Origin of the sequence: Aeromonas sp. QDB62, from assembly GCF_027705695.1 — a bacterium.
Taxonomy (GTDB): Bacteria; Pseudomonadota; Gammaproteobacteria; order Enterobacterales; family Aeromonadaceae; genus Aeromonas; species Aeromonas allosaccharophila.
The window spans coordinates 1-56,428 of sequence record NZ_JAPDCD010000028.1; the positions used below are offsets into that span (position 1 = coordinate 1).

General features: G+C 60.4%; 51 protein-coding genes, 1 tRNA gene, 1 pseudogene and 1 riboswitch (1 of these 54 cut by a window edge). Of the genes and pseudogenes, 32 read left to right on the top strand and 21 right to left on the bottom strand.

The features are described from left to right. The 12 genes from OKC27_RS14495 to hemB all read left to right on the top strand — a co-directional run bounded on the left by OKC27_RS14495 (nt 1) and on the right by hemB (nt 9,888). Nucleotides 1-76, top strand: a tRNA-Thr gene (locus tag OKC27_RS14495). Between the two features lie 240 nt (nt 77-316). Next, nucleotides 317-1,561, top strand: coding sequence for a cytosine permease (gene codB, locus OKC27_RS14500; protein WP_182938555.1), 1,245 nt, complete (start codon nt 317-319; stop codon nt 1,559-1,561). Next, nucleotides 1,555-2,820, top strand: coding sequence for a cytosine deaminase (locus OKC27_RS14505; RefSeq protein ID WP_182938554.1), 1,266 nt, complete (start codon nt 1,555-1,557; stop codon nt 2,818-2,820). The genes codB and OKC27_RS14505 overlap by 7 nt, the downstream gene beginning before the upstream one ends. Before the next feature lie 95 nt (nt 2,821-2,915). Further along, entirely contained in the window at nt 2,916-3,293 is a 378-nt protein-coding gene (gene crcB / locus OKC27_RS14510) for a fluoride efflux transporter CrcB (RefSeq protein WP_005339378.1), read from the top strand. Nucleotides 3,294-3,358: 65 nt separating this feature from the next. Further along, the gene (gene ubiE, locus OKC27_RS14515) at nt 3,359-4,111 is read left to right on the top strand and encodes a bifunctional demethylmenaquinone methyltransferase/2-methoxy-6-polyprenyl-1,4-benzoquinol methylase UbiE (RefSeq protein ID WP_042656756.1); all 753 of its coding nucleotides are present in this window, start codon (nt 3,359-3,361) and stop codon (nt 4,109-4,111) included. 20 nt (nt 4,112-4,131) lie between these two features. Continuing rightward, nucleotides 4,132-4,740: a ubiquinone biosynthesis accessory factor UbiJ gene (locus OKC27_RS14520; protein WP_042021150.1), complete on the top strand. Its 609-nt coding sequence runs from the start codon at nt 4,132-4,134 to the stop codon at nt 4,738-4,740. Then, nucleotides 4,740-6,380, top strand: coding sequence for a ubiquinone biosynthesis regulatory protein kinase UbiB (gene ubiB, locus OKC27_RS14525; protein ID WP_005339383.1), 1,641 nt, complete (start codon nt 4,740-4,742; stop codon nt 6,378-6,380). The genes OKC27_RS14520 and ubiB overlap by 1 nt, the downstream gene beginning before the upstream one ends. A gap of 42 nt (nt 6,381-6,422) precedes the next feature. Next, nucleotides 6,423-6,674 (top strand): Sec-independent protein translocase subunit TatA, encoded by a 252-nt coding sequence (tatA, locus tag OKC27_RS14530; RefSeq protein WP_005339385.1) that lies wholly within the window; start codon nt 6,423-6,425, stop codon nt 6,672-6,674. 3 nt (nt 6,675-6,677) lie between these two features. Continuing rightward, nucleotides 6,678-7,142, top strand: coding sequence for a Sec-independent protein translocase protein TatB (tatB, locus tag OKC27_RS14535; RefSeq protein WP_124930484.1), 465 nt, complete (start codon nt 6,678-6,680; stop codon nt 7,140-7,142). Continuing rightward, nucleotides 7,139-7,894, top strand: coding sequence for a twin-arginine translocase subunit TatC (gene tatC / locus OKC27_RS14540; protein ID WP_163129685.1), 756 nt, complete (start codon nt 7,139-7,141; stop codon nt 7,892-7,894). Before tatB ends, tatC begins: the two co-directional genes overlap by 4 nt. A gap of 188 nt (nt 7,895-8,082) precedes the next feature. After that, on the top strand, nt 8,083-8,868 hold the full coding sequence (locus tag OKC27_RS14545) for a TatD family hydrolase (RefSeq protein WP_182938553.1): 786 nt from the start codon (nt 8,083-8,085) through the stop codon (nt 8,866-8,868). A 3-nt stretch (nt 8,869-8,871) separates the two neighbouring features. Then, on the top strand, nt 8,872-9,888 hold the full coding sequence (gene hemB, locus OKC27_RS14550) for a porphobilinogen synthase (RefSeq protein ID WP_182938552.1): 1,017 nt from the start codon (nt 8,872-8,874) through the stop codon (nt 9,886-9,888). A 258-nt stretch (nt 9,889-10,146) separates the two neighbouring features. On the opposite strand, the gene OKC27_RS14555 is transcribed toward hemB, so the two are convergent. Further along, on the bottom strand, nt 10,147-12,342 hold the full coding sequence (locus OKC27_RS14555; protein WP_182938551.1) for an immunoglobulin-like domain-containing protein: 2,196 nt from the start codon (nt 12,340-12,342) through the stop codon (nt 10,147-10,149). Between the two features lie 47 nt (nt 12,343-12,389). After that, nucleotides 12,390-12,474, bottom strand: a riboswitch (cyclic di-GMP riboswitch). A 450-nt stretch (nt 12,475-12,924) separates the two neighbouring features. Here OKC27_RS14555 and prlC point away from each other — a divergent pair. The 3 genes from prlC to OKC27_RS14570 all read left to right on the top strand — a co-directional run bounded on the left by prlC (nt 12,925) and on the right by OKC27_RS14570 (nt 18,531). After that, nucleotides 12,925-14,967 (top strand): oligopeptidase A, encoded by a 2,043-nt coding sequence (gene prlC, locus OKC27_RS14560; protein ID WP_182938550.1) that lies wholly within the window; start codon nt 12,925-12,927, stop codon nt 14,965-14,967. A gap of 198 nt (nt 14,968-15,165) precedes the next feature. Continuing rightward, nucleotides 15,166-17,715 carry a putative bifunctional diguanylate cyclase/phosphodiesterase gene (locus OKC27_RS14565; protein ID WP_182938548.1) on the top strand — a complete coding sequence of 850 codons (2,550 nt, stop codon included), beginning with the start codon at nt 15,166-15,168 and terminating at the stop codon, nt 17,713-17,715. A gap of 54 nt (nt 17,716-17,769) precedes the next feature. Beyond that, nucleotides 17,770-18,531, top strand: a complete 762-nt coding sequence (locus tag OKC27_RS14570; RefSeq protein WP_267967859.1) for a class I SAM-dependent methyltransferase — start codon at nt 17,770-17,772, stop codon at nt 18,529-18,531. Nucleotides 18,532-18,602: 71 nt separating this feature from the next. Here OKC27_RS14570 and OKC27_RS14575 read toward each other — a convergent pair whose 3' ends face one another. From OKC27_RS14575 to rhlB, 3 genes are read right to left on the bottom strand one after another with little or no spacing between them, the layout of a single operon-like run. Beyond that, nucleotides 18,603-18,857: a Rho-binding antiterminator gene (locus tag OKC27_RS14575; protein WP_182938547.1), complete on the bottom strand. Its 255-nt coding sequence runs from the start codon at nt 18,855-18,857 to the stop codon at nt 18,603-18,605. 30 nt (nt 18,858-18,887) lie between these two features. Next, the gene (gene gppA, locus OKC27_RS14580; protein ID WP_042656762.1) at nt 18,888-20,378 is read right to left on the bottom strand and encodes a guanosine-5'-triphosphate,3'-diphosphate diphosphatase; all 1,491 of its coding nucleotides are present in this window, start codon (nt 20,376-20,378) and stop codon (nt 18,888-18,890) included. A gap of 12 nt (nt 20,379-20,390) precedes the next feature. After that, nucleotides 20,391-21,680 carry an ATP-dependent RNA helicase RhlB gene (gene rhlB, locus OKC27_RS14585; protein ID WP_042656763.1) on the bottom strand — a complete coding sequence of 430 codons (1,290 nt, stop codon included), beginning with the start codon at nt 21,678-21,680 and terminating at the stop codon, nt 20,391-20,393. Nucleotides 21,681-21,793: 113 nt separating this feature from the next. On the opposite strand from rhlB, the gene trxA reads away from it, so the two are divergent. The 6 genes from trxA (at nt 21,794) to OKC27_RS14615 (ending at nt 28,291) form a co-directional block, all read left to right on the top strand. After that, a complete protein-coding gene (trxA, locus tag OKC27_RS14590; RefSeq protein WP_005339416.1) occupies nt 21,794-22,120 on the top strand; it encodes a thioredoxin TrxA in 327 nt (108 codons plus the stop codon). A 203-nt stretch (nt 22,121-22,323) separates the two neighbouring features. Continuing rightward, entirely contained in the window at nt 22,324-23,589 is a 1,266-nt protein-coding gene (gene rho, locus OKC27_RS14595; protein WP_042656764.1) for a transcription termination factor Rho, read from the top strand. Between the two features lie 108 nt (nt 23,590-23,697). Next, the gene (locus tag OKC27_RS14600; RefSeq protein WP_182938546.1) at nt 23,698-24,690 is read left to right on the top strand and encodes a hypothetical protein; all 993 of its coding nucleotides are present in this window, start codon (nt 23,698-23,700) and stop codon (nt 24,688-24,690) included. A 33-nt stretch (nt 24,691-24,723) separates the two neighbouring features. Continuing rightward, entirely contained in the window at nt 24,724-26,193 is a 1,470-nt protein-coding gene (gene ubiD / locus OKC27_RS14605) for a 4-hydroxy-3-polyprenylbenzoate decarboxylase (protein ID WP_042060819.1), read from the top strand. 155 nt (nt 26,194-26,348) lie between these two features. Next, nucleotides 26,349-27,047 (top strand): NAD(P)H-flavin reductase, encoded by a 699-nt coding sequence (gene fre / locus OKC27_RS14610; RefSeq protein WP_139409691.1) that lies wholly within the window; start codon nt 26,349-26,351, stop codon nt 27,045-27,047. Nucleotides 27,048-27,256: 209 nt separating this feature from the next. Further along, nucleotides 27,257-28,291, top strand: a complete 1,035-nt coding sequence (locus OKC27_RS14615; protein ID WP_270806424.1) for a GGDEF domain-containing protein — start codon at nt 27,257-27,259, stop codon at nt 28,289-28,291. Between the two features lie 54 nt (nt 28,292-28,345). Here OKC27_RS14615 and ubiK read toward each other — a convergent pair whose 3' ends face one another. Then, complete coding sequence (gene ubiK / locus OKC27_RS14620) at nt 28,346-28,603, bottom strand: ubiquinone biosynthesis accessory factor UbiK (protein WP_005339429.1); 258 nt, start codon at nt 28,601-28,603, stop codon at nt 28,346-28,348. A 297-nt stretch (nt 28,604-28,900) separates the two neighbouring features. Here ubiK and OKC27_RS14625 point away from each other — a divergent pair, with 297 nt between their 5' ends. After that, the gene (locus OKC27_RS14625) at nt 28,901-31,336 is read left to right on the top strand and encodes a VolA/Pla-1 family phospholipase (RefSeq protein WP_182938545.1); all 2,436 of its coding nucleotides are present in this window, start codon (nt 28,901-28,903) and stop codon (nt 31,334-31,336) included. Between the two features lie 66 nt (nt 31,337-31,402). Here OKC27_RS14625 and glpG read toward each other — a convergent pair whose 3' ends face one another. The 7 genes from glpG to OKC27_RS14660 all read right to left on the bottom strand — a co-directional run bounded on the left by glpG (nt 31,403) and on the right by OKC27_RS14660 (nt 37,544). Then, nucleotides 31,403-32,236, bottom strand: a complete 834-nt coding sequence (gene glpG, locus OKC27_RS14630) for a rhomboid family intramembrane serine protease GlpG (RefSeq protein ID WP_075111884.1) — start codon at nt 32,234-32,236, stop codon at nt 31,403-31,405. Next, nucleotides 32,233-32,556 (bottom strand): thiosulfate sulfurtransferase GlpE, encoded by a 324-nt coding sequence (glpE, locus tag OKC27_RS14635; protein ID WP_108613491.1) that lies wholly within the window; start codon nt 32,554-32,556, stop codon nt 32,233-32,235. The genes glpG and glpE overlap by 4 nt, the downstream gene beginning before the upstream one ends. 122 nt (nt 32,557-32,678) lie before the next feature. After that, entirely contained in the window at nt 32,679-33,380 is a 702-nt protein-coding gene (locus OKC27_RS14640; protein WP_005339433.1) for an ABC transporter ATP-binding protein, read from the bottom strand. Between the two features lie 10 nt (nt 33,381-33,390). Further along, on the bottom strand, nt 33,391-34,164 hold the full coding sequence (gene livG, locus OKC27_RS14645; RefSeq protein ID WP_182938544.1) for a high-affinity branched-chain amino acid ABC transporter ATP-binding protein LivG: 774 nt from the start codon (nt 34,162-34,164) through the stop codon (nt 33,391-33,393). After that, nucleotides 34,161-35,429 carry a high-affinity branched-chain amino acid ABC transporter permease LivM gene (locus OKC27_RS14650; protein ID WP_162626975.1) on the bottom strand — a complete coding sequence of 423 codons (1,269 nt, stop codon included), beginning with the start codon at nt 35,427-35,429 and terminating at the stop codon, nt 34,161-34,163. Before OKC27_RS14650 ends, livG begins: the two co-directional genes overlap by 4 nt. Continuing rightward, nucleotides 35,429-36,355 carry a high-affinity branched-chain amino acid ABC transporter permease LivH gene (gene livH, locus OKC27_RS14655; protein ID WP_139409695.1) on the bottom strand — a complete coding sequence of 309 codons (927 nt, stop codon included), beginning with the start codon at nt 36,353-36,355 and terminating at the stop codon, nt 35,429-35,431. Before livH ends, OKC27_RS14650 begins: the two co-directional genes overlap by 1 nt. Nucleotides 36,356-36,422: 67 nt before the next feature. Continuing rightward, nucleotides 36,423-37,544: a branched-chain amino acid ABC transporter substrate-binding protein gene (locus tag OKC27_RS14660; protein WP_182938543.1), complete on the bottom strand. Its 1,122-nt coding sequence runs from the start codon at nt 37,542-37,544 to the stop codon at nt 36,423-36,425. A gap of 434 nt (nt 37,545-37,978) precedes the next feature. On the opposite strand from OKC27_RS14660, the gene OKC27_RS14665 reads away from it, so the two are divergent. The 3 genes from OKC27_RS14665 (at nt 37,979) to OKC27_RS14675 (ending at nt 42,371) form a co-directional block, all read left to right on the top strand. Next, nucleotides 37,979-38,983, top strand: a complete 1,005-nt coding sequence (locus OKC27_RS14665) for a substrate-binding domain-containing protein (RefSeq protein ID WP_139409696.1) — start codon at nt 37,979-37,981, stop codon at nt 38,981-38,983. A 251-nt stretch (nt 38,984-39,234) separates the two neighbouring features. Beyond that, nucleotides 39,235-41,499: a methyl-accepting chemotaxis protein gene (locus OKC27_RS14670; protein WP_182938542.1), complete on the top strand. Its 2,265-nt coding sequence runs from the start codon at nt 39,235-39,237 to the stop codon at nt 41,497-41,499. Nucleotides 41,500-41,666: 167 nt separating this feature from the next. Continuing rightward, nucleotides 41,667-42,371: a hypothetical protein gene (locus OKC27_RS14675; protein WP_270806425.1), complete on the top strand. Its 705-nt coding sequence runs from the start codon at nt 41,667-41,669 to the stop codon at nt 42,369-42,371. Between the two features lie 7 nt (nt 42,372-42,378). On the opposite strand, the gene OKC27_RS14680 is transcribed toward OKC27_RS14675, so the two are convergent. Next, entirely contained in the window at nt 42,379-42,735 is a 357-nt protein-coding gene (locus tag OKC27_RS14680; RefSeq protein WP_042060845.1) for a CesT family type III secretion system chaperone, read from the bottom strand. A 198-nt stretch (nt 42,736-42,933) separates the two neighbouring features. Between OKC27_RS14680 and OKC27_RS14685 the strand changes: the two genes are divergently transcribed. Then, nucleotides 42,934-44,463 carry an ADP-ribosyltransferase gene (locus tag OKC27_RS14685; RefSeq protein ID WP_182938540.1) on the top strand — a complete coding sequence of 510 codons (1,530 nt, stop codon included), beginning with the start codon at nt 42,934-42,936 and terminating at the stop codon, nt 44,461-44,463. A 115-nt stretch (nt 44,464-44,578) separates the two neighbouring features. Here OKC27_RS14685 and OKC27_RS14690 read toward each other — a convergent pair whose 3' ends face one another. Continuing rightward, nucleotides 44,579-45,343, bottom strand: coding sequence for an EAL domain-containing protein (locus OKC27_RS14690; protein ID WP_058053200.1), 765 nt, complete (start codon nt 45,341-45,343; stop codon nt 44,579-44,581). Nucleotides 45,344-45,780: 437 nt separating this feature from the next. Here OKC27_RS14690 and OKC27_RS14695 point away from each other — a divergent pair, with 437 nt between their 5' ends. Both OKC27_RS14695 and OKC27_RS14700 read left to right on the top strand, forming a co-directional pair. Then, on the top strand, nt 45,781-46,062 hold the full coding sequence (locus OKC27_RS14695; protein ID WP_157830747.1) for a hypothetical protein: 282 nt from the start codon (nt 45,781-45,783) through the stop codon (nt 46,060-46,062). Further along, nucleotides 46,043-46,534: a hypothetical protein gene (locus OKC27_RS14700; protein ID WP_182938539.1), complete on the top strand. Its 492-nt coding sequence runs from the start codon at nt 46,043-46,045 to the stop codon at nt 46,532-46,534. Before OKC27_RS14695 ends, OKC27_RS14700 begins: the two co-directional genes overlap by 20 nt. Before the next feature lie 66 nt (nt 46,535-46,600). Here OKC27_RS14700 and glyS read toward each other — a convergent pair whose 3' ends face one another. Continuing rightward, nucleotides 46,601-48,670: a glycine--tRNA ligase subunit beta gene (glyS, locus tag OKC27_RS14705; protein ID WP_182938538.1), complete on the bottom strand. Its 2,070-nt coding sequence runs from the start codon at nt 48,668-48,670 to the stop codon at nt 46,601-46,603. Nucleotides 48,671-48,679: 9 nt separating this feature from the next. Further along, the gene (gene glyQ, locus OKC27_RS14710) at nt 48,680-49,603 is read right to left on the bottom strand and encodes a glycine--tRNA ligase subunit alpha (RefSeq protein WP_016348984.1); all 924 of its coding nucleotides are present in this window, start codon (nt 49,601-49,603) and stop codon (nt 48,680-48,682) included. Between the two features lie 222 nt (nt 49,604-49,825). Between glyQ and OKC27_RS14715 the strand changes: the two genes are divergently transcribed. Next, nucleotides 49,826-50,413: a DNA-3-methyladenine glycosylase I gene (locus OKC27_RS14715; protein ID WP_182938537.1), complete on the top strand. Its 588-nt coding sequence runs from the start codon at nt 49,826-49,828 to the stop codon at nt 50,411-50,413. Between the two features lie 78 nt (nt 50,414-50,491). Continuing rightward, nucleotides 50,492-50,830 carry a hypothetical protein gene (locus OKC27_RS14720; RefSeq protein ID WP_042060731.1) on the top strand — a complete coding sequence of 113 codons (339 nt, stop codon included), beginning with the start codon at nt 50,492-50,494 and terminating at the stop codon, nt 50,828-50,830. A gap of 114 nt (nt 50,831-50,944) precedes the next feature. On the opposite strand, the gene OKC27_RS14725 is transcribed toward OKC27_RS14720, so the two are convergent. Continuing rightward, on the bottom strand, nt 50,945-52,981 hold the full coding sequence (locus OKC27_RS14725; RefSeq protein ID WP_182938536.1) for a bacteriohemerythrin: 2,037 nt from the start codon (nt 52,979-52,981) through the stop codon (nt 50,945-50,947). A 257-nt stretch (nt 52,982-53,238) separates the two neighbouring features. Between OKC27_RS14725 and OKC27_RS14730 the strand changes: the two genes are divergently transcribed. Further along, nucleotides 53,239-53,895, top strand: coding sequence for an OmpA family lipoprotein (locus OKC27_RS14730; protein ID WP_111809622.1), 657 nt, complete (start codon nt 53,239-53,241; stop codon nt 53,893-53,895). 144 nt (nt 53,896-54,039) lie between these two features. Here the strand turns inward: OKC27_RS14730 and OKC27_RS14735 are convergent. From OKC27_RS14735 to tusA, 3 genes and pseudogenes are all read right to left on the bottom strand, one after another. Further along, a pseudogene (locus tag OKC27_RS14735) lies at nt 54,040-54,129 on the bottom strand (endoribonuclease L-PSP); the annotation flags it as partial. A gap of 28 nt (nt 54,130-54,157) precedes the next feature. Continuing rightward, on the bottom strand, nt 54,158-54,505 hold the full coding sequence (locus tag OKC27_RS14740; protein ID WP_075111870.1) for a RidA family protein: 348 nt from the start codon (nt 54,503-54,505) through the stop codon (nt 54,158-54,160). Nucleotides 54,506-54,526: 21 nt separating this feature from the next. Beyond that, complete coding sequence (gene tusA, locus OKC27_RS14745; RefSeq protein ID WP_005342448.1) at nt 54,527-54,772, bottom strand: sulfurtransferase TusA; 246 nt, start codon at nt 54,770-54,772, stop codon at nt 54,527-54,529. A 169-nt stretch (nt 54,773-54,941) separates the two neighbouring features. Between tusA and OKC27_RS14750 the strand changes: the two genes are divergently transcribed. Next, entirely contained in the window at nt 54,942-55,133 is a 192-nt protein-coding gene (locus OKC27_RS14750) for a hypothetical protein (RefSeq protein ID WP_182938534.1), read from the top strand. Between the two features lie 75 nt (nt 55,134-55,208). Here OKC27_RS14750 and OKC27_RS14755 read toward each other — a convergent pair whose 3' ends face one another. Next, on the bottom strand, nt 55,209-56,428 hold the 3' portion of the coding sequence (locus OKC27_RS14755) for an ABC transporter substrate-binding protein (protein ID WP_182938533.1). Its footprint extends 19 nt past the window's final position; 1,220 of the gene's 1,239 nt are visible here — the last part of the coding sequence; its start codon lies beyond the right edge, outside the window; the stop codon is at nt 55,209-55,211.

Sequence of the window (56,428 nt, forward strand, 5' to 3'; positions counted from 1 at the left end):
GCTGATATGGCTCAGTTGGTAGAGCGCATCCTTGGTAAGGATGAGGTCCCCAGTTCGACTCTGGGTATCAGCACCATGAAAGCAAAAGCCTCCCTGAAAAGGGAGGCTTTTTTGCATTTATCTTTCGGAAAAATGCCACCATATCCTCTGCTGATCTCCATTTCTCGGGGTTTCATACTTCTCCATCACTCTTCATTTTTGTGGTTCGTTTGACCACAAAACCTATTAATTTCCCGATATTCATCGTTGTTTGATTGACGTAAAACGTTTTACATGTAAAATCCGGCGCGTTTTGCCAATTACGTGGAGAGAGAGCATGGCGCAGGATAACGAATACTGTTTGAGGGCGGTTCCCGCCAAGGGGCGCAAAGGTGTGCTGTCGCTGATGCTGGTGATGCTTGGCCTGACCTTCTTCTCTGCCAGTATGTGGACAGGCGGGGCGCTCGGTACCGGGCTGGTGTTCGATGATTTCATCAAGGCGGTACTGATCGGCAACTTGCTGCTGGGGATCTACACCGCCTGTCTCGGTTATATCGGTGCTTCAACCGGTCTCTCTACCCATCTGCTGGCTCGTTACTCCTTTGGGGTGAAAGGTTCCTGGCTGCCTTCGCTACTGCTGGGCGGCACTCAGGTCGGCTGGTTCGGCGTCGGCGTGGCAATGTTTGCGCTGCCGGTGCAGAAGGCGACCGGCATCGATGTGAACTGGCTGATCGCCATTTCTGGCATTCTGATGACGGCGACCGTCTACTTCGGCATTTCCGCCCTGATGGTGCTGAGCTTTGTGGCCGTGCCGGCCATTGCGCTGCTCGGCGGCTACTCGGTCTGGCTGGCGGTGACCTCGACCGGTGGCATGGCGGCGCTGCAGCAGGTACAACCAAGCAATCCCATCGAGTTCACTACGGCGCTGACCATGGTGGTCGGTTCCTTTATCAGTGCAGGAACTCTGACCGCCGACTTTGTCCGATTTGGTCGCAAACCCTGGGGCGCCGTCATGATTACCATGGTGGCGTTTTTTTTGGGCAACACGCTGATGTTCGTCTTCGGCGCAGCCGGTGCGGCGGTGACCGGTCAGGCTGATATTTCGGAAGTGATGCTGATGCAGGGGCTGCTGATCCCCGCCATTCTGGTGCTGGGCCTCAATATCTGGACCACCAACGACAACGCGCTCTATGCCTCCGGCCTCGGTTTTGCCAACATTACCGGCCTCAAGAGCAAGCCGCTCAGCGTGATCAATGGATTGATTGGTACGGCTTGCGCCCTCTGGCTTTACAACAACTTTGTCGGCTGGCTGGCCTTTTTGAGTACGGCAATCCCGCCGATCGGTGGCATTATCATCATGGATTTCCTGCTCAATCGTGAGCGTTACCGTCAGTTTGCCGATCAACAGTTCGAGACGGTACGCTGGCAGGCGCTGGTCGCCACGGCAGTCGGGGTGGCTGTCGGTAAATGGCTGCCGGGCATAGTGCCACTCAACGCGGTATTGGGCGCCGCCTTCACCTATTTCATTCTGGTTCGCCTCACCCAGCGGCCGGTTCTGGTACAGGAAGCTAGCAAATGCTGATTCAACATATTCGTTTGGCCGATCGGGAAGGATTGTGGCAGATCCGCTGTCAGGATGGGGTCATCACCGCCATCGAACCCCATGACGAACATGCCGTAGCTGGTCGGGTGCTGGACGGGGAGGGCGGTCTGGCGATCGCCCCCTTTATCGAACCCCATATTCACCTCGATACCACCCAGACAGCGGGCGAGCCGAGCTGGAATCTCTCCGGGACGTTGTTCGAGGGGATCGAGCGCTGGGCCGAGCGCAAGGCGCTGCTGACCCATGAGGATGTGAAACAGCGCGCCATCCAGACACTGAAGTGGCAGATCGCCAACGGCATCCAGTTTGTGCGTACTCACGTTGATGTCTCCGACCCCAATCTGATTGCCCTGAAGGCGATGCTGGAGGTGCGGGAAGAGATGAAGGAGTGGGTGGAGCTGCAAATTGTCGCCTTCCCGCAGGAGGGGATCCTCTCCTACCCGAATGGTAAGGCCTTGCTGGAGGAGGCGCTCAGGCTGGGGGCCGACGTGATCGGCGCGATCCCCCATTTCGAGTTTACTCGGGAATATGGGGTCGAAAGTTTGCACTACATCTTCGATCTTGCCGAGAAGTATCAGGTTCTGGTCGATGTGCACTGCGACGAGATCGATGACGAGCAGTCTCGTTTCATCGAGACGCTGGCAACCCTGGCCTACGAGCGGGGTATCGGTCATAGAGTCACCGCCAGTCACACCACCGCCATGCACTCCTACAACGGTGCTTATGCTTCCCGCCTGTTCCGTCTGCTGAAGATGGCGGACATCAACTTCGTGGCCAATCCGCTGGTGAACATTCACCTGCAGGGACGGTTCGATACCTATCCCAAACGTCGCGGCATTACCCGGGTGAAGGAGATGCTGGAGGCGAACATCAACGTCTGTTTCGGTCACGACGACGTGTTCGACCCCTGGTATCCCATGGGCACTGCCAACATGTTGCAGGTGCTACACATGGGGCTGCATGTCTGCCAGATCATGGGTTACGAGCAGATCAACGACGGTCTGAAGCTGATCAGCAGCCACAGCGCCCGCACCCTGAATGTGCAGGATCGCTATGGTATCGAAGTGGGCAAACCGGCCAACCTGTTGGTCCTGCCCGCCGACAACGGCTTCGATGCGGTGCGCCGTCAGGTGCCGGTGCGTTACTCGGTCCGCCACGGCAAGGTGATTGCCCAGACCCGCCCGGCCCAGACCGAAATCGTGCTGGGTCAGCCCGAGCCCATCGATTTTCGCCGCTGAGATTTCAATCAGGCTGGGTGGCGATTAGTTCCGCCTCTGGGCACAAGGGCCGCCATTGCGACATAATGGCGGCCTGACCCTGAGGGAGTGACACCATGCAAACCTGGTTCTATGTTGCTGCAGGGGGCGCCATCGGCGCCTGCCTTCGTTTTGGAATTGCCGAACTGATGGCCTTGCTGCTGGGGCGCCACTTTCCTTACGGGACTCTGGTGGTCAACGTGGTGGGCTCTTTCATCATGGGGGTAGCGTTCGCCCTCATCAGCCACGGTCATGTGGTAGAACACCCGATGAAGCCGCTGCTGATGGTGGGGATCCTCGGTGCCCTGACCACGTTTTCTTCCTTTGCCCTCGATACGGTAGTGCTGGCTCAACATGGAGCCTATCTGAAAGCGCTGCTCAATATCGGTCTCAATCTCTTCCTCTGTCTGGCCATGGTGGTGCTGGGCATGCAGTTGGTTGCGAGCCGGGTTTAAGGTGTCCGGACGCCAGTGGCTCTGGTAAACTGGCGGCCATTCTTTGCTCTATGGGTGTTTAAGGGATGTCAGAACAAGCAACGACAACGCATTTTGGCTTTAAAACCGTGGCCGCGACCGAGAAGGAAACTCTGGTAGCAGGTGTCTTCCATTCGGTGGCAGCCAAGTATGATCTGATGAACGATCTGATGTCGTTCGGCATCCACCGCCTGTGGAAGCGCTTCACCATCGACTGTTCCGGTGTGCGCAAGGGCCAGAAGGTGCTGGATCTGGCCGGTGGTACCGGTGACTTGACCGCCAAGTTCTCCCGCATCGTCGGCGAGACCGGTCAGGTAGTGCTGGCGGATATCAACGACTCCATGCTGAAAGTGGGCCGCGACAAGCTGCGCAATCTGGGGGTCGCCAACAACGTCTCCTACGTGCAAGCCAATGCCGAGGCGCTCCCCTTCCCGGATAACCACTTCGACGTGATTACCATCGGCTTCGGCCTGCGCAACGTCACCGACAAGGACAAGGCGCTCGCCTCCATGTTTCGGGTGCTCAAGCCGGGTGGCCGTCTGCTGGTGCTGGAGTTCTCCAAGCCGGTCAGCGAAGTGATCGCCAAGCTCTATGACCTCTACTCCTTCAAACTGCTGCCGAAAATGGGCGAAATCGTCGCGAACGACGGTGAAAGCTACAAGTATCTGGCAGAGTCCATTCGCATGCACCCGGATCAGCAGACCCTGGCGGGCATGATGGAAAATGTCGGTTTCGAGCAGGTGGAGTACTTCAATCTGACCCAGGGTGTGGTCGCCCTGCACCGCGGTTACAAGTTTTAAGGTTGCCTATGCCAATCCCGATACAACTGGATGCCATGGTCACCGCGGTGATCGAAACCAGCCTCAACCAGTTGCTGGCGCTGGACAAACAGAGCCCGGAGCGGCTGCGCAAACTGGTGGGCAAGGTGCTCAAGCTGGAGCTGCGTGAACTCAAGCCGCTCTGGTTTGTCTTCTCCGAGCGTCGGCTGGATGTGCTGGCCCAGCATGAAGGGGAGGCCGATGCGGTGCTTAGCCTCTCCCTGACCGCCCTCGGTCTGCTGAAAGACCCGTCCGCCCTGACCCGCTATATCCGCGAGGAGAAACTGGATCTGAGCGGTGATCCCCAGCTGGTACAGGCATTCAGCGTGCTGCTGGGTGAGCTGGATATCGACTGGGAGGAGGAGCTGTCGCGCTATACCGGCGACGTGCTGGCCCACACCCTGTTCAGCGGTGCCCGTCAGGCGCGTCGCTTGGTCGGTCGCGAACTGTGCCGCACCCGCAGCCAGCTGGCGGAATATCTGACCGAAGAGGCTCGCCTCGCCCCCGGCCCGCTGGAAGTGGCGAGTTTCAACGATGACGTCGAGGTGCTGGCCCAGCAGCTCAAGGCCGTCGAACTGCGGCTGGCCCGCTTCGAACAGCAGGTGACCTGATGACCCCGAAGGAGTTCAAACGCCTCTATCGCATCATCACCATCCTGCTGGAGCAGGGCATCGACGAACTGGTGCCCGCCCGTTATCAACCCTGGCCGGGTCGTCTGGCTCGTCGCTCCCTGTTCTGGCTCAAGAACAAGCAACCGGATCTCAGCCGCGGTGCCCGCATCCGCCTCGCCTTCGAGGCCCTTGGCCCCATCTTCATCAAGTTTGGCCAGATGCTCTCGACCCGCCGCGACCTGTTGCCGCCGGATATCGCCGAGGAGCTGGCCCTGCTGCAGGACAGGGTGCCCCCCTTCTGCGGTCAGGCGGCGCGCCAGCAGATCGAGCTGAGCCTGGGTTGCCCCATCGAAACCCTGTTTGACGACTTCGACGAGACGCCGCTGGCGTCGGCCTCCATCGCGCAGGTGCATACCGCCCGCCTGAAGGAGAGTGGCCGCGAGATCGTCATCAAGGTGATCCGCCCCGACATCGAGCCGGTCATCGAGGCTGACCTGCGGCTGATGCAGGCGCTGGCCCGTCTGGTGGCCCGTTTTGTGCCCCAGAGTGCGCGGCTGCGCCCCATCGAGGTGGTGGAGGAGTATCGCAAGACCATCCTCGACGAGCTGAACCTGATGCGCGAAGCGGCCAACGCTATCCAGCTGCGCCGCAACTTCACCGGCTCAGAGGCGCTCTATGTGCCTGAAATCATCACCGACCTCTGCCGCGAGCAGGTGCTGGTGATGGAGCGCATCTACGGTATTCCGGTCTCCGATATACCGGCGCTGGAAGCCAACGGCACCAATATGAAGCTGCTGGCCGAGCGCGGGGTCGAGGTCTTCTTCACCCAGGTGTTCCGCGACAGCTTCTTCCATGCCGACATGCACCCGGGCAATATCTTCGTCTCTTACGAACATCCGGAAAACCCGCTCTGGATCGGCATCGACTGCGGCATCGTCGGTACCCTCAATCGGGAAGATAAACGCTATCTGGCGGAGAACTTCCTCGCCTTCTTCAACCGTGACTATCGTCGGGTGGCGGAGCTGCACGTGGAGTCGGGCTGGGTACCGGCAGACACCAAGGTGGACGAGTTCGAGTTTGCCATCCGCACCGTGCTGGAGCCCATCTTCGAGAAGCCGCTCTCCGAGATCTCGTTCGGTCATGTGCTGCTCAACCTGTTCAACACCGCACGTCGCTTCCATATGACGGTGCAGCCGCAGCTGGTGCTGCTGCAAAAGACCCTGCTCTATGTGGAAGGGTTGGGGCGTCAGCTCTACCCGCAGCTCGATTTGTGGCAGACCGCCAAGCCGTTCCTCGAAAACTGGATGCACGAACAGGTAGGGCCCAAGTCGGTATTGAACGCCATCAAGGAGAAGGCGCCATTCTGGGCCGAGAAGCTGCCGGAGCTGCCGGAGCTGGTCTATGAGACTCTGCGCCAGACCCGTCATCAGCAGCGTCATTTCGACCAGATGTTTGCCGAGTTCCGCCGTCACAGCCGTCGGCAGGGGCAGGCCCGCTACCTCTTAGGGGTTGGAGCCAGCCTGCTATTGGCGGGTGTATTCTTGCTGACCCAAAAACAACACATTGAGTGGGGACAAGCCAGTCTCGCCGGTGCAGCCCTCTGCTGGCTGGTCGGCTGGTTGCGAACCCGTTCCCATTAATCAACAACCGCGCCGTCAGGCGCCTGTTCTGGAGAGAAAATCATGGGTGGTATCAGTATTTGGCAATTGTTGATCATTGCAGTCATCGTCGTGCTGCTGTTCGGTACCAAGAAACTGCGCGGCATTGGCGGTGATCTGGGCGCGGCGGTCAAAGGGTTCAAGAAAGCCCTCTCCGACGAGCCGGCTGATGCCAAGGCCGAGCAGAAAGATGCCGAGTTTCCCCCGAAACAGCTGAACGAAGCGGCCACTCAGAGCAGTGAGACCGCCAAACAGAAAGACAAAGACCAGGCCTAAGCCATGTTCGATATCGGTTTTTGGGAGCTGGTCGTTATCGGTGTGGTAGCACTGGTGGTACTGGGGCCCGAGCGGCTGCCGGTTGCCATCCGCACGGCTACCCACTGGATCCGCCTCATTCGTTCGACCGCGAACTCGGTCAAGTCCGAGCTGGAGCAGGAGCTCAAGTTGCAAGAGCTGCATAACGACCTCAAGAAGGCCGAACAGTTGCAGATGAGCAACCTGAGCCCCGAGCTGCAGGAGTCCATCGAACAGCTCAAGGCGGCGGCCCAGTCGGTCAATCGCCCCTATCAGGTGGAGAACGAGATCCGTCCGCCGCGCCCCGAGCCGGTCGCCCAGGCTGAGCCTGTCACGCCGGTGGAGCCTGCGGTGCAGCTGAGCCACGACGTGCCACCGGTCAATAGCCAGCGGGAGAGCGAGCCGGTGCCGGTCAGCGACTCCACAGTAAAAGGGGAGGTGAAGCCATGAGTCAGGCCGAACAACCTCTGATCAGCCATCTGGTTGAGCTGAGAACCCGCTTGCTGCGCTCCATTTCCGCCATTCTGGTGGTGTTTCTTGGGCTGATCTACTTCTCCAACAACATCTACGACTTCGTGGCCCAGCCGCTGCTCAGCCAGCTGCCGGAAGGGACCAGCATGATCGCGACGGATGTGGCGACCCCCTTCCTGACGCCGATCAAGCTGACTCTGGTGGTCTCCTTCTTCGTGGCGATCCCCTATCTGCTCTATCAGGCCTGGGCCTTTATCGCCCCCGGTCTGTATCAGCATGAGCGGCGGCTGATCATGCCGCTGGTCGCCTCCAGTGCCGTGCTGTTCTATGCCGGCATGGCGTTCGCCTACTACGTGGTGTTCCCGCTGGTGTTCGGTTTCTTCACCAGTACCGCCCCCGCCGGGGTGACGGTGGCGACCGACATCGCCAGCTATCTGGACTTCGTACTGACCCTGTTCTTCGCGTTCGGGGTCGCGTTCGAAATTCCGGTAGCCACCATACTGCTGTGCTGGACCGGTGTGACCACCCCCAAGAACCTGAAGGAGAAGCGTCCCTACGTCATCGTCGGGGTGTTTGTGGTCGGCATGCTGCTGACGCCGCCTGATGTCTTCTCCCAGACCCTGCTCGCCATCCCGATGTGGGCGCTGTGGGAGATAGGTCTGTTCTTCGCCCGCTTCTACGTGAAGAAAGAGGATGAAGAGCAACAGGAACAACCGGATGGGGAGAGCTGAGGCTCTGTTCGTCACCTGTTTGCCGGACGGCGAGAGGATGACGAAGTCCGCAGGAATAGCAGAACGAGGGGAGCTGAGGCTCCCTTCCTCTTTTCATGCTCCCCTTCGAGGCGTATGGTGTTGGCCCATCGAGTAGATGGTTTTCAAATACCTGATATGTCTTCCTTTTGTTCGGAATGTCTCATCCCATGATCGATATCGGTTTAAACCTGACCAGCAGCCAGTTCGCCGGTGAACAGCCTGAGCTGGTGGCCCGTGCCTGCGCCGCCGGGGTCGAGGCCCTGATCCTGACCGGTACCGATCTGGCTGGCAGCCGCGAGAGCGCCGAGTTGGCCGCCCGCTGGCCGGGCTACTGCTTCTCCACCGCCGGGGTGCACCCTCACGATGCCAAGAGTGTCGATGAGACAACTCTGCCCGCCTTGCGCGAGCTGGCGGCGCTGCCGCAGGTGGTGGCGATCGGCGAGTGCGGCCTCGACTACAACCGCGACTTCTCCCCCCGTCCGGTGCAGGATGCGGTGTTCGATGCCCAGCTGGCTCTGGCCGCCGAGCTCGGGATGCCGGTGTTCCTCCATTGCCGCGATGCGCACGCTCGTTTCATCGAGATCCTCCGTCCCTGGTTGCCGAAGCTGCCGGGGGCCGTGTTGCACTGCTTCACCGGCTCCGACGAGGAGCTGGACGAGTGTTTGGCGTTGGGGCTGCATATCGGGGTGACCGGCTGGCTCTGCGACGAACGCCGCGGCCAGCTGCTGCGCGAGCAGGTGGCCCGTATTCCAGCTGGCCGCCTGATGATCGAGACCGACGCTCCCTATCTGGTGCCGCGGGATCTGAAACCGCGCCCGAAACGCAACGAACCCGCTTTTTTGCCGCACATCGCCCAGGTGGTGGCGGCCTGTCGTGGTGAAGCGCCCGAGGCCTTGCTGGCCCACACCCGGGCCACCTCCGCCGCGTTCTTCCAACTTCCTCTCCAGGAGTGATTCATGGCTACAACTCTTCCGGGCGCCTTTCCGGGCCGCCGCCTGCGCCGTCTGCGCAAACATGATTTCAGCCGTCGTCTGGTGCGCGAGAACGTACTGACCGTCAACGATCTCATCTATCCGGTGTTCGTGCTGGAGGGGGAGAACCGTCGGGAAGCCGTTCCCTCCATGCCGGGGGTGGAGCGCCTCTCCATCGATCTGTTGCTGGAAGAGGCTGCCGAGCTGGTGGAGCTGGGCGTGCCCGCTATCGCCCTGTTCCCGGTCACTCCGCTGGAGAGCAAGAGCCTGATGGCGGAAGAGGCCTACAACCCGAACGGGCTGGCCCAGCGCACCGTGCGTGCCCTCAAGGCCCGCTTCCCGGAGCTGGGGGTCATCACCGACGTGGCACTCGATCCGTTCACCACCCACGGTCAGGACGGCATCATCGATGATGAAGGCTATGTGTTGAACGACATCACCACCGAGATCCTGATCAAGCAGGCGCTCTCTCACGCCGAGGCCGGGGTCGATATAGTCGCGCCGTCTGACATGATGGATGGCCGCATCGGTGCCATCCGCGCTGCGCTGGAAGAGAATGGCTTCATCAACACCCAGATCATGGCCTACTCCGCCAAGTACGCTTCCTGCTACTACGGCCCATTCCGCGATGCGGTTGGCTCTGCCGGCAACCTCGGCAAGAGCAACAAGGCTACCTATCAGATGGACCCGGCCAACAGTAACGAAGCCCTGCACGAAGTGGCGCTGGATATTCAGGAAGGGGCCGACAGCGTGATGGTCAAGCCGGGCATGCCCTATCTGGACGTGGTTCGTCAGGTGAAGGATCAGTTCGGCGTGCCGACCTTCGCCTATCAGGTGAGTGGCGAGTACGCCATGCACATGGCGGCGATCCAGAACGGCTGGCTGAAAGAGAAGGAGTGCATCATGGAGTCCCTGCTCTGCTTCAAGCGGGCCGGGGCCGATGGCATCCTCACCTACTTCGCCAAGCGCGTGGCGCAGTGGTTGAAGGAAGATGCCCGCTAAGCTGATGTGTCCGAGCGTGTAACGGATAAAAAAGAGGGGAGCCGATGGCTCCCCTCGTTCGTTATGAATGTAGCCCGGACATAACTCCGGGCTGTGCCAATCGCGGTTGATGCGAGTGGCTGAGGGAGCCAGCGGCCCCCTCTTGGTTATGACCTGCTGATTACAGCTTGGTCCAGGCGTCGCTCCAGGCAGAGCCAATCGCGGTTGATGCGAGTGGCTAAGGGAGCCAACGGCCCCCTCTTGCTTATGACCTGCTGATTACAGCTTGGTCCAGGCATCGCTCCAGGCAGAGCCGGTACCCGGTGCATAGTGGCTGGTAGAACCACCACACCAGCCGCTGTACGGCCAGGGTTTGCACTCGTAGTTGCCACCGGCGTTGCTGACCCGATCACCGGCCTGATAGCCGGTGTTGGGGGCATAGGCCGGGTAGTCGCCATCGTTGCCGCCGTTGTCGCTCTCTTCGGCCAGGGTGACCGGGAAGCGCTGCACCACCGGCTGCTGGCCGTCAGCCAGACCGGTGATCACCACGTCGTAGCTGCCATCGGTGACGTTGCTGCCCTGCAGTACCAGGGTGCTGGTGCCGTTCACCTTGCTGCTGGTAGTGCCGTGGCTGCGGCCGTTCTGCTCCAGGGTCGCGGTGATCTGCACCGGGTTGGCGGTCGTCACGTTGAAACGGATGCTGACCTGACCGTTAACGATGGTGTAGTCGGAGCCCATGGCGCTGACGGTGAAGTCGCTGCTGTTGATCACTGGCGGTTTGTTGCCACCATCGCAATCGCTGTCGCCCTGAACTTTCCAGACACCCCAGTCACCGGTGGTGCCCGGCTCTTCATTCTGAGTCCACCAGCCTGCCAGCCAGTTCTTGCCGTTGTGGCTGACGATGTCGCCGCCCACGTAGACCTTCTTGGCATCCCAGCTGTTCTCACAGATGGCGCCCTGCTCTTTGACGGTCACGTTGCGCTGCTGGGTCACCAGCTGGCCTGCACTGTCGCTCACCTGATAGGTGAGGGTGTAGCGACCGACCTTGTTGCTGTCGACGCTGCCGCTGACCTTGATCTGGGCGGTCAGATCGCCATCTTCTTCGTCATGGGCGCTGACGCCGGTCATCGGATCGAAGGGGGTGCCCAGCTCCAGCGTGGTGTCGGTGACACCGCTGAATACCGGTTTCATGCTGTAGACCTCGACGCTGCGTACCTGCTCGGTGACGTTGTTGTCGCGATCGCTCACCTTGTAGGTGAGGGGGTAGAGACCAATGCGCTGGCTGTCTACCGAGCCTTCCACCTGGATCTGGCCAGTCAGGTCGCCATCTTCCTTGTCGTTGGCGGTGACCCCGGCCAGCGGATCAAAGGCGGTGCCCTGTTTGATGCGGGTATCGCTCACGCCGCTGAACACCGGCTTGCCGTTGTCGATCGGCGGGGTGATCTCCTGCTCGTGAATGAAGGGGCCGTAGCTCTTGATGAAGGATTCGTTGTAGGACTGACCGGCGGCATTGCGACCCATGTCCCAGTTGATGGACCAGGTCATCACGCCGCGCAGCGGCTGACCCTGATTCTTCAGCTTGTTGAAGGCATCGAACAGATCCTGCGGATTCTTGACGTAACCGGTGGCAGCGGCATCGATGTTGGTCGGGATGCCGAACACCAGCTTGTCGTGGGGGATCTTGTAGTAGCCGCGAGTGCCGTTGATCAGCGAGTCGGCGATGTAGTAGATGAACTCTTCTTTCAGCGCATCGTTGTTCTGGGCAATCCAGCCGATACCGTCGATCCAGATGCCATCGCCACCCTGGTTGTAGAACTGCGGGTTGATCCAGTCGTAGTAGCCTTCCAGCGCCCGCAGATAGGGGGTGTAGAGGCCGTTGGCGGTCAGGTAGGGGAACTCCGGCGCCATGGTGATGAGGAAGTTTTTCCCCTGGGCGCGGTAGTGATCCTTGACCAGACGCAGGGCGGCCGGGATCACGGTCTGGTTGTTGGCGGCGGTGACGGCAGCCTGCTCCAGATCGATATCCAGACCATCGAAGCCATAGGTCTCCACCAGACGGATGATCTCGTCGGCGAAGGCCTGCTCCTGACCGGTACGCAGTTCGATGTGCGCATCGGCACCACCCAGCGCCAGCAGCACGGCACGGCCCTGGCGGTTCAGCTCGGCGATTTGCTCGATGAACTGGCTTTCGCTCATGCCGGTGGCGGTATCCAGCTTGAAGGTCGGGATCGGATTGCTGCCATAGACCTTCATGAAGGAGACATCGACCACGTTGTATTGCGGGTTGACCTGATCGAGTTTGACGCAGGGGGCGGTACCGCCCTGATAACCGGCGCCGCCGCACCAGTTGTGCCAGTAGCCGACCACTACGCCGGATTGCGGGTTGACCATGCTCTGGCCAGCGGTTGCTGCGTGCAGCATGGGGCTGGTGGCGCCGATCAGGCAGCCCAGCAGGGAGAGTTTGAACTTGTTCATCATTGCTCCGTACATTGCAAAAGGAGGCCCATCAGGGGATGGGCTTCGGGGGCAGCTCCGCTGTCATAGGAAAATCCCTTAGACCGGTGGCTTTGCGTGGTGGCCTTTCGAACCACCTTGCCTTTTTCACCCGACCTCTGTCTGGTACAGAGAATCAAGCAGCCCCCAAATTAGCCGCATATGGTAGGAGGGGGAAGATAAATTAATCAATGTGCTCTTCTGTATGTCACATTTTGGAAAAATTTAATAATTCAATGTGTTCCATACGATGTTTGCTTAAATAACGCGATGCGCGACAAGGTGCCAACGCTGATGGCCACAGGCTTGGTGAGGACTTTGGTCATCACAATCGGCGCGAGCGAACTCCCGTTTTGTCGCGCGGGAAATATGGCGCGCAGGCCCGGCGGCTTGTGTCATGAGTTGACGCGCAGGGGGCAGGCGGAGCGCCGGTTGTGGGACGAATGGCAAAAAGGGGGCGGGAGTGTGATTCCAGCTTGATTATTGCATGGGTTGCCCACATGTTAGAAAGCCATACAGAGCTGCTAAAGCGGTCTGTTCAAGACCAAACAAGAGGTAACCGGGATGAATAACCCTTTGCTGACAATGGATTCGCTGCCCCCTTTCAGCCAGATCAAGCCGGAGCAGGTACAGCCTGCCGTGATTCAGGCGATTGCTGATTGCAAGCAGAAGATCAGCGATGTGCTGGCCCAGCGTGAACCCCATACCTGGGATAGCCTGATTGCCCCGCTGGAAGAGGTAAATGACCGTCTGTCACGGATCTGGTCGCCGGTCAGCCACCTCAACTCCGTACTCAACAGCGAAGCGCTGCGCGAGGCCCATGACGCCTGCCTGCCGCAGCTCTCCGAATTCCAGACCTATGTCGGTCAGCATGAAGGGCTCTATCAGGCCTATCTGGCCCTCTCCCAGAGCGATGACTTCCCGCTGCTGAGCGGCGCCCAGCGCAAGGAGATCCAGAATACCCTGCGTGACTTCCGCCTCTCCGGTATCGGTCTGCCTGCCGAGGCGCAGCAGCGTTACGGCGAAATTCAGGCCCGCCTCTCCGAGCTGGCCTCCCGCTTCAGCAACAACGTGCTGGATGCAACCCAGGGCTGGCACAAGCTGGTGGCCGATGAAGCCGAACTGGCCGGTCTGCCCGACAGCGTGCGTGCCGCTGCCCGTCAGATGGCCGAGCTCAAGGGCAAAGAGGGGTGGCTGTTCACCCTGGATATCCCCTCTTACCTGCCGGTGATGATGTACTCGGACAACCGCGAACTGCGTGCCGAGATGTATCAGGCCTTCACCACCCGCGCCTCCGATCAGGGCCCCAATGCGGGCAAGTGGGACAACTCCGCCATCATGAGCGAGCTGCTCACCCTGCGCCGCGAACTGGCTCAGCTGCTGGGCTTTGCCAACTATGCCGAGCTCTCCCTGGCCACCAAGATGGCGGACAAGACCGAACAGGTGGTGAGCTTCCTCACCGATCTGGCGGCCAAGTCCCTGCCGCAGGGCAAGGCCGAGTTGGAAGAGATCCGCGCCTTCGCCGCCGAGCAACACGGTCAGGGCGAGCTGGCTGCCTGGGATCTCGCCTACTACGCCGAGAAGCTCAAGCAGCACAAGTTCTCCATCTCCGACGAGCAGCTGCGCCCCTACTTCCCCGCCAGCAAGGTGGTGAAGGGGCTGTTCGAGGTGGTCAAGCGGGTGTTCGGCATGAAGGTGCGCGAGCGCCTCGGCATCGACACCTGGCACCCGGACGTGCGTTTCTACGACATCTTCGACGCCGAGGACGAGCTGCGTGGCAGCTTCTACCTCGACCTCTACGCCCGCGAGCACAAGCAGGGCGGTGCCTGGATGGACGTCTGCCTGGGTCGTCGCTACCGTCAGGATGGCTCGCTGCAAAAGCCGGTGGCCTACCTGACCTGCAACTTCAACGGCCCGGTGGATGGCAAGCCTGCACTGTTCACCCACAACGAAGTGGTCACCCTGTTCCACGAGTTCGGCCACGGCATTCACCACATGCTGACCCGCATCGACGTGGCCGGTGTCGCCGGTATCAACGGCGTGGCCTGGGATGCGGTGGAGCTGCCGAGCCAGTTCCTCGAGAACTGGTGCTGGGAGTCCGAGGCGCTGGCCTTTATCTCCGGCCATTACGAGACCGGCGAGCCGCTGCCTGCCGATCTGCTGGAGAAGATGCTGACGGCTCGCAACTTCCAGGCGGCGATGCAGATGCTGCGCCAGCTGGAGTTCGCCCTGTTCGACTTCCGTCTCCATCAGGAGTTTGACCCGGCCAATCCGGCGCAACTCCCGGCGCTGCTGGACGAGGTGCGCAGTCAGGTGGCCGTGATGACGCCACCGGCGTTCAACCGCTTCCAGCACAGCTTCTCCCACATCTTCGCGGGCGGCTATGCGGCGGGCTACTACAGCTACAAGTGGGCCGAAGTGCTCTCTGCCGATGCCTTCTCCCGCTTCGAGGAGGAGGGGATCTTCAACCCGGCGACCGGCCAATCTTTCCTGAAGAATATTCTGGAGAAGGGCGGCTCGAAGGAGCCGATGGAGCTGTTCCGTGCTTTCCGTGGTCGCGAGCCCAAGGTGGATGCCCTGCTCAGACACAGCGGGATTGCCGCCTGAGGGCCCCTTACCGTACTGAGCTTCAAGTAGATACTTTTTGCGGCATAGTGGGATCAAACCGTGATTTTTACGACAAAAAGGGACCTTTTGGTCCCTTTTTTCAAGGCTTTTTAATATCTTGCTGATTGCATATTTGCACTGCCCACGGCTCTTCAGTAGAGTCGTGTTCTAACCTTCAAGGAGAGAAAGCCACTTGCCATGAGGCGAGCACTCGATTCCGTCTATCAAATCATCTCCAGTCTGGCTCATTCGAGCGGCCAGGGATATTTCGATACTTTTGTGAGTGAAATCGCCGCTGCTGTGATGGCTGATGTCGTCCTGATCGCCAGCAGGGAATCAAATGCTTCCCATCTGACGGTGCAGGCTGCCTACCCCTCCTCCCTTGACCCCGATACCCTGACGCTGCCCCTGACTGACACCCCTGATGCCATTACCTGGCAGGAGGGAGAGGCCTGGTTCAGCGATCGTCTGTTGCAACTGTTCCCCGCAATGCCGCTCGCCGAGGCGTGGCAAGCCCAGGCCTACGCCGGGATTGCCCTCAAGGATGCGGATGGCGAGACCATCGGCGTCTGCTGCCTGCTCTATCACCAGCCGCAGGCCAATATGGGCAAGGTGATGGGGCTGCTCCGGTTGCTGGGGGCGCTGGCCGGGCGTGAACTGGCGCTGATGTTGCAGCGGCAATTGCCGCAACCTGTGCCCGATGCCCCCCAGCTGCTGCAGAGCATGCTGTTTCAGGCGCCGGTGGGGATCGGCAAGCTCGATCTCACCGGCCGGATTCTCTGGGCCAATCCGGCCATCGAGAAGATGCTGGGTTATTCCCTCGACGAGCTGCTGTATCGCTCCATCTCCGACATCAATCACCCCGAAGATTGGCAGCGCAGTCTCGAATGTTACGAGCAGATCCACCGTGGCGAGCGCAGCAGCTTCACCCAGGAGAAGCGCTACTTCTGCAAGGGGGGCGAGATCCTGTGGGGGCGGGTAACCGTCACCCTGATCCGCGATGAGCAGCAGCAGCCGGACTACCTGATGGTGCTGCTGGAGAATATCGATCCTCTCAAGCGCCATGCGGAGCAGCTCAAGCTCTCCCACCGGGTCTATGACAACCTCTCCGAGGCCATTCTGGTGTGCGATGCCGACAGCCGCATCGTCTCGGTCAACCCGGCGTTCGAGCAGATCACCGGTTACAGCGGTGACGAGGCGCGGGGTCAGCGGCCCAGCATGCTCAAGTCCGGGTTGCATGACCAGACCTTCTATGCCGACATGTACCATGCGCTGGAGCGGGTGGGGGTATGGCGTGGCGAGGTGTGGAACAAGCGCAAGAACGGCAAGCTCTATCCGCAGCAGCTGATGATCAGTACCCTGCGCGAAGCCGGCAAGATTCAGCAATATATTGCCATTTTTAGCGATCTTTCCCAGACCAAGCAGGCCGAGCAGAAGATCGCGACCCAAGCCAACTATGACAACCTCACCAGCCTGCCGAACCGCTGGCTGTTTGGCCGCTGCCTCACCCGCTTCTGCGAGCGGGGCGAGCGCTTTGCACTGATGGTGCTCGATCTCAACAACTTCAAGGCGGTCAACAACAGCATGGATCACCATGCTGGCGATGCCCTGCTGCGAGAGGTGTCGGATCGGCTGGTGAGCCGGGTGCGCACCGAAGATCTGGTGGCCCGCATCGGCGGCGACGAATTTGCCTTTCTGGTGCCCGGCATCGTCACCCGCCGTCAGGCTGAGGTGTTTGCCAAGCAGGTGATCGGCAGCTTCGCCCGTCCGTTTATGCTGGCGAATCAGCATCTCTACGTCACGGCCACCGTCGGCATGACCCTCTGTCCGATCGATGGCAGCGAGAGCGACGAGCTGCTGCGCAATGCCGAGCAGGCGCTGTTTGCGGCAAAGCGGCAGGGGCGCTTGATAGGCTCTTACTGTTCCTCCATGCGGGAAGAGGTGCGCCAGCGCCACCAGATGCAGCAGGATCTGGCCGAAGCGATCAAGCTTGAGCAGCTGACCATGGCCTACCAGCCGATCTGGGACAACCGCAGCGGGCGGGTCGCCAAGCTGGAGGCGCTGGTGCGCTGGTATCACCCCCAATGGGGACAGGTCTCCCCTGCCGAGTTCATTCCGCTGGCGGAAGAGGCGGGGTTGATTCAGGGGCTGGGGGCGCTGGTATTGTGGCAGTCGTGCCGGGATCTGGCACGGTTGCAGCAGTCCGGCTTCCCGGATCTGCAGATGTCGATCAACCGCTCCACCATGGAGTTTCAGACCATCGACCCCGAGGCGAGCGAGTGGCTCAAGGTGATCCAGCACTTCGGGCTCGATCCTGCCGACATCGTCATCGAAATCACCGAATCTCTGCTGATGGAGAGTAGCGATCAGCACAGGGTGCGGATCGATGCCCTGCGCGAGGCGGGCTGCAAGCTGGCCATCGATGACTTCGGTACCGGCTATTCGGCGCTCAACTATCTGCGCACCTTCCCGGTCGATCTGGTCAAGATCGACCGCTCTTTCGTGCGCCATATCCCCTTCAACGAGCAGGATCGGTTGCTGCTCGATGGCATCATCAACATAGTGCACAACCTCGGCATGCAGGTGGTGATCGAGGGGGTAGAGACCCGCGAGCAGCTCAACTTCCTCTGCCAGAAAGGGTGTGCCTTCACCCAGGGTTATCTGCTCAGCCGCCCGCTGGCCTATGACGACCTCACCGATTATCTCGCCCTCAACCGTCAGGGGATGAACCTCACTGTCGTGAGCTGATCCACCGCTTCTGTTATCATGGCCGCTTCGGTACGTGCCATGAGTCTGTCCCCTATGCCCCATATTCAGGTTTTCAGTGAAGTCCCCGCCCGTGATGGCGAGCTCGACGCCCTGCGTTTACGCCTTGCCGACGTGGAGTTTCCGGCTCCGTTTGCGCTGGTACTGACTGAAGAGAGGCTGGAACTGCGCAAGCTGGATGAACCCAAGCTGGGTGCCGTCTATGTGGACTTCGTGGAAGGGGCAGTGGCGCATCGCCGCAAGTTTGGCGGCGGTCGCGGCCAGTCCATCGCCAAGGCGGTGGGGCTCAAGGCTGGCGCCACTCCGACCGTGGTGGATGCCACTGCCGGGCTGGGGCGCGATGCCTTTGTGCTCGCGTCTCTCGGTTGCAAGGTGACCCTGATCGAACGCAGCCCCGTGGTGGCCGCTCTGTTGCAAGACGGGCTGACGCGGGCGGCGCAGGATCCCGAAATTGGCCCCTGGGTCAGCGAGCGGATGCAACTGCTGCAGGGCCCGGCGGTGGACAATCTGCTGGCGCTGCCGGAGCGGCCCGAGGTGATCTACCTCGACCCCATGTTCCCTCACAAGCAGAAGTCGGCGCTGGTGAAAAAAGAGATGCGGGTGTTCCAGTCGCTGGTGGGGCCGGATCTCGATGCGGATGTCCTGCTGCCTGCCGCGCTCAAGATGGCTGAGAAGCGGGTGGTGGTGAAGCGGCCGGATTATGCGGGCTGGCTCAACGAGCACAAACCCAGTATGGCCATCGAGACCAAGAGCAACCGCTTCGATGTCTACGTGATGGCGGCACTGGCAGCGGGTTAATGGCCGGTGTGAGTCGCGGAGGCAAAAAAGGAGGGCCAACGTCATGTTGGCCCTCCTTTTTCGTAGCGGATTCAGCGGGTTGGCGCGAAGCGGATCAGCTTATCTTCCCCTTGCCAGTTCAGGCGCAGGGTCGCCAACTCCGCCAGACTGAGCCGCTCGCCACTGTGCAGCAGCAGATACTCGACCCCCTCGCTGGCTTCGATGGTGCGGATCTTGTCATCCCACTGGCGACCTTCGCGACTGGTGAGGGTCACCGGCAGTTGCCAGCTGGCGGCGATCTCCAGCCAGTCGTAGAGATCGCAGCTGATGGGTTGATAATCCGGCATGATCGGCTCCAAAACAGCCAGGTTGCTGAGTCAGGCTTCCTGTACGCGGGTCGGCCAGCCCATCTTCTGCTGGCGTTCCACTTCAAAGCGCAGCTCGCTGGCGCGCAGGTAGTGTTCATCCATCCAGCCCTTGGGCAGGGTCAGGGTCAGTGACTCTTCTTCTGCCTGCAGGGTGAAGCTGGGCACAGTGCCCTGGGTACGGCGCATGCAGAGGATCAGCGCGATGCGCAGGATACGGGCCAGTCGGATCGCCTGACGAGCGGTGACGGCACCCTGTTTCTCCAGCGGTTCCAGCTTGAATTCGTCCCGCTGGTTGAACAGCAGGGCCGACAACAGCTTCTTTTGCGCAGGGGTAAAGCCCGGCATGTCGATGTTGTCGATGATGTAGGCGGCGTGTTGTGGCGCCTTCTTGTACTCGATGCACAGACCGATCTCGTGCAGCAGCGCGGCATAACGCAAGATTGGGCGACCGTAGCGTTTCGAGAGTCGCCAGGTCGGTTGCAGCTGGTTGAACGCTTCGACGGCGGTATCGCGTACCCGCTCGGCGTGCTCTTTATCCAGCTGATAGCGGCTGATCAGGCTGTCAGCGGTGCGATCCCGGGCATCACAGTCGTGATTGTTGCCGAGCAGACCGTAGATAAGCCCTTCACGCAGGGCGCCACCCGCGAGGGTCATGCTCTCGATATTCAGGGTTTCGAAGATGGCGATCAAGATGGCGAGGCCGGAGGGGAACACGGTCAGCCGCTCGGCCGCCAGCCCTTCCAGTTGCAGCCGGTCCAGCTTGCCGCAGGCGATGGCCTGACCCATCAGCTCCTGCAACTTCGGCAGGGTAACCCGTTCGCTCTTCCCTTGCGCCAGCATGATCTCTTGCAGCGCCTGTACCGTGCCGGAGGCGCCGACGCAGGTGCGCCAGCCGAGGGCGCGGTAATCTTCCGCCACCTTCTCCAGCACTGCCTTGGCGGCGGCAATCGCCTGCTCGAAGCGTGCCTCGGAGAGCTCGCCATCACCAAAGTGATTGTTGAGCCAGGTGACGCAGCCCATGTGCAGGCTGTTGAGCAGTTTTGCTTCGCTATGTTCGCCGATCACCAGTTCGGTACTGGCACCGCCGATGTCGATCACCAGCCGGTTGCCTTCCCCGGCAGAGGTCCAGGAGACCCCTTCGTAGATGGTCTTGGCCTCTTCCTCGCCCGAGATGATCTCGATGCTGTGGTTGAGTACCCGTTCCGCTTCGCTGAGGAACTCATCGACGTTGGTGGCAAGACGCAGGGTGGCGGTACCCACGACCCGGATATTGTCGGCCGGAATGTCCTGCAACTGCTCGGAGAACAGACGCAGGCAGTCCCAGCCCCGCTCCATGGCGGCGCGGTTGAGACGAAATTCCTGATCGAGCCCGGCGGCGAGGCGCACCTTGCGTTTGACCTTGGCGACGGTGCGCAGGGCACCGGCGACCTCGCGCACCACCAGCATATGAAAGCTGTTGGAGCCGAGGTCGATGGCGGCATAGAGAGGCGAGTTGTGCAACTGGGCCTGTCCTTAGCTCTTGCGTGGCGGACGACGACGGTTGTTGCTGTTGCCACCGCCCTGACGATCCCGCATGTTGCGGTTCACCGGCTGACGGTTGCGGAACACCCGTTTCGGCGGGGTCACGTCATCCAGCAGCGCTTCGCGGTCGTACTTGCTGACCGGAATGGCGTGGTGGATGTACTCCTCGATGGCCGGCAGGTTGAAGGCATAGTCTTCACAGGCCAGGCTGATGGAGTGACCGCTCTTGCCGGCACGACCGGTACGACCGATGCGGTGTACATAGTCTTCGGCGTCGTCGGGCAGGTCATAGTTGAAGACGTGGGTCACGTCAGGGATGTGCAGACCACGGGCGGCCACGTCGGTGGCGACCAGAATATCGAGCGCACCCTTGGTGAAATCCTCGAGGATCTTCATCCGCTTCTTCTGCGGCACATCACCGGTCAGCAGACCGACGCGGTGGCCGTCGTTCTCCAGCCAGGCATGCACGTCTTCGCAGACATGCTTGGTGTTGGCGAAGACGATGGCTTTTTCCGGCCACTCCTCTTCCATCAGGGAGAGCAGCAGCAACATCTTGTCTTCGTTGGAGGGGTAGAACAGCTCCTCCTTGATCCGCACACCGGTCATCTGCTCCGGCTCGACCTGCACATGTTCCGGGTGGTTCATGTGTTCGTAGGCCAGCTCCTGCACGCGCAGGGAGAGGGTGGCGGAGAACAGCATGCTCAGACGCTCGGTCGGGGCAGGCATGCGGCGGAACAGGAAGCGGATGTCCTTGATGAAGCCGAGATCGAACATGCGATCCGCTTCGTCCAGTACCACGACCTGAATGTTGCTCAGATCGATCACCTTGGACTTGAAGTAGTCGATGATGCGACCCGTGGTGCCGATCAGGATGTCGACGCCCTGCTCCAGTACGGCCAGCTGCTTGTCGTAACCTTCGCCACCGTAGGCGAGGCCGAGTTTCAGGCCGGTAGAAGCGGCGATGCTGTCGGCATCGTTATAGATCTGTACTGCCAGTTCCCGGGTGGGCGCCATGATGATGGCTCTGGGTTGGTTAACCAGACGGGGCTTGGTCAGCGGGTGAGTCAGTAGATAGTTGAATGTCGCAGCCAGGAAGGCAATGGTCTTGCCGGTTCCGGTCTGGGCCTGACCGGCGAGGTCATGACCTTCTACCAGCAGTGGCAGAGACAGTGCCTGGATGGGCGTGCAATAGTGAAATCCCTTTGATTCCAGACCAGCCAGAACTTCGGGTTCGAGGCCCATTTGGGCGAATTTGTCGGTCGTTAAGTGTGTTTTGCTCATGGCGGTAGGTTATCAGGTTAGGCTTGCAATAATAAACAGGATCATTTCAAATAGGGCAACTATTGCCTTTGTTGATATGTCAATAAAGCCTTAATTACTGACTGGAGTTGGAGATGAGTGACAAGATTGTTCAGCTGAGCGATGCCAGCTTCGAGGCAGATGTAATCAAAGCCGATGGCGCCGTTCTGGTCGACTTCTGGGCCGAGTGGTGTGGTCCGTGCAAGATGATTGCCCCGATCCTGGAAGAAGTTGCCCAAGAGTACGAAGGTCGCGTGACCGTAGCCAAACTGAACATCGACCATAACTCTGATACTCCGCCCAAGTACGGCATTCGTGGTATCCCGACCCTCTTGCTGTTCAAGAATGGCGAAGTGGCAGCGACCAAGGTCGGTGCACTGTCCAAGACTCAGCTGAAAGAGTTCCTGGACGGCAACCTGTAATAATCAAAGAGGAGCGCATTGCAATAATGCGCTCCTTGTGTTTTATCACCTAGACGCTCACCCCGATTGGTGCTAATTTATCGCTCGTTTGCTAACCTTTTTGCCTGACTCTTTGCTAACTACAGCCTGGCAATCAAATCCGATCAGCATCAATCCAGCAGACTGTCTCCTCATTCAATCCTTGCTTACAGACTTTCACCACTATGAATCTGACTGAATTAAAGAACACTCCTGTGTCCGAGCTGGTCAAGCTTGGCGAATCCATGGGGTTGGAAAATCTGGCTCGGGCGCACAAGAAAGATATTATTTTTGCAATCCTCAAGGCACACGCCAAGGGTGGCGAAGATATCTTTGGCGACGGTGTGCTGGAAATCCTGACCGATGGTTTCGGCTTCCTGCGTAGTGCAGACGGCTCCTATCTGGCAGGCCCGGACGATATCTACGTCTCCCCGAGCCAGATCCGCCGCTTCAACCTGCGTACCGGCGATACCATCTCCGGCAAGATCCGGCCACCGAAAGAGGGCGAACGCTACTTCGCGCTGCTCAAGGTCAACGAGGTCAACTACGACCGTCCGGAAAACTCCCGCAACAAGATCCTGTTTGAAAACCTTACCCCCCTGCATGCCAACGAACGTCTGCGTATGGAACGGGGTAACGGCTCTACCGAAGATATCACCGCCCGTGTACTGGACCTGGCTTCCCCCATCGGTAAAGGCCAGCGTGGCCTGATCGTGGCGCCGCCCAAGGCCGGTAAGACCATGCTGCTGCAGAACATCGCCCAGAGCATCGCCTACAACCACCCGGACTGTGAACTGATCGTTCTGCTGATCGACGAGCGTCCGGAAGAAGTGACCGAGATGCAGCGCATGGTGAAGGGTGAAGTGATCGCTTCCACCTTTGACGAACCTGCCTCCCGTCACGTCCAGGTCGCCGAAATGGTGATCGAGAAGGCCAAGCGTCTGGTCGAGCACAAGAAAGACGTGGTGATCCTGCTGGACTCCATCACCCGTCTGGCCCGTGCCTACAACACCGTCATCCCGTCATCCGGCAAGGTACTGACCGGTGGTGTGGATGCCAACGCACTGCACCGTCCCAAGCGCTTCTTCGGCGCCGCGCGTAACGTGGAGGAGGGTGGCAGCCTTACCATCATCGCCACCGCGCTGGTCGATACCGGTTCCAAGATGGACGAGGTGATCTACGAAGAGTTCAAGGGTACCGGCAACATGGAACTGCACCTCTCGCGCAAGATTGCCGAGAAGCGCGTCTATCCGGCTATCGACATCACCCGCTCCGGCACCCGTAAGGAAGAGCTGCTGACCGCGCCTGACGAGCTGCAGAAGATGTGGATCCTGCGCAAGATCATTCACCCGATGGGTGAGATTGACAGCATCGAGTTCCTGATCGACAAGCTGGCAGCGACCAAAACCAACGACGAATTCTTTGACTCCATGCGGCGTCAGCAGAAGTAAGTCCGGTCACAAAATGACGAAACCGCGGCCCTGGTCGCGGTTTTTGTTTATCTGTTTTCCGGTCGCCCTAGTAGTATGAGATCCCGATGTCACAAGGATGGAGACGTCATGAAGCCTGTTTTCTGGTTGTTGCTGGGGTTGCTGAGCGCAATTCCGGCCTATGCGCAGGCTGCACCGGTTACGGTGACCGCCGAGACGCTGCAGACGCACCAGCGTTATCTGGCGAGCCGTCTGCAACAGGGGCAATTTGCCGCCATCGACTCTCTGCTGGCGACCCTCAGCCGCGAGCAGCGGGAGTTCCTGCTGCTGCAACTGCTGCGCGATATTCCGGCGGCCGAACCGGCCTCCCCCGCGTTGCAACAGTGGGTCGAGGCTCAGGCTGGCAAGGCCCCGAAGTGGCTGGTGGAGCAGCAGGTAGACGGTTTTCTGGTGCAGCAGCCGGTCTACGATTTTGCCGCGCGCGCCCGGCAGTTGCTGGGGGAGTGGCAGGTGCAGGCGCTGCAAGCCAGCTATCGCCGCCAGCTGGAGCTCGGCAGTTTCCGCTTCAAGAGCATCTATTACCGTGGCAATCCCGCGCTTGCCCAGCAGCAGCAAGCCCTGTTGCGGGCCCTCGACACCCAGCCGCAGTCGGTCTGGGTACGTGAAGCGCGCCAACTGGCGGCGCAGAATATCTATCTGCCCGACAACCGCCTGCTGCTGTATCTGTTGCAAGGTACCGGTGAGCCTGCGCTGTATGCCCGCTTGTGGCACCGGCCGGTGGATCAGGATGCACTCACGGCGTTGCTCACCATCAACCGTTTCCATCAGGGCAATGTTGCCAGCGACCTGCTGATCGCCGCCAGTGACAATCCCGGATTGAAAGCATCGGCCTTGCGCCAGCTCAGTGCGCTCTCGCCCTTGCCGCCGCAGGCCCAGAAATACCTGCTGGCCGAACTCTCCAACCGCCAATACGGCGCACTGGTGGCCGGTCTGTTGATGGAGGTGGACGAGCCCCAGCTGCTCTCTGCGCTGGCCAGACGGCTCGGCCAGCGTGACACTCCCCCCATTGCTCCGAGCCTGCTGCCCGATTCGGGTACACCCGATGGACGGCCAGGGTTATAATGCCTGACCTCCTGAACCCGGTTGGGAACTTGCATGAAATACAAGGATTTGCGTGATTTCATCGCGCAGCTGGAACAAAACGGACAACTCAAGCGCATCACCCGCGAGATAGATCCCTATCTGGAGATGACCGAGATCAGCGATCGTACTCTGCGTGCGGGCGGCCCGGCTCTGCTGTTCGAAAATCCCAAAGGCTACACCATGCCGGTGCTGACCAACCTGTTCGGCACGCCGGATCGGGTTGCCATGGGCATGGGCCAGCCCGATGTGGGCGCCCTGCGTCAGGTCGGGGTCTGGCTCTCCTATCTCAAGGAGCCCGAGCCGCCCAAGGGATTCAAGGAGCTGATGGAGAAGCTGCCGATCTTCAAGCAGGTGCTCAACATGCCGACCAAGCGCCTCTCTTCCGCCCCCTGCCAGCAAGTGGTGCAGGAGGGCGATGCGGTCGATCTCGACCAGATCCCGATTCAGCACTGCTGGCCCGGCGATGTGGCGCCGCTGGTCACCTGGGGTCTCACCATCACCCGCGGCCCTTACAAGAAGCGGCAGAACCTCGGTATCTATCGTCAGCAGAAGATCGCCAAAAACAAGCTGATCATGCGCTGGCTCGATCACCGCGGCGGTGCCATCGATTTTCGCGAGTGGCAGGAGGCCCATCCCGGTGAGCGTTTCCCGGTGGTGGTGGCGCTTGGTGCCGATCCGGCGACCATTCTCGGCGCGGTGACGCCGGTGCCGGATACCCTCTCCGAATATGCCTTTGCCGGTCTGCTGCGCGGCAGCCGTACCGAGGTGATCAAGGCCATCAGTTGCGATCTGGAGGTGCCCGCCAGCGCCGAGATCGTGCTGGAGGGTTATCTGGAGCCGGGTGAGCTGGCGCCGGAAGGCCCATATGGCGACCACACCGGTTACTACAACGAGGTGGACGAGTTCCCGGTCTTCACCATCACCCATATCACCAAGCGGCGCGATGCCATCTATCACAGCACCTACACCGGCCGTCCGCCCGATGAACCGGCAGTGTTGGGGCTGGCGCTGAACGAGGTGTTCGTGCCGCTGCTGCAGAAGCAGTTCCCCGAGATTGTGGACTTCTATCTGCCGCCGGAGGGGTGCTCCTACCGGATGGCGGTGGTCACCATCAAGAAGCGCTACCCGGGCCACGCAAAGCGGGTGATGCTGGGGGTCTGGTCCTTCCTGCGCCAGTTCATGTACACCAAGTTCGTGGTGGTGTGTGACGATGACGTCAACGCCCGCGACTGGAAGGATGTGATCTGGGCCATCACCACCCGGATGGACCCGGCACGGGACACCACCCTGATCGAGCACACGCCGATCGATTATCTGGACTTCGCCTCGCCGGTCTCCGGCCTCGGCTCCAAGATGGGGCTGGATGCCACCAACAAGTGGCCGGGCGAGACCAATCGGGAGTGGGGTCAGCCCATCGTGCAGGACGAGGCGGTGAAGCAGAAGGTCGATGCCATCTGGGATGAGCTGAAGATCCTCGACTGAGGCAAACATGGCTGCTTTGTTGCATTTGCTGCAAAAAGTGATGCGATCCGCAGTTATTTGAGTATTCTCGACTGACGGGGCCAGGGCTGCTGGTCGTCACTCCATAGTGAAACAATGAGCGAAGCGGGCCGAGCGAGCCCGCCACAAGGACAAGAATGCAACGTATCAAATGCCGCGTAGAGGAACTGCGCGAATATGTCGACACCATCTGGCATGTGGCCTTGGCGCCGCAGCAAGCGATCAGCTTCAAGCCGGGCCAGTATCTGCTGGTGGTGATGAGCGATTCGGACAAGCGCCCCTTCTCCATCGCCAACTCGCCGACCCGCCCGGGCGTGCTGGAGCTGCAAATTGGTGCCACTGCCGAAAATGCCTACGCCGGTCAGGTGCTGGCCCGCATGCGCGAGCAGGGCGAGATCGAGGTCGAATTGCCGGCTGGCAAGGCGTTCCTGCGCGATGAATCCCCCCGTCCGCTGATCCTGATGGCGGGCGGCACCGGCTTCTCTTACGCCCGCTCCATTCTGGAGTATCTGATCGACACTGGCAGCAAGCGCCCGGTGTTCTTCTACTGGGGCGTGCGTCAGGCTCACTGGCTCTACGAGCTGGAGCAGATGCAGCAGTGGGAGCGTGACTATGCGCCGCTCACCTTCATCCCGGTGGTGCAGGAGCCGGACGCTGACTGGACCGGCAAGAGCGGACTGGTACACAAGGCGATCATGGATGACTTCGTCAGCCTCCACGATTACGACATCTATGTCGCCGGTCGCTTCGAGATGGCTGGGGCCGCGCGGGAGGAGTTCAAGATCCTCGGCGCCGAGCCGGAGCGCATCTTCGGTGACGCCTACGAATTTATCTGACGGGATCCCCGTTTGGATGACGCAGCCCCCGGTTTTGCCGGGGGCTTTTGTTTTTTTCGCCTGCGGCCATAAAAATGGCGTCAAATGGCGCATTCACAGTCGCGTTATCTCGTGATTTTTCGTCATTCTGGATATGAATGGCTACTAATCAGCCGTGGCTAGTGGCATCTTTGTGAAGATTGTCAGCAAGCAGGGTAAGGATATCCGTAGTGATAGCGCAAGGAGAGGTCGGGTTGGGCGAACAGGGCAGGATATCGGCAACGGATGACAAGGCGGTGGGCGGCGCTGTGGAGCGGGGCGCGACCCTGTTCCCGTGTTCTCATGGTGGTGACCTGGCCCGTTTGCAGGCTGAAATCGCCGCGCTGAAACATGAAAACGGCCTGCTACAGGAGAAGCTCAACGCCGCCCTCGATGGCACCGGCATCTGCCTCTGGCAGGGCACCATTCCCACCGGTGAGCTGCGGGTCTTCAATCTGCAGAACTTTCAGGTCGGTGACATGGCTCCCCATTTCGAGCTGTGGAGCGCCAAGCTCCATCCCGATGATCGCGCGCACGCCATAGGTAGCTATTTCGCCCATCTTGAGGGCAAAACCCCCTTCTACGAAGCCGAATACCGTACCGTTAGCCCGGCTGGCGAGATCACCTGGCTGTGGGATCGGGGCCGTGTCGTCGATCGGGATAGTGATGGCAAGCCGCTACGGATCATGGGCTCCCATATCGATATCACCCAACGCAAGGCCTATGAACAGCGGCTGGCCGATCGCGCCAACAGCGACGCCCTCACCGGGTTGCTCAACCGGCAGGGATTTGGCAAGGCGTTCGCCCAGCAGAAACCGCAAGGGGCGGGAGCGCTGCTCTTTATCGACCTGGATGATTTCAAGGGGATCAATGACCAGCTGGGCCACGCCTGCGGTGATCAGGTGCTGCAGCAGATGGCGGACTGGTTGCGCCTCATCATGCCGGGCTCGGCGCTATGCGGCCGTTACGGCGGCGACGAGTTTGTGGTGCATCTGCACCGGGATGTGTCGAGCCATGGCCTGGCGCAACTGGCTGACGCCCTGATCAGCCGGATGCACGGCTATGTGCCCAAACCCGGTTGCCCGCAACGGGTGGGGCTGAGTATCGGTATCGCCTTGTGGGAGGAGGAGCCATTGAGCTTCCGGCAGGCGCTGGAGGTGGCCGACCGTGCCATGTATGAGGCCAAGGCCCGCGGTAAGCGTGCCTGGTATCTGCTTCAGGTGTGATGTTTTTTACAGGGTCAATTCAAAGCAAAAACCCCAGCCGAGCTGGGGTTTTCGTTATTCGCCTTTGGCGCCGAGCTGCTGCTCGAGCTGAGCCAGCTTGCTTTCGAGGGCGGCCAGTTTTTCACGGGTACGCAGCAGCACCTTGGTCTGCACGTCGAACTCTTCGCGGCTGACCAGATCCAGCTTGCCCAGCTGGGCTTGCAGTACCTGACGCATCTTCTTTTCGGCCTCTTCACCCATGCTGCGAATGCCGGGCGGCAGGGAGTTGTGCACCTGCTTGGCGATCTCTTCCAGTTTCTTCGGGTCGATCATGATGTCCTCCTTAAGCGTTGGCGGACATTCTACCGACAATTCCCTCACTTTGCCGAGATCGCGGCGGCTTTTTAGTCGTGACGATGGCTGCTGGCTGGTCGGGTCTGGTTAATCCTCCGCTGTTGTTACCCTTGCGCCCCCTTGTTGACGTAAAACCTTGATTCTCGCTACAAACCTGAGCAGAAGATGACCAACATGAGTCTCGTTGGTTGTTGGTTTTATGTTAACTTTGTGCGGTCGAAGTGGTGAATGCTTCGTTGGCTTGTGATGGACAACAACCTATAAAGAGAACAAAAAATGAAGAAGAAGCTAATTTATGCCGCCGTGCTCAGCGCACTGCTGGCCGGATGTGGTGGGGATGACAACAAGGGAGATACCACCAGCTCCCTCGACTACGCCCTGAGTGGCGCCAACGGGATTCGCCCGAGCGTGCTGGCCCCCCGTGCCAGCGATGGCACCCTGAAGTTTTCGACCGAGACTGCGGATCTGTCGAACCCGGTGTCTGCCCTCTCCACCCTGGATGGCTGGTCTACAACGCAACCTGTCCAGCTGGTACCGGCGACCGTGACCGGTGTCTCTGTGCCAGCACCTGCGGCCAGCGAGTACGCCTCTGCCGTTGCGCCCCTCTATCTGCTGGAGCTGGTGCTGGATCCGGTGACTCAGCGACCTGTCGGGGTGAAGAACAACAAGCCTCTGACCTATGGCTCCGACTTTGTGGTGAGCGATGGTGGCGGCAAACTCAATCTGGTTCCGCTCAAGCCGCTTAATCCCTCTTCTTACTACATGATTGTGGCGACCGATTCCCTCAAGGACAGTCGCAGCACACCGCTCAAAGCGGGGGGTGATTACAGCAACTTCAAATCGGCTGCTGGCGCAACCACGCAGGAGCAGACCATCAACGGCCTGATCTCGCTGCAGGAAGGTCTGTTCAAGGCGGCCACCGGAATCACCAGCGACCGGGTGATCTTCTCCGACTGGTTTGCCACCCAATCTGGTGCCGATGTGCTGCTGGCAGTGAAGAGTGCCGCCGCTTCCGTGTTGAAGAGCCCGAGTCTGGACGCCGCTTCGCTGTGGAAACAGGATGCCAGGGGCAATACCAGCTTGCCGGCAACCTATACCATCAGCAGCCTTAATGGCGGCGTGGATTTTCTGACCCAGCTGGCTGCTGAGCCATTCCTGCCGCAGGATCAGAAAGATGCATTGAGTGCCGCCTTTGGTACTGGCATGCCGCTTAACGGTGTTGCCCAGTTGACCAAGGTTTACACCGGCACCGTCAAGCTCCCTTACTTCCTCTCTACACCCGCGCTGGCTGGCTCCTGGGACAAGGCCAAGACCCAATCCTGGCATGGTGCCATGCCCAGCCTCTATGCCATCGCCAACGCGCTGAAAGCGGGCGATACCGAGGTGATCGGTGGACTGGTCGGGGCGGGGGTGGACCCGGCACTGCTGGGTGAGCTGATCGCCGACCCGAGCCGTCAGAGTGAATTGCTGACCGAGGCGAGCAAGCTGATCGGGGTGACCCTCACCTCCGGTGGCAAACCGCTGGATGCCGAGCGCAATATCGGCCGTTTCAACCCGCTGCCGGCCCTGACCGAAGTGCAATCGGTACCGTTGCGGATCTTTGCCGCCGGGCCGCTGGCCAATGTCACCGATGTGATCATCTATCAGCACGGGGTCACCTCCATCAAGGAGAATGCCTATGCGCTGGCGTTGGGCCAGATCGGCGCTGGCGCCACTGCCAGCAAGAGCGTCGCTGTAGTAGTGATCGATCATCCGCTGCATGGTGAGCGTGGCTATGCCCTGAGTGGCAGCACGGATACCGTCACCACCTCCGAGAACCCGACTCCCTACCTGAATCTGGGCTATCTGACGGTGGCGCGGGACAACCTGAAACAGAGCGTGGCCGATCTGCTGGGACTGCGACTGGCCGTCGGTCTGGCCAATGCCAAGGGGCTGGGTGGTCAACTGGGCGGCGCCGGACTGAAGGTACATTTCCTCGGCCACTCTCTGGGGGCAATTGCCGGAGCCAATCTGCTGGCGGTCGCCAACCAGACCACCGGCAGTGCCCTGGCTGATGCCCTGTTCAAGTTCGATACCGGCGGTCTGGCGATGCCGGGTGGCGGCATAGCGCCGTTGCTGCTCAACTCGCCGAGCTTCGGGCCGACCATCAAGATGAGCGTGCTCACCTCGGGCAGTCCGGAGCTGAAAGCGGGCTTTACCGCCTATGCACCGAACTGCAAAACGGCTGCCGCCACTTGCTTCGTCAACGAGTTCCTGCCCAGTCTGGATGCGGCCACTCAGGCGGGGGCTGCGAGCACCTTGCAGAGCTATACCTTTGCCGCCCAGTCAGTGCTGGACTCTGCCGACCCGATCAATCTGGGCAGTGGCGTCGCCAAGAGCTTCCCGCTGTTCGCCACCGAAATTGTTGGCGATGGTGCGCTCAGCTTGCCGGATCAGGTGATCCCCAACAGCATCGCCTCCGCGCCGCTGGGTGGCACCGAACCACTGTTCCGGGTGCTGGGTTTGCAAGAGCTGAAGGGTTCCGGTGTGCTCCCGGCGGGTCACCATGCTGCACGCTTCCTGAAAGGGGGTCATAGCTCGCTGCTGGCACCTGACGAGAACTTCGATCAGGCTGGCGCGGTCACCACCGAGATCCAGACCCAGTTCGCCAGCTTCTTTATGAGTGGCGGTGCGGCGGTCAAGGTAACCGATGACACCCTGATCAAGCAGTAATTGCCTATTGAGTAACAAAACGCCGCCCTTCGGGGCGGCGTTGTTGTTTCTGCGGCAGCTGAAAAATCAGGCTGGCTGGTGGTTGCGATCCAGCCAGCCTTGCAGCAGGCCGACCAGCAGACCGGTCAGGTGGGCGATGTTGGCGGTGCTGGTGCCGAGCATGTCGAAGAAGCCGAGCACCATCCAGAACAGCATAAAGCCCATCAGCGCTGGCGGCAGGGTGAGGCCGCAGGCCGGTTGCAGCTTGCTGCGCAGCCAGCAGTAGCCGAGCAGGGCATAGACCACGCCGGAGAGGCCGCCAAACAGCGGACCGCTGGCAAAGAACTCGGCGATATTGGGCAGGGCGGCGCCCACCAGCAGCAGGATCAGCAGCTTGCCGCTGCCGAGGCGCTGTTCAATCTGGCCGCCGAGATACCACCACCAGAGCAAGTTGAACACCAGATGGAGCACTGAGAAGTGGATCAGGGCGGGGGTGAAATAGCGCCACGCCTGCCAGTCGGTGAACTGGGCCAGCGTCGGGTGGAACGCCAGTTCATCGTAGATGGGCAGGCCGATGGCATCGATGCCGTAGATGGCGAGACAGGCGATGATCACCACCAGCGTCAGCGGCCCCGCCTGATGGAGGAAGTCGGTGATGGGGTCCGTCATCCCCTTGCTGTAGTCGATGCGGGCATCGGCGCGGCCGGATTGCCAGGAGGCTTCCATGTAGCGCGGGTGGCCCGGCTCGGCCAGGAAGCGTTTCACCTCCAGCTGGGCCTGGGCGAGGCGCGGCTCGTCCGCCAGCCAGATGGTGACCCCCAGCTCGGACTGGGTCAGCTCGCAGGAGATGCCCAGCGTCGCCAGATAGTCCACCAGCGCCTGCGCCATGCGGGCGTTATCGAGCACCAGCAGCTGGATCATGCCTCGCCTGCCTCGGTGGGAAATTCCCGGCGCCACGCCTCGAAGCCACCATCCATGCTGTAGACCTCGTCATAGCCCTGTTGCAGCAGGTATTGGGCGGCTCCCTGACTACTGTTGCCGTGATAGCACATCACGATGACCGGGGTATCGAAATCCACTTCATTCATAAAGCGCACCAGCGTGCCGTTGGTGAGGTGGAAGGCGCCGACCGCGTGGGCCGCTTCAAAGGATTGCGGGTCGCGAATATCCACCAGACGGGCTTCACCCGCGCTCAGTTTCTGGTGGGCATCATGGGCATTGATATGGGCAAACTGGTCCATCTGGATGTCCTGCGAATAGGTTGATTACGGGCCAGTGTACCGCAAGCTGTGGCGCAAACTAACCCCACAAAAGATAAGGGAGCCGGTGGCTCCCTTGTCGATATGGCATGCGGGTCAGCGGGTTAACCGCCGAGATAGGCCTGCCGCACTGCCGGGTTGGCCAGCAGGGCGGCGCCCGTGTCTTGCAGCACCACATGGCCGTTCTCCAGTACATAGCCGCGGTCGGCCAGCTTGAGCGCCTGGTTGGCGTTCTGCTCCACCAGAAAGATGGTCATCCCCTTCTGGCGCAGCTGCTCTATGGTGTCGAAGATCTGCTGGATGACGATGGGGGCCAGCCCCAGCGAGGGTTCATCCAGCAGCAGCAGGCGCGGTTTGCTCATCAGGGCGCGGCCGATGGCCAGCATCTGTTGCTCGCCGCCGGACATGGTGCCCGCCCGCTGTTCCAGCCGTTCGTGCAGGCGCGGGAACAGGGTGAACACCTGATCCAGCAGGCCGTGCTGCTCGGCCTTGTCGACGAAGAAGGCGCCCATCAGCAGGTTCTCCTCCACCGTCAGGCGGGCGAAGATGCGGCGCCCCTCCGGCACCACGGCGATATCCTTGCGCATGATGCGGGCGGTGGTGAGGGAGCTGATCTGTTCCCCCTCAAACCAGATGGAGCCGCTGCTGGGCTTGGGTTCACCGCACAGAGTCATCAGCAGGGTGGTCTTGCCCGCGCCGTTGGCACCGATCAGGGTGACGATTTCCCCCTCTTTCACCTCGACGCTGACATCGTGCAGCGCCTGAATTTTGCCGTAGTGGGTCGATACGTTGCGAAGTTCTAACATCTTGTTTTCCTTACGACTCGCCCAGATAGGCCTTGATCACTGCCGGGTTGTTGCGGATCTCATCCGGCTTGCCGTGGGCCAGCGGGGTGCCCTGGCTGACCACGAAGATGCGGTTGGAGATGCCCATCACCAGCTTCATATCGTGCTCGATCAGCAGCACCGAGACTCCGAACTCGTCCCGCAGGCTCATGATCAGCTCATCCAGCTCGTCGGTCTCCTTCGGGTTGAGACCGGCTGCCGGTTCATCCAGCATCAGCAGCTCGGGACGGGTCGCCATGCAGCGGGCGATCTCGAGGCGACGCTGCTGACCGTAGGCCAGATTGCCAGCTGCGCGGTTGGCGAGATCCTTGAGCCCCACTTTATCCAGCCAGAAGGCGGCCTGCTCCAACCCCTCCTGCTCCGCTCGGCGAAACGCCGGGGTCTTGAATAGACCGGCGATAAAGCTGGTGTTGAGGTGCTGGTGCTGGGCGACCAGCAGGTTCTCCACCGCTGTCATCTCCTTGAACAGCCGCACGTGCTGGAAGGTACGCACAATCCCCTTGCGGGCGATGAGGTGGCCGGGCAGCCCCTGGATCTCCTCACCCTTGTAGCGGATGGTGCCGCCGCTTGGGCAGTAGAAACCGGTCAGGCAGTTGAAGATGGTGGTCTTGCCTGCGCCGTTGGGGCCGATGATGGAGATCACCTCGCCCTTGTCGATATCCAGTTTTACCCCGTTGACGGCCAGCAGGCCGCCAAAGCGCATCGACAAATCAGAGACTTCCATTAACTTCTGATGAGTGCTCATTTCTTCAACTCCAGATGCGGACGGGTCATCGGCAGCAATCCTTGTGGCCGCCAGATCATCATGAACACCATCAAGAGGCCGAACATCAGCATGCGGTACTCGTTGAATTCGCGGGCCAGCTCCGGCAGCACCGTCATCACGATGGCGGCCAGCACCACCCCGATCTGGGAGCCCATGCCCCCCAGCACCACAATCGCCAGCACAATGGCCGACTCGATAAAGACGAAGGATTCCGGGCTGATAAAGCCTTGCCGCGAGGCGAAGAAACTGCCTGCGAAACCGGCAAAGGTCGCGCCAATGGTGAAGGCGGTCAGCTTGATGATGGTGGGGTTGAGCCCCAGTGATTTGCAGGCGATCTCGTCTTCCCGCAGCGCTTCCCAGGCGCGGCCGAGCGGCATCCGCAGCAGGCGGTTGATGACGAACAGAGTCGCCACTACCAGTACCAGCGCCATCAGATAGAGGAAGATCACCTTGTGGTTGGCGTTGTAGGTAATGCCAAAGAAGTTGTGGAAGGTATCAAAGCCGCCATCCTTGACGGTGCGGTTGAATTCGAGACCCGCGAGCGTCGGTTTGGGGATGCCGGAGATCCCGTTTGGGCCGCCGGTCAGGGTGGTCATATTGTTGAGCAGGATGCGGATGATCTCGCCAAAGCCCAGGGTGACGATGGCCAGATAGTCCCCCCGCAGCCGCAATACCGGGAACCCGAGCAGGAAGCCGAAGGTGGCGGCCATCAGCCCGGCGATGGGCAGACACTCCCAGAAGCTCAGTCCGAAGTAGGTGTTGAGCAGGGCATAGCTGTAGGCACCGACCGCGTAGAAGCCGACATAACCGAGATCGAGCAGTCCGGCGAGGCCGACCACCACGTTCAGCCCCAACCCCAGCATGATGTAAATCAGGGTGAGGGTGGCGAGATCGATGGCGCCGCGAGAGGCCATAAAGGGCCAGCTCACCGCGAACAGCAGCACCAGCACGGCGGTGAGGTTATAGAGCTTGGGCGCCTCTTCCGGGCTCGGCAGCACCAGCTTGTTGAAGCCGACCGAGAAGCCGCTGATGGAGGCCTGAAACAGCCGGGCGATCTGGCCGCGCAGCATCTGGAACCAGAATACGAGGGTGGCGCCCCCCAGCAGCCAGGCCAGCGACACATCGAGGCGGCTCACCACCAGCAGGCGGGAGCCGTCGGTCTCCAGCTTGAAGCCGAGCAGCCAGAAGGAGAGCACCAGCAGCACCAGGCTGGCGATACAGGCGTGGATAAATTGATTTCTCATCACACTTTCTCCACTTCCGGACGACCCAGGATGCCAGTGGGCATAAAGAGCAGCACAAAGATGAGCAGGGCAAACGCCATCACATCCTTGTACTCGGTGCTGAGATAACCGGCGGTGAGCGCTTCCACCACCCCCAGCAGCAGGCCACCCAGTACGGCGCCCGGAATACTGCCGATACCGCCCAGCACGGCGGCAGTGAAGGCCTTCAGACCAGCCATAAAGCCGAGGTAGGGGTTGATGACGCCGTAATACATGCCGAGCAGCACCCCGGCCACGGCGGCCAGCGCAGCCCCCAGCACGAAGGTGATGGAGATGACCACGTGGGTGTCGATCCCCAGCAGGTTGGCCATCTTGATATCTTCCGAACAGGCGCGGCAGGCGCGGCCCATGCGGGAGCGGTTGATGAACTGGGTCAGCGCCAGCATGGTGACAAAGGTCACCACGAAGATGATCAGCTGCATGTAGGAGAGGCTGGCCTGAAAACCATCTTCACCCCCCAGCGTCCAGCCACCGGAGATCAGGGTGGGCATGGCGATATCGCGCGAGCCCTGGGCCATTCGCATCATGTTCTGCAAGAAGATCGACATGCCGATGGCGGAGATGAGGGGGATCAGCCGGTTACCGCCGCGCAGCGGCCGGTAGGCAACCCGCTCGATGCTCCAGCCATAGGTGCCGGTGATGACGATACTGACCAGGAAGGCGCCCCCCAGCAGTAGAAAGGTGCTGTCGATGCCCATCATCATGAGCCCCGCCATCACCATGAAAGCGACATAGGAGCCGATCATGTAAACCTCGCCGTGGGCGAAGTTGATCATGCCGATGATGCCATAGACCATGGTGTAGCCGATGGCGATCAACGCATAGGTGCTGCCTATGGTTAATCCGTTCAGCAGTTGCTGAACCAGATAGAGGAGGTGTTCGGACATACTGCGTTCCCTGTACTTGCCCGCAAAGAGAGGAGGGGGTGAGCGTACTCACCCCCCAATCGGCAGATTATTTGACTTGGCTGGAGGTACCGTCAGCGTGCCACTGGAACACACCGAATTCGAAGCCTTTCAGGTCACCGTTCGGTGCCCAGTTCAGGGGGCCCATTACGGTTTCGACCGGGGTGGCCTTGATGGCGGCGGCCACAGCGGCCGGGTCATCTTCACCCGCTTTGGCGATACCGGCTGCCAGGGTTTGCACCGCGGCATAGGTGGTCCAGACGAACGGGCCAGAGGAGTCCTGACCCTTGGCCTTGAACGCCGCAACCAGCGGGGCGTTGGTCGGCACCAGATCGTATTTGTTCGGCAGGGTCACCAGCAGGCCTTCAGACGCCGGGCCGCCGATGGCGGAGATATCCTTGTTACCCACCCCTTCCGGGCCCATGAACTTGGCTTTCAGCCCTTTCTCGCCAGCCTGACGCAGGATCAGGCCCAGCTCAGGGTGGTAGCCGCCGTAGTAGACGAAATCGACGTTCTCTTTCTGCAGCTTGGCGATCAGGGCGGAGAAGTCCTTGTCACCGGCGGTGATCCCCTCAAAGGCCACCACTTTCACGCCAGCCTTGTCGAGCGCTGCTTTCACGCTGGAGGCGATCCCTTCACCGTACTGTTTCTTGTCGTGGATAACGGCCACGCGCTGGGGTTTGACCTGCTCGATGATGTATTTGGCGGCAGTCGGGCCCTGATCGCTATCCAGACCGATGGTGCGCAGGGTCAGCTGGTAACCGCGCTCGGTGATTTTTGGGTTGGTGGAGGCGGGGGTAATCATCAGGATCCCCTCGTCTTCATAGATATCGGAGGCGGGCAGGGTATTGTCGGAGCAGAGGTGACCGACCACGAACTTGACGCCGTCATTCACCACCTTGTTGGCGACGGCCACCGCCTGTTTGGGATCGCAGGCATCGTCATAGACGACCGCTTCGATCTGCTTGCCGTTGATGCCGCCTGCCTTGTTGATCTGCTCGACCGCCATCTTGCCGCCGGTGAACTGCATGTCCCCGTACTGGGCGACCGGGCCAGTGACCGGGCCTGCGATACCGATCTTGATGGTGTCTGCCGCGTGGGCGATGGAGATCGATCCAAACAGAGCCAAAGAAACCGCTGCGCTTACTGTTATTTTGCTCAACTTATGCATTGATTCGTCCCTTAATCAGTGGATTGTTTCATTTCCGTGTGTCATTCCGGATCTACATCCCGTGCATCCGGCTATAGGTATGGTTCTATCATTCCTCACGGGGCAATAACAAGCTGTTAAAGATACTAACCAGAGGGGGTTTAATGGGCTTATTTTGAAACAAATGACCTGTTATTTTTCGCAGAATAGAGCTTAATATCGATTTGTTGACTTAACATCTTGGTAACGACAGGCGATTCTGACAAACGCCAGAGGATTAATCTGGCGATATTTTACTCTGACAGCGCTCCCATTTTGACCACAACCTGTTTCCGCAAACAGAAATGAGCGCCTAGATTAGCCAGCATTGACAATTCCGTGGCAGAGCTCGTTAAAACCAAGCCTTTATTCGGGAAATCTGCTAATGTTCCGCCTTTGACAGTCAGGAGACAGAGATGGCCACTATCAAGGATGTCGCCTCGCGCGCAGGCGTATCCATCTCCACCGTCTCACATGTGCTCAACCACACTCGGCGGGTCAGCGAAGACGCGACCCAGAAAGTGATTGAGGCGGTGGCAGAACTCAACTACGCGCCCAACTCGGTAGCGCGCAGTCTTAAAATAAATTCGACCAAGACCATTGGCATGCTGGTCACCACCAGCGTAAACCCCTTCTTCGCAGAAGTGGTGCAAGGGGTTGAAGCGTACTGCTTCGAACAGGGCTACAGCCTGATCCTCTGCAACACCGAAAACCAGCCGCCTCGCCAACAGCATTACTTAAGAATGCTGATGGAAAAACGGGTGGATGGCCTGCTGGTATTGGGTACTGATATCGACACCCCGTTGCGCGACATGCTGCGCATCCACAAGAACGTACCGCAGGTGGTACTGGATTGGGGCACGGAGTGCGATTTCGCCAACGTCATCAACGACAACGCCCGCATCGGCGCCCGCATGGCCGTACGCCATCTGCTGGAGCTGGGGCACCGCGATATCGTCTGCATCACTGGCCAGCTCTCCAAGCCGACCACCCAGCAGCGACTGGACGGGGTTCGTGATGCGCTGGGCGAGCAGGGTCTGACCCTCAAAGATGACCAGATCTTTGAAGGGGACTACGAGAGCCAGAGCGGCTTCGATGCCATGCAGCGCATCCTGGCCCTCAAGCCTCGTCCGACCGCGGTCTTTGCCTTCGACGATCCCATGGCGATCGGCGCGATTTGCGCTGCCTGGGAAGCCGGAGTCAAGGTGCCGGACGATATCTCCGTCATCGGCTACGACGATGTGGAGATGGCGCGCTTCTCCAGCCCGCCGCTGACCACCATTCGTCACCCGAAGGCCGAACTGGGCCAGCTGGCGGTGAAGCATCTGGTCAGCCGGATCCGCAACAAGGAGCTGGAAGTGGAATCGATGACGGTCCAGCCCGAGCTGATTATCCGTCGCTCGGTAAAACCGCTGCGTTAATCCGGCCCCGTTGCCAAAACGAAAAACCCCCTCTGTCACGAGGGGGTTTTTGTTTATGGGCGGTTTGCGCTGAATCAGTAACCCGTAGACCTGATTTCAACCTCGTTGGCGAATATTCCATCCGTTTGATCCACCTCGCATTTTGTCTGTTAATCGTTTGATCAATATCAACAAACAAACGAGTTCTGATGGACTCCCACCTTATCCGTTCCATCCTGTAAGTTGGATATGACTATCAAGGATGGTGTCTTATGTTCCCCCCTCGCAAGCTGGGTCACCAGATCACGCTGCTGGCAATCAGCGGCATCGTATTGCTCGCCGTGGTCCTGCTTACCTTCAACCTGTTTGAAAACCGCCAGCGGGCGGTGACGGCCGAACAGGGCGCTCTGCAAACAGAGCTGCAAAATATCGAATCGGTGATCCGCAATGCCAGCCATGAAACCGTGCTGGCGGCGACCCTGATCGCCCAGCGGCCGGATGCGGCCAGGGCGGTGGCCGACCAGGATTGGCAGACCCTCGCCAGCCTGTTCGACCCGCTCTGGCCTGCACTCAAGGCGCAGGGGATCCAGCAGTTTCACTTCCACGTTCCCCCGGCTACCTCCCTTTATCGGGTACACAAGCCCGCAAGCCATGGCGACGACCTCTCCACCACCCGGCTGGCGGTGGTCGAGGTGAACCGCAACCATCAACCGGTTGGCGGGCTGGAGACCGGTCAGGGCGGCACCGGGATCCGTGGCGTGGTGCCGGTCACCTTCAACGGTCAGCCGGTCGGCTCGGTGGAGTTTGGCCGTGCCCTCGATGCCTCGCTGTTTGCCGATCTGCTGGGCAAGGACAGTCGGCTGGCCATCTATCTGTTTGAACAGGGTAAACCCGTGCTGCTGACCGGCACCGCCATGCTCGGCGAGTCGGCGGACTGGTATCAGGGGGTGCTGGCGGGCGAGAGCCGCTTCGCCACCATCAAGCAGCAGGGGAGCGATTTTCTGGTGATGGCGGCGCCGCTGCGCGACTTCTCCGGCAAGGCGGTCGGGGTGATCGAGCTGGCGCGGGATCACAGCGAGGTCGTCGCCGCGCTGGCGCGCCAGAGCTGGCAGATGGTGATGATCGCGCTGCTCGGCACCGCCCTGATTGCGGTGGCGCTGGTGTGGCTGCTAGGCCGCCTTAACCACCCGCTGCTGGAGAGCGTCAAGGCGCTGGAGGCGCTGGCCAATGGTTCCGGCGATCTCGGTAGCAAGCTGCCGGTGGCTGGGCCGGAAGAGATCCGCCGCCTTGGCACGGCGTTCAATGCCTTCGTCGGCAAGATCCGCGACACCATCAGCCAGCTCACCGCCACGCTGGGCGAACTGGCTGGCGAGAGCGAGCGGCTATCGCGCAGTGCGGCGGGCAACCTTGGCAGCATGACACGTCAGCAGGAGCAGACTACCCAGCTCGCCACCGCCATGACCGAGATGACCAGCACGGTGCATGAAGTGGCCCACAACACGGTGCAAGCGGCCGAAGCGGCCAGCGAGGCAGACAATCAGGCCGTCACCGGTGATGAGGTGGTGCAGCAGAGCGTCAGCATGATCGAGCAGCTGGCCGCGGAGATCGCCAGCGCGGGCGACACGGTGAAAGAGGTCGCCAAGGCCAGCGAGCAGATTGGCTCGGTGCTGGCGGTGATCCAGTCCATCGCCGAGCAGACCAACCTGCTGGCCCTCAACGCCGCCATCGAGGCGGCCCGGGCCGGTGAACAGGGGCGCGGTTTTGCGGTGGTGGCCGACGAGGTGCGCTCACTGGCGGGCCGTACCCAGCACTCCACGGCCGAGATCCGCGGCACCATCGAGCAGCTGCAAAGGGCGGTGGGCACTACTGTGACCATGATCGAGCACAGCGTCTCGCGGGCGGGGGAGTCGGTGGAGCGGGCCAATCAGGCGGGGGACGCCCTCAGCCGGATCAAGGGAGCGGTCAACAGCATTCGCGATATGAACACCCAGATCGCCGCCGCCTCCGAGGAGCAATCCTCGGTGAGCGACGAGATCACCCGCAATATCGTCAGCGTCCACGAGATCTCCCAGGCCACCACGCTGGTGGCGCGGGATACCGCCCAGATTGCCACCCATGTGGCGACCCTGGTGGACAAACTGGGGGATCTGGCCGGGCAGTTCCAGGATGGCTCCAACGTAAGGATGGTGCTGACCCGCGCCCGCGCCGCCCACATGGGCTGGAAGACCCGGGTGCGCGCCTATCTGGATGGGCAGGAGGGGCTGTCGCGCAGTGAAGCGGTCAGTGACAAGGAGTGCCGCCTCGGCCGCTGGTACTTCAGCGAGGGGGCAGCCTGCTGCAGTTCGCATCCGGCCTTCAAGGCGATTGCCACTCCCCACGCCAGACTGCATCAGGTGATCCAGCAGGTCATCGAGTTGAAAAACCAGCACAAGCACGAGGCGGCAGAGGCCCTCTACCGCGAGATCGAACAGAGCTCCGGGCAGGTGGTGGGCTACATCGATCAGCTGTTGCAGGAGATGACCAAGCCCGCACGCTAGTCACGCGCGGGCCGGATAGCCAAAGGGCTGACATCTTTGTCAGCCCTTTTTCATGCTGGCCACGTAAAAGCCATCACCGCTTAAGCTCCGGTACAAGGGGGCTCGCCGATAATGCCGCCGCCCCGAGCTGGCCCCCTGCGCCAGCTGCCGAATTTGGAACCGAGAGCGTGAAACCGACCAACAAATCCCTGCTGTCCCTCCCCGAGCGCCAGATCCCGCAACCGCAGCCTGATGAGGGCGAGCATGCGCCGTCGGCGGCAGATACCCCTGCGCCAACCGTGCAAGCCGCTGTGCCTGCCGAGTCGTCCATTCCGCCATCCCGATTGGCCGCTACCGCGATGCCTGCCGCGCCGATCGTGGTGGTACCGGTTGCGCTGCCATCCGCGCCACGCGCTCGCAACACGCTGGTCGGCACCCTGTTCTGTGTCTGTCTGGCGCTGGTCGCCTCGTTCGTCTTTATTGCCCGTTCCCATATTGCAGCGACGCCGCTCGTGGCCAGCGGTGCGCAGCCGCTGGTGGAGATTGGCGTTGCCGATATTGACCAGCCCGAGGTGGTTTACTCCATGGATCTGGCCTTTCCAGCGAGGGAAACTGCCATCCCGCAGCCGGTGGTCGCCCGCCACGAGCAACCGGCCAAGCTCAAGATCGGCGTCTACAAGCAGGTGAACAACGTCGAAAAGTGGCGGCGCTGGGCGCGCCAGCAGAATGTCACCTTCGAGGCGGTGCAAAAGAACCGGGATGGCGAGCCCCACTACTTCCTCTATCTGTGCGAGCAGGACCCGGCGCGGATCGACCAGCTCAAGCTCGACGTGGCCCGCATCAGCGGCGAAACCCCGCAGCTGGTTCGCCGCGCGACCAGCACCCGCATCTAGCGGGAAATCAGCCTTTGTTGATCTCGCTGGCGGCGTGTACCAGTTGCTCCAGCTGGTGGTGGATCTGGGCGCGATCCAGCTGCTGCAACGGCTGGCGGCTCCACAGCACCGGCGTCAGGCTCTCGGCATCGAACCCCAGTACCGGCTTGCACGGGTCCTGACTGAAGAGGTTCTGGGCGGCTGCCTGGGCGCTGGTGGCCGCGTCGAGGCGGGTAAACATCAGCAGATAGTTGGCCGGGTGTTCGGTCAAATGGCAGGTCAGCTCGCCGATCTGCAGGCTGGTGACGCTCTCCTCCTGCTGCGGCGCAGGCAGCGAGAGGGAGAGAAACAGCTGGTGGATGGCGGCGTGATAAAGAGAGTTCATTGATGGCTCCAGATTGGTGATGGCGCCATTAGAGCAGGTCGCCGCCCGCGGCACTGTTAATGGTGGCTCTCTTTTTTTAGCTTTCCGGTCAGCGAGATAGCGCGCCGCGCTCAGTACAAAAATCGCGACCAATCCCGATAGTCCCTGTTGATGGCCTCTCCTAGACTGGCAGCGAAACATCACAAGAAGACAATCATCATGCAGATTCAAACACACACCGGCGGCATGCAGGCCGTCGCTCACCACAGTGATGCCACCACAGGGGTTGGCCGGATGGGCCAGCTGGATGTACGTCAGATCGCCACCGGGCAAGATGCGATCTTGCTGGGCAGCCGCAGCGAACCGCAAAAAGGACAGGGGCTGCTCTCGCGACTGGGTGCCCAGCTGGCTCGCCCGTTTGTGGCCCTGAAAGAGTGGATCGGCAACCTGCTGGGGACGGACAAGCGTGCCGCTGCGCCGAAGGCGCAAACCGCCGTTTCCCCCGAGGATCTTCAGCGCCTGATGAAGCAGGCTGCATTTGGTAGCTCGCTGGGTGGCTTCGCCAAGGCGGACGTGTTGCACAACATCACCGCCGAACAACTGGGCAAGGAGCACACCACTCTGGCGACCGGCAATGGCCCCCTGCGCTCTCTCTGCACCGCGTTGCAGGCCGTTGTCGTCGGCTCCCAGCAGCCGCAACTGCGGGAGTTGGCAGCCGGGCTACTGGCCCGCCCCATCGCCGGTATCCCGCTCCAGCAGTGGGGTACGGTGGGGGGCAAGGTGACCGAGCTGCTCGCTAACGCCACCCCCGAACTGTTGCAGGAGGCGATGAGCCAGTTGCACACCGCGATGGGTGAAGTAGCCGACCTGCAGCGCGCCGTAAAGGCCGAAGTTGCTGGCGAACCGGCGCAAAGCGCGACCACCACTGCTGATGCGGCGCCGATCCAAAGCGGTGAGAGTAAAGGTATGGCCCGCGAGCAGGTCGCCATGGTGCGGCAGACTCCGGCCACCGGCTACAAGTTGGCGCTGGATCTCATCAGCTATCAGGCCAGCTACCTGCTGCGGGATCAAACCTCGACGACAGTGACCCTGAGCAGCAGCGATCTCAACGCCCTGCATCAGCACATTGCCGATGGCTCCATCAACGGCTCCCACATGGCCAAATTGCAGACCCGTGGCGATCTGCAAACCCTGCGCACTCTGGCGCTGTCGCTGGCTAGCGGCAGCGATGCCAAGGGCTCTTCCCTTGGTCACGCCCTCGACAGCCTCGCCTCGGCGCGCCCCAACCAGCGACTGGTGCTGGGCGGCCTGATGCAGTTTGCCAGTCAGGGTGATCAGGCGTGGGCTGACCATACCGCTGGCAAGCCGGAAGATCGGCTCGATGCCGGGGCGCGGCAGCGCTTTGATGGTGACAACATGAAGGCGGCGGTGGCGCGTCTCGGCGCCAGCGAAGCGCGACAAGTGCTGCAACAGTTGGAAGGGGCTTTTGGTGATCGGGTGCGGGGCATCTGTGATCTAGCGGTTGAACTGGTTTCGCCCTTTGCCGACACGGTCCCGGAGGCCGTATTGACCTCCCGGTTGACCCGTATGGGCACTGTGGTGAGCACCCTGATCGACCAGATCAAGGTGCGCCTCGCGCTGCCCCTGTCAGCTCACAGTGATGCGTCCCAGATTGATTCTGTCGATCAGTTGACGCCGCTCGAACTGGCGGCGCTGGCCCATATCGGCGTCGATGACCGCTATCTGTAAACCGCCTGCAAGCCGCCCCTCCGGGCAAGGCCAGACGGTACGAAAACGGACACCCTCGGGTGTCCGTTTTCTATTCTGGCGGGGGGAGAGGGCGCTCAGTGCCTGCTGCGATGGCTCACAGGCTGGCGAAATCCACCTCGGGCAGGGTTTCGAAGCCGGGGCGAGCGAACAGGTAGCCCTGCATCAGGCTGATGCCCATCTCCCGCAGGCAGGCCATCTCTTCGCGGGTTTCGATCCCCTCCGCCAGCGGGGTGATCTTCAGCTCCGCAAACAGCGCCAGACAGTGGCGCACTATGGCTTGCCGGGTCGGGTCCTGGTCGATGCCGCGCAGCAGGTGCATATCGAGCTTGATGATATCTGGCAGAAAATCGGCCAGCAGGTTGAGGCCCGAGTAACCGGCGCCAAAGTCATCCATCGCCGTCTTGAAGCCAAGGGCCTGATAGTGATCGACGATGCCACGAATATGCTGGTTATCCAGCAACTGCTCCACCTCGGTCAGCTCGAACATGATCTGCTCGATGGGGAAGTTGTGCTCGCGGGCCGCCTGCAGGGTGGTGCGGATGCAGCGCTCCGGGCGGTAGACCGCATTGGGTAGAAAATTGATGCTCAGCATCCCCTTCATCCCGAGTCGGGCCGCCAGCGCGATGGCCTTGATGCGGCACAACTGATCGAAGCGATAGCGATTGCTGTCGTTGACCCGGGCAATCACCGAGTGCGCAGATTCGTTGTTGAGCCCCCGCACCAGCGCCTCATAGCCGAAGAGGGTGCGGTTGCGGCAATCGATGATGGGCTGGAAGGCCATGGTGAAATCGAAGTCGAGATCCACCTGCTCCTGACACTGTTGGCAGATGGACTGGGCGGGGGCGGAAGGTATATCCATAACTTTCCTCACAAGGGTGATGTTGGCGCGGAGCTCTGGCTCAAATGATAACAGCTCATCTCTCCCGAGAGGGGTAATTCCGGTGAGCGGGTCGGGATCGGGGATAAGATTGCGCCCATCTCCCGCCAGTGTTTAAAACCGGCCTGCACCATATCTCACCGCCTCATGTAGGTTCGATTAGCGCAGCGTAATCGGACGATCGAGAGGCTTTTGTTTCGGTTGTTGCCGTGGGTCAGGGTTGGTCAGCCGGAGGGGAAATTCGGCTGGCCGTGATAGCGGGAGAATCCATTTACGCGAACGTCCGATTACGCCTGGCGGCTAATCGAACCTACGAGTTACAGTCAAAATGGTGAGAGTCCCAGAATCTTTAATCTTGCCTTCCATCCTTTGATAAGGCTAATGTCAAAGGCAATTTCAACAGTAGATGGGGTGGTGTTTTGGATATTAATGAACTTATGAAACAGGCTCGTTCTTTGGAGCATCAATTATTTATAAAGTATCGTTTGGATGTTCACCCTACAGAAGATGAAATAAGGAAATGGTACTGTAAAACAAACGATTATGTTTTATCTGGCTTAGATGTCGAAAATGCAGGAAAACTAGCGGCATTAGATTGCTTTAAAGTAAATGAAAACATTGTTAGAAAATCACAAGTTGACACAATTGAGGCATTGCTGGCTATGGCAAGAAAAAAGGTCGATGAAGATGACTCTGAGTAGCGATAACTGGGTAGGAATTATTGTTCCTCTTGTATCTTTTTTGGCGGGGTTTCTTTTAAATGCTGTATTTATGACAAAAAAAGATAGAGAGGAGCTAAAACTAAAAAAGCAAGAGCTATCAAATATCCTGGAATCTGATGTAACCGAGGCTGGAAGTGAATATACCACAGCACTGGCTGCCATGAATCCCAGAGATTTTGATAGCTTTATGAAAGTGAATGATTCTGGTGAGAAGTATTTTAATGCTTTAAACAAATTGGCATGTTCAATAGTATCTCGAACTACAGACAAAGATAGTACCATTAACTCCCACGTCATTAAGATTCGGGATGCGTACACAAGAACAATTCCTGATCATTACAAAACACTCAGCTATATAGCTGAAAATTGTGACATCCCATATAAAGGGAAGTTTAGGGCTGAAAATTATAAGAGTCTGAGAGTGGTTATAGACTTGCATAGAATAGAATGAAATTTCTTTTACAGAAATAAAAACGGCGCCTTAACGGCGCCGTTTTTATCACTCACTCAACCAACATCACTGCAGCAGCGAGATATCCGCGACTTGCAGGAACAGGTTGCGCAGGTTGTTCAGCAGCGCCAGACGGTTGGCCTTGAGGGCGTCGTCGTCGGCCATCACCATCACTTCGTTGAAGAAGGTATCGACCGGCTCGCGCAGGGCGGCCAGACGGGTGAGGGCGGCCTGATAGTCACCGGCAGCGAACAGCGGGGCCAGTTCGGCTTGCAGTTCGGCAACCTGGGTGGCCAGCGCCTTCTCGGCGGCATCGACCAGCAGTTCCGGTTTGACGGCAGTCGGCAACTCGCCTTCGACCTTGGCCAGAATGTTGCTCACGCGCTTGTTGGCGGCAGCCAGTGCCAGTGCGGCATCCAGGGTGCGGAAGTGGCTGACGGCCTTGACGCGACGATCGAAGTCGAGCGGACGGGTCGGGCGGCGGGCCAGTACGGCCAGCACCACGTCGGCACCGATGCCTTCGTCCTGATAAGCGGCACGGAAGCGGCCCAGCATAAAGTCGACCACGTCGGTGACGACGGTTTTGTTGGTCAGCTTGTCGCCGTAGACGCGTACCGCTTCTTCAACCAGTTCAACCAGATCCAGGTCCAGCTGCTTCTCGGTCATGATGCGCAGGGCACCGATGGCGGCACGACGCAGGGCGAACGGGTCCTTGTCACCCTTCGGCAGCATGCCGATGCCGAAGATACCGGCCAGAGTGTCGAACTTGTCGGCCAGCGCGACGGCGCAGGCAACCAGACCGGACGGCAGGGCATCACCGGCAAAGCGCGGCATGTACTGCTCGTTGAGGGCCACGGCGACTGCTTCGTCTTCGCCATCGTGACGGGCGTAGTGCATCCCCATCACACCCTGGGTGTCGGTGAACTCGCCGACCATGTTGGTCATCAGATCACACTTGGAGAGCAGACCGGCACGCTTGGCTTGAGTGACATCGGCACCGATACGCTCGGCGATAAAGCCGGCAACGGTCTCGATGCGCTCGACCTTGGCCTTGACGGTGCCCAGCTGTTGCTGGAACAGCACGGTTTCAAGGCGCGGCAGGCGGGAGGCCAGAGTCTGCTTGAGGTCGGTCTTGAAGAAGAACTCGGCGTCAGAGAGACGGGGGCGAACCACCTTCTCGTTGCCGCTGATGATCTGGCTCGGGTCTTTCGACTCGATGTTGGTGACGAAGATGAACTTCGGCAGCAGCTTGCCGTTCTTGTCGTAGACCGGGAAGTACTTCTGGTCACCCTTCATGGTGTGAACCAGTGCTTCAGCGGGAACGGCCAGGAACTTCTCTTCAAAGTTGGCGGTCAGCACCACCGGCCACTCGACCAGTGCGGTCACTTCTTCCAGCAGGGCGTCGTCCAGATCGGCCACACCACCGAAGGCGGCAGCGGCCGCTTCGGCGTCAGCCTTGATCTTGGCCTTGCGTGCCATAAAGTCGGCAATCACCATGCCGCGCTCCTGCAGGATCTGCGGGTACTGGCTGGCGTTGTCGATGGTGAATTCGCTCTCGCCCATAAAGCGGTGACCGCGAATGGTGCGGGCGGAGTCGATACCCAGAATGTGGGCGGGCACCAGATCCCCATCCAGCAGCAGGGTCACGGTGAACACCGGACGCACGAACTGGATGGTCTTGTCGCCCCAGCGCATCATTTTCGGGATCGGCAGCTTGGCCAGCGCTTGGCTAACCAGCTCGCCCAGCAGATCTTTGGCCGGACGGCCTTCGACCTTGGCGGTGTGAACCAGCCACTCGCCCTTGTCGGTGACCAGACGCTCGGCCTGTTCAACGGTGATGCCGTTGCCACGGGCCCAGCCTTCGGCAGCCTTGGTCGGCTTGCCTTCGGCATCGAACGCCTGAGAGACGGCCGGGCCGCGCTTCTCGACGCTCTTGCTCGGCTGTTCGCCAGCCAGCTCGCTCACCTTGAGGGCCAGACGGCGCGGTGAGGCAAACCACTCGACGTCGCCGAAGGCCAGATCGGCCTTGGTCAGTTCGCTTTTGAGGTTGTCGGCAAAGGCTTCGGCCAGGGAGCGCAGGGCTTTGGGCGGCAGCTCAGCAGTACCGATCTCTACCAGAAATGTATGTTGTGCCATGTCCGTTCCTTAACCTTGCTTGTTCTCACTGCGCTGACACATCGGGAAGCCCAGCGCTTCGCGGGAGGCGTAGTATGCCTCTGCCACGGCCTTGGTCAGGGTGCGAATGCGCAGGATGTAGCGCTGACGCTCGGTGACCGAGATGGCCTTGCGGGCATCCAGCAGGTTGAAGGAGTGAGCGGCTTTGAGGATGCGCTCGTAGGCAGGCAGCGGCAGCGGTTTTTCCAGTGCCAGCAGGTGCTGGGCTTCCTTCTCGTACTGCTCGAAGCAGTGGAACAGGAACTCTACATCGGCGTGTTCGAAGTTGTAGGTGGATTGCTCCACTTCGTTCTGGTGGAACACGTCGCCGTAGGTGGTCTTGCCCAGCGGGCCATCAGACCAGACCAGATCGTAGACGCTGTCTACGCCCTGAATGTACATGGCCAGACGCTCGAGACCGTAGGTGATCTCGCCGGTGACCGGCTTGCACTCGAGGCCGCCAACTTGCTGGAAGTAGGTGAACTGGGTCACTTCCATGCCGTTCAGCCACACTTCCCAGCCCAGACCCCAGGCACCCAGCGTCGGGTTTTCCCAGTTGTCTTCCACGAAGCGGATGTCATGGATTTCAGGATCCATGCCCAGCTCTTTCAGGGAGCCCAGATAGAGTTCCTGAATGTTGTCGGGGGAAGGCTTGATGATCACCTGGAACTGGTAGTAGTGCTGCAGGCGGTTCGGGTTTTCACCGTAGCGGCCGTCGGTCGGACGGCGGGACGGTTGCACGTAGGCGCAGGCGATGGGCTCCGGGCCCAGGGCACGCAGACAGGTCATGGGGTGGGAAGTACCGGCACCCACTTCCATATCCAGCGGCTGAATGATGGTACAGCCCTGGCGGGACCAATAGTCCTGCAGCTGCAGGATCAGGCCCTGAAAGGTTTTGACATCGAATTTTTGCATAATTTTTTTCGCGCGAAGTGAAAATCAGAGCAAGATTTGCTGAATGTGAACCGAGGGAGTATACCGTCTGGCATGGTCGGATAATAGGCGAAATTGCAGCGGATTCACGGGATGGCACTGCGCCGTGGCTGGTCGGGCGGGATGTCCGGTACAGGATGTGAGCGATGCCGCCAGCCGAGTGGGCAGGGTCGGGGAAGCCGCTGAAATCATAAGGGAGAGAAAATGGAACTGCGCTGCGCCTGGGTGACCAAAGACCCGGAATACATTGAATACCATGACAAACAGTGGGGCAGGCCGGTCTATGACGCCCGCGAGCTGTTTGCCAAGCTCTGCCTCGACGGCCAGCAGGCGGGGCTGTCGTGGATCACCATCCTCAAGCGCACCGAAAGCTATTACCGCGCCTATGCCGACTTTGATCCGGTGCAGATTGCCCGCTTCGACGAGCAGGATGTGGAGCGGTTGATGCAGGACAGCGGCATTATCCGCAATCGGCTCAAGGTGCAGTCGATCATCAAAAACGCCCGCGCCTATCTGACGTTGCAGGAGCAGGGGATCGACTTCGCCGACTACCTGTGGGGCTTTGTCGGCGGCGCCCCCATCGTCAATCAGCGCCAGGGCAACGGCGATATTCCGGCCACCTCGCCGGAGTCGGATGCTATGGCCAAGGCGCTCAAAAAGCTCGGTTTCAACTTCGTCGGCAGCACCATCTGTTACGCCTTTATGCAGGCGGTGGGGATGGTGAACGATCATCTGGTCAGCTGTCCTTGCCACGCCGAGTGCCAAAAAGAGCAGCAAAAGAAGCCGGATTGAGCCCCTTTTTGGTATCCGGTTCAGTCGGGATACAGTGATGGCCGTTCAGAATTGCGCTCCCCAATCAAGGAGTCATTCATGTCTTTCATCACTGTTCGCGGACGCGCCTGCCGCGCCCTGATCCTGGCTTGCGCCACCTTGCTGACCTCACTGCCTGCGCTGGCGGTCAAAGAGGCGCGCGACATTCGTCAGGATGCCCGCAGCGACGCTCGGGATGTTCGTCAGGATAGCTACACCGGTCATCAGGACGCCCGTCAGGATGCCCGCGATGTGCGTCAGGATGGCCGCCCGCAGGCTCGCGACATGAAGCAGGATTGCCGTCAGGAAGAGTACCTGAACAACGTCGACTGCCGTCAGGACAAGCGCCAGTTCAAGCAGGATGTGCGGGAAGATGCGCGGGATATCCGCCGCCGCTGATCCTCGCTTCATGGCAGTGGCCCGATCTGGCCAACCGCTGGCAGCCAAACAGTGTGACAAGAAAAAGGCTCCCGAAAACGGGAGCCTTTTTGCATCTGGTCGCCGGGTGGCGGCTTACGCTACTCCCGCCTTTACCATGCACTCGCTGTATTGCTTGTCCACCTTCAGGATATGGTTGAGCAGCCAGCTCTTGAGGAAGATGATCATCTCCATGTTGAGATCCTGTTCGTCGCCATCTTCGCGGCGGATCAGGTTGCCCAGCTCGGCCAGCAGCCTGGCATGCTCCTGTTTGTGGCGTTGCAGCTCGGGATAGCGCGCCTGTTCCATACTGCGCTCCTCGTCGGCAAAGTGCTGAATTGCCAGCTTGAGCAGCTCGTCCAGCCGCTGTTTGCGCACCTGCGCCGGACTGTTATCACTGACCGCGTGGTAGAAGCGGTTCATCGCGTCGAACAGGCCCTGATGCTGGCGATCCACGCTTGCCACACCCACCATGAACGTTTCGTTCCAGCGCAGCAGGTCGTGTTCATGGCCCGTTGATTGCTGCTGGCTCACCTCGAACTGGTCGCTGATCAGGCTGATCTCCTCATTGGACTGGTTCAGGTCGCGCGTGTGGGCACGACTCTCGCGGGCCAGCTCGAGGCATTCACGAGCAATATTGGCAACCTGCATGACGTTGCGATTGGTCTCTTCCGCGACCTGAGCCTGTTGCTCGGCTGCCGTGGCGATCTGACCATTCATGTCGGCGACCCGGGTAATGGCCGAGACAATGGCATTGAGGGTTTCGCCGGTGCCCGCGGCCTGGTTGACCGCCTGTTCGCTGACGTTGCGGGTGGTATGCATGGTGCTGACGGCATGGCGGGTGTTGTTCTGCAACGCTTCGATCCGCTGCTGGATATCGACGGTGGCGGCCTGGGTGCGGGTTGCCAGCTGACGTACCTCGTCGGCGACCACCGCAAAGCCGCGCCCCTGTTCGCCAGCCCGGGCCGCCTCGATAGCGGCGTTGAGCGCCAGCAGGTTGGTCTGTTCCGAGATGGTGCTGATCACCTGCAGAATGTTGCCGATCTGGCTGCTCTCCTGATCCAGCCGGGTCACCTCACCGGCGGATTGCTCGATATGGGTGGCCACCTGACGGATCAGGGCGATGGTCTGGCTCACTTGCTGCTGGCCATCGTGGGCCTGCTGCTGGGTGAGCAGGGTATCCTGACTGGCCTGCTCGGTGTTGTGTTCGATGTTGTGGACGGTGGCGGTCATTTCGTTGATGGCGGTCGCCAGCATGTCGGTACTTTGCTGCGCCCGCTGCATGCTGCTCAGGGTGCTGCCGGAATGGTTCATCAGCAGCGCCATCTTGTCGTGGGTCTTGTGAGAAACCTGCTGCACCGAGCCGATCAGGCTGTCGATATTGTCGAGGAAGCGGTTGAAGACGGTGGCGAGGTAGGCGAATTCGTCCTGCCCGCGGCTGCGCAGCCGGAACGTGAGGTTGTGGCTGTGGTTGGCCAGCTCGACCAGCTGGGTCATCAGCTGTTGCAGTGGCCGCACCGTCTTGAGATGGATCAGCAGCAACATCAGCATGATGATGGTGAGGCTGACCACGAGCAGCAGCAGATCCTGGCTTTGCAGGGCGCTGCTTTGGCTGGCGATCTCCCGCTCCTGACCCATCAGCTGTTGTTGTTGCTGCTCCAGCGCCCCTGCCACCTGAGTGGCGATGCTATCGGTTATCGCGTCAAATCCCTCGCCCGGCTGTTTCATCAGGCGGTTGCCCGCTTCGCGTCCCTCCTTCAGATAGGCATCGACCATCCGTTTGCCTATCTCCAGTTGGCGGGCCAGCAAGGGGGTGAGAGCACTCTGCAACTGCGGCAGGGTGTCGAGCAGTTGCCGGGCAGTCTGGGCATGCTGCTCCGCCTCGGTAACGGAGTCCTGCTCCCCCGAGACGGCTGCATCGGTCAGAAATTGCTGCACCTGAGTGGTGTGATAACGCAGCTCCTGCAGGGTGATTTGTCGGTTGGCGCTGGTGATCAGCTGCTCTGGCAGTTGTCCGAGCCGATCGGTCAGGGTGCTGCGCCAGATGCCGCCCAGCACCATAGTCAGCAGGATAACCAGGCTCGCGCCCAACAGCAGATGGCGGATCGAGAGGTTGCGAAGCAGTGCAAACATGGCGAGACCTCAAAGATCTATTGATAGTGCCTTCAATAGTAGTCAATGGCGTCAGCCAGCCCGCTGTCGTTTGTGCCCGGGGGCTCGGTCATGGGGGATAGTCCGGTGTTCAGCTCTTGTCCAGTGCACCCCGGCATAATGGCGGCCATCCGCCAGAAGAGGGCGCAATCCGTATCCTGACGTCACACCTTGGCACGCGGCTGGGGTAGAATGCGCGCTTTGTGGTTTTGAGTCGGTTTTTTCAGAGGTTTTTTTTCATGCATTTCAAGACAATTGTTCCGGCGGTTGCGCTGGCCGTGGCCCTGAGCGGCTGTACTACCAACCCCTACACAGGTGAGCAGCAGACCTCCAAGGCGGTCTGGGGTTCGCTGGCCGGTGCCGCAACCGGCGCGGCAATCGGTGCCATGTCCTCCAGCAAGGGTGACCGCAAGAAGGGGATCCTGACTGGCGTGGCGGCAGGTGCGGCGCTGGGCGGCGGTATCGGTTACTACATGGATGTGCAGGAAGCCAAGCTGCGCGATAAGCTGCAAGGCACCGGCGTCAGCGTCACCCGCAATGGCGACCAGCTGATCCTCAATATGCCGAACAACGTCACCTTCGACAGCTCCAGCGCCCAGCTGAAAGCGGCCGGTGCCAACACCCTCTCCGGTGTGGCCATGGTGGTTGCCGAGTTCGACAAGACCCGCCTGAACGTGGTTGGTCACACCGACAGCAGCGGCTCCCGCGATCTGAACATGAAGCTCTCCCGCGAGCGTGCCGATGCCGTTGCCGCCCAGCTGATTGGTCAGGGTGTCGCTGGCAGCCGCATCTCCACCACAGGTGTAGGCCCGGATCAGCCGATCGCCTCCAACAGCACCGCGGCTGGCAAAGCCCAGAACCGTCGCGTGACCATTACCCTGACCCCGACCGCCTAAGTCGTTCAGGTTTTGGTAACGAAAAGGCCCCGCCAGTGATGGCGGGGTCTTTCTATTGGAGCCGTGGCGAGCAATGGCTCCTTATTCTTTGCTCCCTTCTCCCCTTGCGGGAGAAGGGGCGGGGATGAGGGGGATAACCGCCTCTTAGACCGCTGCAGTCAGCTGCTCTTCCACCTTGTAGCCTTCGTGGGCCAGGCGGGCCTGTACGCAGGCGCGAACCGGTGCGGTGTCGGCATCAGGGGAGCCAGGCATCCCGTTTTACTTAGACAGCGGCAGTGAGCTGCACTTCGACCTTGTAGCCGTCGTGGGCCAGACGGGCCTGTACGCAGGCGCGAACCGGTGCAGTGCCAGCCGGGATCCAGGCATCCCACTGCTCGTTGAAGGCAGCGATGTCCTGAATGTCTTTGAGATAGATGTTGGCCATCAGGATCTTGTCGACGCCGGAGCCGTTGGCTTCCAGCAGGCGTTGCAGGCTCGCCAGCACTTCGCGGGTCTGCTGGTGGATGTCAGCCTCTTCGCTGACGGGCACTTCCACCACGTAGAGGGTGCCATTGTGGATGACCACGTCTGACCAACGCTGGGTGGTGCCGATTCGGGTAATGGTTGTCATGGAGTGCTCCGGTACGGGGGCTTATTGACCCTTGCGGATCAGATAGCGGTAGGGGGCCTGCTCTGTCTCGCTGGCGACCAGGGTGTGATCCATAAAGCGGCAGAAACTGGGGATGTCGCGGGTGGTTGAAGGATCGTCGGCGCTGACCAGCAGGGTCTCGCCATCCGCCATCAGCCGCACTTTTTTGCGAACCATCATAACGGGTTCCGGGCAACGAAGCCCGATTGCGTCCAACTCATGAGTTGCGTCGCAGAATAAATCACTCATCTATTATCAACCTTCAACCTATTCGGCTGCCAATGATACTCAGGGCTAAAAAATAATCAAACAAACAGCCCGTCAACCAGCATATGTAACCAAAATGTTATTCAGCCCTATCCAGCTTGCGCCGGACGAGTAATATAAAAATTGAACCATATTCAACAAGGAGGTGAATATGCAGGTCTCCTACGGCAGATTACAAGCCTATGCAGGCATGGGGTTCTTGTCCTTCGCCATGATAGTGACGGGCAGCCCGATCGGGAACACCGGTACCTGGTTCGGCTCCATGGTGATGGTGGGGTTGGGGCTCTGGATCGAGCTCAGCGATTACTATGACGAGGATGAGGACGAAAACGATCAATCCTGAACCGGATGACGATTCAACAACAAAGGCGGAGCAATTCCGCCTTTGTCATTTCTGCCGATCAGCCATTTGCCCGGATCAGCGGGTCGAGCGCATCGCCCGCTCCAGATGCAGCGCCGTCTGCTGCGGGTTGGCCTTGGGGTCGTTGAAGTAGTTGCTCAGCACATCCATGATCGCCTGACGCATATTGGTCGGCGTCGCCATCCCCTCCGCCATGCTGGGCAGCAGGTTGTCCTGCTTTTCCGCCAGCAGGAAATCCTGATAGGAGCGGACGGCGCAGCGGTCGAACTTGCTCATGTCGGGGTTGGTCAGCGCCGGGATCGATCCCTTCACCCGGTTGAACTCTGCCTGGAATGTCGGCGTCATCAGTAGCTGGGCCAGCTCGCCCTGTGCCTGCAGCTGGGCCGGATCCCGCTGTTTGAACATGGCGATGGAGTCGAGGTTGTAGCTGAACAGCCCGGCGCTGCCCGGGCTCGGCAGGCAGGCGATATCCTCACCCGGCCGATAGTTGCCCGCGCTCAGCTCCCCCTTCACCCAGTCACCCATCACCTGCATGGCGGCGCCACCGCTCTCCAGCAGATTGGTGGCCTGATGCCACTTCAGACCGGCGTATTTTTGCGGCACATAGGCACGTAGCTGCTGGAAGCGGGTCAGCACCCGCACCATGTCGGGGCCGGTCAGGGTGGCGCTGTCCTGTTCGAGGAATGCCTTGCGGTAGAACTCCTTGCCGCCCTCACCGAGCGCCACCGTTTCAAACAACACCGCCAGCTGCCAGGGCTCGTTGCCGATGGCGAGCGGGGTGATCCCCCGTTTTTTAAGCTGGTCGGCGATGGTGACGAACTGGGCCCAGTCGGTGGGCGGAGTCAGCTTCTGCTGCTCGAACACCTTGCGGTTGAGCCACAACCAGTTTACCCGGTGAATGCCGGTCGGCACCGCCATCAGGGCGTCACTCTGGCTGAGGGTGTCACGCACCATGGGGGGCATTTTGGCGTACCAGCCGAGGTGTTCGGCCATCGGGCTGAGATCGCGCAGAAAACCGAGCCCGGCCCACTCCTTGAGTTCATAGCCCTTGAGGTGGGCCGCCTCCGGCGGGTTGGCTGCCAGTGCCCGGCTCTTCAATACCGTCATGGCGCTCTTGCCGCCGCCGCCCTGTACTGCAAAGTCGTTCCACTGGTTGCCCTGTTCGGTCCACTCGGATTTGAGCACCTCCACGGCCTTGGCTTCACCGCCGGAGGTCCACCAGTGCAGCACCTCCACCTGAGAGGCGCACGCCGGTAGTGATAGCAGGGCGATGACAG

What these genes read in the sequence shown, in the direction of transcription:
- OKC27_RS14740 (WP_075111870.1), bottom strand. Translation starts at nt 54,505, where the DNA reads ATGACAACCATTACCCGAATCGGCACCACCCAGCGTTGGTCAGACGTG.
- ubiE (WP_042656756.1), top strand. Translation starts at nt 3,359, where the DNA reads ATGTCAGAACAAGCAACGACAACGCATTTTGGCTTTAAAACCGTGGCC.
- ubiK (WP_005339429.1), bottom strand. Translation starts at nt 28,603, where the DNA reads ATGATCGACCCGAAGAAACTGGAAGAGATCGCCAAGCAGGTGCACAAC.
- tatC (WP_163129685.1), top strand. Translation starts at nt 7,139, where the DNA reads ATGAGTCAGGCCGAACAACCTCTGATCAGCCATCTGGTTGAGCTGAGA.
- ubiD (WP_042060819.1), top strand. Translation starts at nt 24,724, where the DNA reads ATGAAATACAAGGATTTGCGTGATTTCATCGCGCAGCTGGAACAAAAC.
- OKC27_RS14575 (WP_182938547.1), bottom strand. Translation starts at nt 18,857, where the DNA reads ATGCCGGATTATCAACCCATCAGCTGCGATCTCTACGACTGGCTGGAG.
- OKC27_RS14720 (WP_042060731.1), top strand. Translation starts at nt 50,492, where the DNA reads ATGTCTTTCATCACTGTTCGCGGACGCGCCTGCCGCGCCCTGATCCTG.
- crcB (WP_005339378.1), top strand. Translation starts at nt 2,916, where the DNA reads ATGCAAACCTGGTTCTATGTTGCTGCAGGGGGCGCCATCGGCGCCTGC.
- OKC27_RS14505 (WP_182938554.1), top strand. Translation starts at nt 1,555, where the DNA reads ATGCTGATTCAACATATTCGTTTGGCCGATCGGGAAGGATTGTGGCAG.
- tusA (WP_005342448.1), bottom strand. Translation starts at nt 54,772, where the DNA reads ATGAGTGATTTATTCTGCGACGCAACTCATGAGTTGGACGCAATCGGG.
- OKC27_RS14730 (WP_111809622.1), top strand. Translation starts at nt 53,239, where the DNA reads ATGCATTTCAAGACAATTGTTCCGGCGGTTGCGCTGGCCGTGGCCCTG.
- OKC27_RS14680 (WP_042060845.1), bottom strand. Translation starts at nt 42,735, where the DNA reads ATGAACTCTCTTTATCACGCCGCCATCCACCAGCTGTTTCTCTCCCTC.
- codB (WP_182938555.1), top strand. Translation starts at nt 317, where the DNA reads ATGGCGCAGGATAACGAATACTGTTTGAGGGCGGTTCCCGCCAAGGGG.
- OKC27_RS14750 (WP_182938534.1), top strand. Translation starts at nt 54,942, where the DNA reads ATGCAGGTCTCCTACGGCAGATTACAAGCCTATGCAGGCATGGGGTTC.
- OKC27_RS14685 (WP_182938540.1), top strand. Translation starts at nt 42,934, where the DNA reads ATGCAGATTCAAACACACACCGGCGGCATGCAGGCCGTCGCTCACCAC.
- tatB (WP_124930484.1), top strand. Translation starts at nt 6,678, where the DNA reads ATGTTCGATATCGGTTTTTGGGAGCTGGTCGTTATCGGTGTGGTAGCA.
- OKC27_RS14555 (WP_182938551.1), bottom strand. Translation starts at nt 12,342, where the DNA reads ATGAACAAGTTCAAACTCTCCCTGCTGGGCTGCCTGATCGGCGCCACC.
- OKC27_RS14565 (WP_182938548.1), top strand. Translation starts at nt 15,166, where the DNA reads ATGAGGCGAGCACTCGATTCCGTCTATCAAATCATCTCCAGTCTGGCT.
- OKC27_RS14660 (WP_182938543.1), bottom strand. Translation starts at nt 37,544, where the DNA reads ATGCATAAGTTGAGCAAAATAACAGTAAGCGCAGCGGTTTCTTTGGCT.
- OKC27_RS14725 (WP_182938536.1), bottom strand. Translation starts at nt 52,981, where the DNA reads ATGTTTGCACTGCTTCGCAACCTCTCGATCCGCCATCTGCTGTTGGGC.
- OKC27_RS14650 (WP_162626975.1), bottom strand. Translation starts at nt 35,429, where the DNA reads ATGAGAAATCAATTTATCCACGCCTGTATCGCCAGCCTGGTGCTGCTG.
- fre (WP_139409691.1), top strand. Translation starts at nt 26,349, where the DNA reads ATGCAACGTATCAAATGCCGCGTAGAGGAACTGCGCGAATATGTCGAC.
- glpG (WP_075111884.1), bottom strand. Translation starts at nt 32,236, where the DNA reads ATGATCCAGCTGCTGGTGCTCGATAACGCCCGCATGGCGCAGGCGCTG.
- livH (WP_139409695.1), bottom strand. Translation starts at nt 36,355, where the DNA reads ATGTCCGAACACCTCCTCTATCTGGTTCAGCAACTGCTGAACGGATTA.
- glyS (WP_182938538.1), bottom strand. Translation starts at nt 48,670, where the DNA reads ATGGCACAACATACATTTCTGGTAGAGATCGGTACTGCTGAGCTGCCG.
- OKC27_RS14545 (WP_182938553.1), top strand. Translation starts at nt 8,083, where the DNA reads ATGATCGATATCGGTTTAAACCTGACCAGCAGCCAGTTCGCCGGTGAA.
- livG (WP_182938544.1), bottom strand. Translation starts at nt 34,164, where the DNA reads ATGAGCACTCATCAGAAGTTAATGGAAGTCTCTGATTTGTCGATGCGC.
- trxA (WP_005339416.1), top strand. Translation starts at nt 21,794, where the DNA reads ATGAGTGACAAGATTGTTCAGCTGAGCGATGCCAGCTTCGAGGCAGAT.
- rhlB (WP_042656763.1), bottom strand. Translation starts at nt 21,680, where the DNA reads ATGAGCAAAACACACTTAACGACCGACAAATTCGCCCAAATGGGCCTC.
- OKC27_RS14570 (WP_267967859.1), top strand. Translation starts at nt 17,770, where the DNA reads ATGCCCCATATTCAGGTTTTCAGTGAAGTCCCCGCCCGTGATGGCGAG.
- prlC (WP_182938550.1), top strand. Translation starts at nt 12,925, where the DNA reads ATGAATAACCCTTTGCTGACAATGGATTCGCTGCCCCCTTTCAGCCAG.
- hemB (WP_182938552.1), top strand. Translation starts at nt 8,872, where the DNA reads ATGGCTACAACTCTTCCGGGCGCCTTTCCGGGCCGCCGCCTGCGCCGT.
- OKC27_RS14700 (WP_182938539.1), top strand. Translation starts at nt 46,043, where the DNA reads ATGAAGATGACTCTGAGTAGCGATAACTGGGTAGGAATTATTGTTCCT.
- OKC27_RS14640 (WP_005339433.1), bottom strand. Translation starts at nt 33,380, where the DNA reads ATGTTAGAACTTCGCAACGTATCGACCCACTACGGCAAAATTCAGGCG.
- OKC27_RS14625 (WP_182938545.1), top strand. Translation starts at nt 28,901, where the DNA reads ATGAAGAAGAAGCTAATTTATGCCGCCGTGCTCAGCGCACTGCTGGCC.
- OKC27_RS14670 (WP_182938542.1), top strand. Translation starts at nt 39,235, where the DNA reads ATGTTCCCCCCTCGCAAGCTGGGTCACCAGATCACGCTGCTGGCAATC.
- OKC27_RS14715 (WP_182938537.1), top strand. Translation starts at nt 49,826, where the DNA reads ATGGAACTGCGCTGCGCCTGGGTGACCAAAGACCCGGAATACATTGAA.
- tatA (WP_005339385.1), top strand. Translation starts at nt 6,423, where the DNA reads ATGGGTGGTATCAGTATTTGGCAATTGTTGATCATTGCAGTCATCGTC.
- OKC27_RS14665 (WP_139409696.1), top strand. Translation starts at nt 37,979, where the DNA reads ATGGCCACTATCAAGGATGTCGCCTCGCGCGCAGGCGTATCCATCTCC.
- OKC27_RS14600 (WP_182938546.1), top strand. Translation starts at nt 23,698, where the DNA reads ATGAAGCCTGTTTTCTGGTTGTTGCTGGGGTTGCTGAGCGCAATTCCG.
- rho (WP_042656764.1), top strand. Translation starts at nt 22,324, where the DNA reads ATGAATCTGACTGAATTAAAGAACACTCCTGTGTCCGAGCTGGTCAAG.
- glyQ (WP_016348984.1), bottom strand. Translation starts at nt 49,603, where the DNA reads ATGCAAAAATTCGATGTCAAAACCTTTCAGGGCCTGATCCTGCAGCTG.
- ubiB (WP_005339383.1), top strand. Translation starts at nt 4,740, where the DNA reads ATGACCCCGAAGGAGTTCAAACGCCTCTATCGCATCATCACCATCCTG.
- glpE (WP_108613491.1), bottom strand. Translation starts at nt 32,556, where the DNA reads ATGGACCAGTTTGCCCATATCAATGCCCATGATGCCCACCAGAAACTG.
- OKC27_RS14690 (WP_058053200.1), bottom strand. Translation starts at nt 45,343, where the DNA reads ATGGATATACCTTCCGCCCCCGCCCAGTCCATCTGCCAACAGTGTCAG.